The 57671-nt window shown below is 49.8% G+C and carries 53 protein-coding genes, 1 pseudogene, 1 riboswitch and 1 other annotated feature (2 of these 56 running past the window's edge); of the genes and pseudogenes, 17 read left to right on the forward strand and 37 right to left on the reverse strand.

The window, feature by feature from the left end; genetic code table 11:
• Positions 1 to 105: the final stretch of a phosphatase PAP2 family protein gene (locus tag AC0LWM_RS01145; RefSeq protein WP_474673062.1), read on the forward strand. Its footprint begins 744 nt before the window's first position; the window shows 105 of its 849 coding nt (coding positions 745-849); the start codon falls outside the window, past its left edge; its stop codon occupies positions 103 to 105.
• A 114-nt stretch (positions 106 to 219) separates the two neighbouring features.
• Here AC0LWM_RS01145 and yajC read toward each other — a convergent pair whose 3' ends face one another.
• From yajC to AC0LWM_RS01185, 8 genes are all read right to left on the reverse strand, one after another.
• Positions 220 to 567: a preprotein translocase subunit YajC gene (gene yajC, locus AC0LWM_RS01150; RefSeq protein ID WP_474673063.1), complete on the reverse strand. Its 348-nt coding sequence runs from the start codon at positions 565 to 567 to the stop codon at positions 220 to 222.
• 15 nt (positions 568 to 582) lie between these two features.
• A complete protein-coding gene (tgt, locus tag AC0LWM_RS01155; protein ID WP_474673064.1) occupies positions 583 to 1716 on the reverse strand; it encodes a tRNA guanosine(34) transglycosylase Tgt in 1134 nt (377 codons plus the stop codon).
• 25 nt (positions 1717 to 1741) lie between these two features.
• A complete protein-coding gene (gene queA / locus AC0LWM_RS01160) occupies positions 1742 to 2812 on the reverse strand; it encodes a tRNA preQ1(34) S-adenosylmethionine ribosyltransferase-isomerase QueA (protein ID WP_474673065.1) in 1071 nt (356 codons plus the stop codon).
• 5 nt (positions 2813 to 2817) lie between these two features.
• Positions 2818 to 4956, reverse strand: a complete 2139-nt coding sequence (locus tag AC0LWM_RS01165; RefSeq protein WP_474673066.1) for a SpoIID/LytB domain-containing protein — start codon at positions 4954 to 4956, stop codon at positions 2818 to 2820.
• 63 nt (positions 4957 to 5019) lie between these two features.
• Positions 5020 to 6060 (reverse strand): Holliday junction branch migration DNA helicase RuvB, encoded by a 1041-nt coding sequence (gene ruvB, locus AC0LWM_RS01170; protein WP_474673067.1) that lies wholly within the window; start codon positions 6058 to 6060, stop codon positions 5020 to 5022.
• Between the two features lie 9 nt (positions 6061 to 6069).
• Positions 6070 to 6702 carry a Holliday junction branch migration protein RuvA gene (gene ruvA / locus AC0LWM_RS01175; protein WP_474673068.1) on the reverse strand — a complete coding sequence of 211 codons (633 nt, stop codon included), beginning with the start codon at positions 6700 to 6702 and terminating at the stop codon, positions 6070 to 6072.
• Positions 6699 to 7202, reverse strand: a complete 504-nt coding sequence (gene ruvC / locus AC0LWM_RS01180; protein ID WP_474673069.1) for a crossover junction endodeoxyribonuclease RuvC — start codon at positions 7200 to 7202, stop codon at positions 6699 to 6701. Before ruvC ends, ruvA begins: the two co-directional genes overlap by 4 nt.
• 195 nt (positions 7203 to 7397) lie before the next feature.
• Positions 7398 to 8063: a BofC C-terminal domain-containing protein gene (locus tag AC0LWM_RS01185; RefSeq protein WP_474673070.1), complete on the reverse strand. Its 666-nt coding sequence runs from the start codon at positions 8061 to 8063 to the stop codon at positions 7398 to 7400.
• A gap of 206 nt (positions 8064 to 8269) precedes the next feature.
• On the opposite strand from AC0LWM_RS01185, the gene AC0LWM_RS01190 reads away from it, so the two are divergent.
• A complete protein-coding gene (locus tag AC0LWM_RS01190) occupies positions 8270 to 8866 on the forward strand; it encodes a TetR/AcrR family transcriptional regulator (RefSeq protein ID WP_474673071.1) in 597 nt (198 codons plus the stop codon).
• A 34-nt stretch (positions 8867 to 8900) separates the two neighbouring features.
• On the opposite strand, the gene melA is transcribed toward AC0LWM_RS01190, so the two are convergent.
• On the reverse strand, positions 8901 to 10202 hold the full coding sequence (gene melA / locus AC0LWM_RS01195) for an alpha-glucosidase/alpha-galactosidase (protein WP_474673072.1): 1302 nt from the start codon (positions 10200 to 10202) through the stop codon (positions 8901 to 8903).
• Between the two features lie 173 nt (positions 10203 to 10375).
• Here melA and AC0LWM_RS01200 point away from each other — a divergent pair, with 173 nt between their 5' ends.
• From AC0LWM_RS01200 to AC0LWM_RS01225, 6 genes are all read left to right on the forward strand, one after another.
• Positions 10376 to 11245: an AraC family transcriptional regulator gene (locus AC0LWM_RS01200; RefSeq protein WP_474673073.1), complete on the forward strand. Its 870-nt coding sequence runs from the start codon at positions 10376 to 10378 to the stop codon at positions 11243 to 11245.
• A 447-nt stretch (positions 11246 to 11692) separates the two neighbouring features.
• Positions 11693 to 12385 (forward strand): hypothetical protein, encoded by a 693-nt coding sequence (locus AC0LWM_RS01205; protein ID WP_474673074.1) that lies wholly within the window; start codon positions 11693 to 11695, stop codon positions 12383 to 12385.
• Positions 12382 to 12930, forward strand: a complete 549-nt coding sequence (locus AC0LWM_RS01210) for an accessory gene regulator ArgB-like protein (protein ID WP_474673075.1) — start codon at positions 12382 to 12384, stop codon at positions 12928 to 12930. Before AC0LWM_RS01205 ends, AC0LWM_RS01210 begins: the two co-directional genes overlap by 4 nt.
• Before the next feature lie 4 nt (positions 12931 to 12934).
• Positions 12935 to 13060 (forward strand): cyclic lactone autoinducer peptide, encoded by a 126-nt coding sequence (locus AC0LWM_RS01215; RefSeq protein ID WP_474673076.1) that lies wholly within the window; start codon positions 12935 to 12937, stop codon positions 13058 to 13060.
• Positions 13061 to 13128: 68 nt separating this feature from the next.
• Positions 13129 to 14967, forward strand: coding sequence for a putative bifunctional diguanylate cyclase/phosphodiesterase (locus tag AC0LWM_RS01220; protein WP_474673077.1), 1839 nt, complete (start codon positions 13129 to 13131; stop codon positions 14965 to 14967).
• A 102-nt stretch (positions 14968 to 15069) separates the two neighbouring features.
• On the forward strand, positions 15070 to 16170 hold the full coding sequence (locus tag AC0LWM_RS01225) for a phosphodiester glycosidase family protein (RefSeq protein ID WP_474673525.1): 1101 nt from the start codon (positions 15070 to 15072) through the stop codon (positions 16168 to 16170).
• 138 nt (positions 16171 to 16308) lie between these two features.
• Here AC0LWM_RS01225 and AC0LWM_RS01230 read toward each other — a convergent pair whose 3' ends face one another.
• The 5 genes from AC0LWM_RS01230 to thiD all read right to left on the reverse strand — a co-directional run bounded on the left by AC0LWM_RS01230 (position 16309) and on the right by thiD (position 19518).
• On the reverse strand, positions 16309 to 16632 hold the full coding sequence (locus AC0LWM_RS01230; protein WP_474673078.1) for a YtxH domain-containing protein: 324 nt from the start codon (positions 16630 to 16632) through the stop codon (positions 16309 to 16311).
• 1 nt (position 16633) lies between these two features.
• Positions 16634 to 17107, reverse strand: a complete 474-nt coding sequence (locus tag AC0LWM_RS01235) for a DUF948 domain-containing protein (RefSeq protein ID WP_474673079.1) — start codon at positions 17105 to 17107, stop codon at positions 16634 to 16636.
• Between the two features lie 292 nt (positions 17108 to 17399).
• Positions 17400 to 18038 carry a helix-turn-helix transcriptional regulator gene (locus AC0LWM_RS01240; RefSeq protein WP_474673080.1) on the reverse strand — a complete coding sequence of 213 codons (639 nt, stop codon included), beginning with the start codon at positions 18036 to 18038 and terminating at the stop codon, positions 17400 to 17402.
• 90 nt (positions 18039 to 18128) lie between these two features.
• Positions 18129 to 18551, reverse strand: coding sequence for a DUF86 domain-containing protein (locus tag AC0LWM_RS01245; protein ID WP_474673081.1), 423 nt, complete (start codon positions 18549 to 18551; stop codon positions 18129 to 18131).
• Positions 18552 to 18699: 148 nt separating this feature from the next.
• Entirely contained in the window at positions 18700 to 19518 is an 819-nt protein-coding gene (gene thiD / locus AC0LWM_RS01250) for a bifunctional hydroxymethylpyrimidine kinase/phosphomethylpyrimidine kinase (RefSeq protein WP_474673082.1), read from the reverse strand.
• 167 nt (positions 19519 to 19685) lie between these two features.
• Here thiD and AC0LWM_RS01255 point away from each other — a divergent pair, with 167 nt between their 5' ends.
• Together AC0LWM_RS01255 and thiO are read left to right on the forward strand one after the other, a co-directional pair.
• Positions 19686 to 20330 carry a thiamine phosphate synthase gene (locus AC0LWM_RS01255; protein ID WP_474673083.1) on the forward strand — a complete coding sequence of 215 codons (645 nt, stop codon included), beginning with the start codon at positions 19686 to 19688 and terminating at the stop codon, positions 20328 to 20330.
• The gene (thiO, locus tag AC0LWM_RS01260) at positions 20327 to 21439 is read left to right on the forward strand and encodes a glycine oxidase ThiO (RefSeq protein WP_474673084.1); all 1113 of its coding nucleotides are present in this window, start codon (positions 20327 to 20329) and stop codon (positions 21437 to 21439) included. The genes AC0LWM_RS01255 and thiO overlap by 4 nt, the downstream gene beginning before the upstream one ends.
• Before the next feature lie 81 nt (positions 21440 to 21520).
• On the opposite strand, the gene AC0LWM_RS01265 is transcribed toward thiO, so the two are convergent.
• The 10 genes from AC0LWM_RS01265 to AC0LWM_RS01310 form a co-directional block, all read right to left on the reverse strand.
• On the reverse strand, positions 21521 to 21808 hold the full coding sequence (locus AC0LWM_RS01265) for a Dabb family protein (RefSeq protein ID WP_474673085.1): 288 nt from the start codon (positions 21806 to 21808) through the stop codon (positions 21521 to 21523).
• Positions 21809 to 21846: 38 nt separating this feature from the next.
• Complete coding sequence (locus AC0LWM_RS01270; protein ID WP_474673086.1) at positions 21847 to 22092, reverse strand: AbrB/MazE/SpoVT family DNA-binding domain-containing protein; 246 nt, start codon at positions 22090 to 22092, stop codon at positions 21847 to 21849.
• 198 nt (positions 22093 to 22290) lie between these two features.
• Positions 22291 to 22674 carry a cupredoxin domain-containing protein gene (locus AC0LWM_RS01275; protein ID WP_474673087.1) on the reverse strand — a complete coding sequence of 128 codons (384 nt, stop codon included), beginning with the start codon at positions 22672 to 22674 and terminating at the stop codon, positions 22291 to 22293.
• 159 nt (positions 22675 to 22833) lie between these two features.
• Positions 22834 to 23223 carry a phage holin family protein gene (locus tag AC0LWM_RS01280; RefSeq protein WP_474673088.1) on the reverse strand — a complete coding sequence of 130 codons (390 nt, stop codon included), beginning with the start codon at positions 23221 to 23223 and terminating at the stop codon, positions 22834 to 22836.
• A 153-nt stretch (positions 23224 to 23376) separates the two neighbouring features.
• A complete protein-coding gene (locus AC0LWM_RS01285) occupies positions 23377 to 23580 on the reverse strand; it encodes a hypothetical protein (protein ID WP_474673089.1) in 204 nt (67 codons plus the stop codon).
• A 22-nt stretch (positions 23581 to 23602) separates the two neighbouring features.
• Positions 23603 to 23694: riboswitch (cyclic di-GMP riboswitch) on the reverse strand.
• A gap of 80 nt (positions 23695 to 23774) precedes the next feature.
• Entirely contained in the window at positions 23775 to 24599 is an 825-nt protein-coding gene (locus AC0LWM_RS01290; RefSeq protein WP_474673090.1) for a polysaccharide deacetylase family protein, read from the reverse strand.
• 127 nt (positions 24600 to 24726) lie between these two features.
• Entirely contained in the window at positions 24727 to 26616 is a 1890-nt protein-coding gene (abc-f, locus tag AC0LWM_RS01295) for a ribosomal protection-like ABC-F family protein (protein ID WP_474673091.1), read from the reverse strand.
• A 158-nt stretch (positions 26617 to 26774) separates the two neighbouring features.
• Positions 26775 to 26918, reverse strand: a complete 144-nt coding sequence (locus AC0LWM_RS01300; RefSeq protein ID WP_474673092.1) for an RAxF-45 family protein — start codon at positions 26916 to 26918, stop codon at positions 26775 to 26777.
• Between the two features lie 122 nt (positions 26919 to 27040).
• Positions 27041 to 27235: a DUF4177 domain-containing protein gene (locus AC0LWM_RS01305; protein WP_474673093.1), complete on the reverse strand. Its 195-nt coding sequence runs from the start codon at positions 27233 to 27235 to the stop codon at positions 27041 to 27043.
• Between the two features lie 87 nt (positions 27236 to 27322).
• Positions 27323 to 27829, reverse strand: coding sequence for a metal-dependent hydrolase (locus AC0LWM_RS01310; RefSeq protein WP_474673094.1), 507 nt, complete (start codon positions 27827 to 27829; stop codon positions 27323 to 27325).
• Positions 27830 to 28009: 180 nt separating this feature from the next.
• Between AC0LWM_RS01310 and AC0LWM_RS01315 the strand changes: the two genes are divergently transcribed.
• The 3 genes from AC0LWM_RS01315 (at position 28010) to AC0LWM_RS01325 (ending at position 30160) form a co-directional block, all read left to right on the forward strand.
• Positions 28010 to 28573 carry a hypothetical protein gene (locus AC0LWM_RS01315; protein WP_474673095.1) on the forward strand — a complete coding sequence of 188 codons (564 nt, stop codon included), beginning with the start codon at positions 28010 to 28012 and terminating at the stop codon, positions 28571 to 28573.
• 218 nt (positions 28574 to 28791) lie between these two features.
• Positions 28792 to 29379 (forward strand): sterol desaturase family protein, encoded by a 588-nt coding sequence (locus AC0LWM_RS01320; protein ID WP_474673096.1) that lies wholly within the window; start codon positions 28792 to 28794, stop codon positions 29377 to 29379.
• A 52-nt stretch (positions 29380 to 29431) separates the two neighbouring features.
• Positions 29432 to 30160, forward strand: coding sequence for a DedA family protein (locus AC0LWM_RS01325; RefSeq protein WP_474673097.1), 729 nt, complete (start codon positions 29432 to 29434; stop codon positions 30158 to 30160).
• Between the two features lie 97 nt (positions 30161 to 30257).
• Here the strand turns inward: AC0LWM_RS01325 and htpG are convergent, their stop codons facing one another.
• The 4 genes from htpG to AC0LWM_RS01345 all read right to left on the reverse strand — a co-directional run bounded on the left by htpG (position 30258) and on the right by AC0LWM_RS01345 (position 37942).
• Complete coding sequence (htpG, locus tag AC0LWM_RS01330) at positions 30258 to 32135, reverse strand: molecular chaperone HtpG (protein WP_474673098.1); 1878 nt, start codon at positions 32133 to 32135, stop codon at positions 30258 to 30260.
• Positions 32136 to 32633: 498 nt separating this feature from the next.
• Positions 32634 to 34352, reverse strand: coding sequence for a type 2 periplasmic-binding domain-containing protein (locus AC0LWM_RS01335; RefSeq protein ID WP_474673099.1), 1719 nt, complete (start codon positions 34350 to 34352; stop codon positions 32634 to 32636).
• A 122-nt stretch (positions 34353 to 34474) separates the two neighbouring features.
• The gene (locus tag AC0LWM_RS01340; RefSeq protein WP_474673100.1) at positions 34475 to 36085 is read right to left on the reverse strand and encodes a response regulator transcription factor; all 1611 of its coding nucleotides are present in this window, start codon (positions 36083 to 36085) and stop codon (positions 34475 to 34477) included.
• Positions 36086 to 36106: 21 nt separating this feature from the next.
• Complete coding sequence (locus tag AC0LWM_RS01345) at positions 36107 to 37942, reverse strand: sensor histidine kinase (protein WP_474673101.1); 1836 nt, start codon at positions 37940 to 37942, stop codon at positions 36107 to 36109.
• Between the two features lie 144 nt (positions 37943 to 38086).
• Between AC0LWM_RS01345 and AC0LWM_RS01350 the strand changes: the two genes are divergently transcribed.
• Both AC0LWM_RS01350 and AC0LWM_RS01355 read left to right on the forward strand, forming a co-directional pair.
• Positions 38087 to 39037 (forward strand): ABC transporter permease, encoded by a 951-nt coding sequence (locus tag AC0LWM_RS01350; protein WP_474673102.1) that lies wholly within the window; start codon positions 38087 to 38089, stop codon positions 39035 to 39037.
• Between the two features lie 15 nt (positions 39038 to 39052).
• Positions 39053 to 39925 (forward strand): carbohydrate ABC transporter permease, encoded by an 873-nt coding sequence (locus AC0LWM_RS01355; protein WP_474673103.1) that lies wholly within the window; start codon positions 39053 to 39055, stop codon positions 39923 to 39925.
• A 104-nt stretch (positions 39926 to 40029) separates the two neighbouring features.
• On the opposite strand, the gene AC0LWM_RS01360 is transcribed toward AC0LWM_RS01355, so the two are convergent.
• On the reverse strand, positions 40030 to 40623 hold the full coding sequence (locus AC0LWM_RS01360) for a hypothetical protein (RefSeq protein WP_474673104.1): 594 nt from the start codon (positions 40621 to 40623) through the stop codon (positions 40030 to 40032).
• Positions 40624 to 40927: 304 nt separating this feature from the next.
• On the opposite strand from AC0LWM_RS01360, the gene AC0LWM_RS01365 reads away from it, so the two are divergent.
• The gene (locus AC0LWM_RS01365; RefSeq protein ID WP_474673105.1) at positions 40928 to 42127 is read left to right on the forward strand and encodes an oxalate decarboxylase family bicupin; all 1200 of its coding nucleotides are present in this window, start codon (positions 40928 to 40930) and stop codon (positions 42125 to 42127) included.
• Positions 42128 to 42220: 93 nt separating this feature from the next.
• Here AC0LWM_RS01365 and AC0LWM_RS01370 read toward each other — a convergent pair whose 3' ends face one another.
• Positions 42221 to 43252 carry a glycoside hydrolase family 18 protein gene (locus AC0LWM_RS01370; RefSeq protein WP_474673106.1) on the reverse strand — a complete coding sequence of 344 codons (1032 nt, stop codon included), beginning with the start codon at positions 43250 to 43252 and terminating at the stop codon, positions 42221 to 42223.
• 93 nt (positions 43253 to 43345) lie between these two features.
• Positions 43346 to 44737: a MocR-like pyridoxine biosynthesis transcription factor PdxR gene (gene pdxR, locus AC0LWM_RS01375; protein WP_474673107.1), complete on the reverse strand. Its 1392-nt coding sequence runs from the start codon at positions 44735 to 44737 to the stop codon at positions 43346 to 43348.
• Positions 44738 to 44885: 148 nt separating this feature from the next.
• On the opposite strand from pdxR, the gene AC0LWM_RS01380 reads away from it, so the two are divergent.
• On the forward strand, positions 44886 to 45593 hold the full coding sequence (locus tag AC0LWM_RS01380; RefSeq protein ID WP_474673108.1) for an aspartate/glutamate racemase family protein: 708 nt from the start codon (positions 44886 to 44888) through the stop codon (positions 45591 to 45593).
• 82 nt (positions 45594 to 45675) lie between these two features.
• Here the strand turns inward: AC0LWM_RS01380 and AC0LWM_RS01385 are convergent, their stop codons facing one another.
• From AC0LWM_RS01385 to AC0LWM_RS01410, 6 genes and pseudogenes are all read right to left on the reverse strand, one after another.
• Entirely contained in the window at positions 45676 to 47274 is a 1599-nt protein-coding gene (locus AC0LWM_RS01385; protein ID WP_474673109.1) for a C1 family peptidase, read from the reverse strand.
• A gap of 64 nt (positions 47275 to 47338) precedes the next feature.
• Positions 47339 to 50701: a hypothetical protein gene (locus AC0LWM_RS01390; protein ID WP_474673110.1), complete on the reverse strand. Its 3363-nt coding sequence runs from the start codon at positions 50699 to 50701 to the stop codon at positions 47339 to 47341.
• Between the two features lie 77 nt (positions 50702 to 50778).
• A complete protein-coding gene (locus tag AC0LWM_RS01395) occupies positions 50779 to 53673 on the reverse strand; it encodes an S-layer homology domain-containing protein (RefSeq protein WP_474673111.1) in 2895 nt (964 codons plus the stop codon).
• A 712-nt stretch (positions 53674 to 54385) separates the two neighbouring features.
• Entirely contained in the window at positions 54386 to 55927 is a 1542-nt protein-coding gene (locus tag AC0LWM_RS01400; RefSeq protein ID WP_474673112.1) for a 2-isopropylmalate synthase, read from the reverse strand.
• A gap of 97 nt (positions 55928 to 56024) precedes the next feature.
• Positions 56025 to 56262, reverse strand: a binding site (T-box leader).
• A gap of 62 nt (positions 56263 to 56324) precedes the next feature.
• Positions 56325 to 56462, reverse strand: a pseudogene (locus AC0LWM_RS01405) (winged helix-turn-helix transcriptional regulator); the annotation flags it as partial.
• A gap of 103 nt (positions 56463 to 56565) precedes the next feature.
• Positions 56566 to 57671, reverse strand: partial view of an MFS transporter gene (locus AC0LWM_RS01410; RefSeq protein WP_474673113.1) — the 3' portion only. 154 nt of this gene lie beyond the right edge of the window; the window shows 1106 of its 1260 coding nt (coding positions 155-1260); its start codon lies beyond the right edge, outside the window — the gene reads right to left on this strand; it ends in the stop codon at positions 56566 to 56568.

Here is a 57671-nt window from a genome sequence, read left to right on the forward strand (position 1 = left end):
CTCGTAGCATCTTGGGTCGGCATCCGACTCAGCGAAGGCCGGGCCATCGTTTCAAAGCTGCCTTACACGCAACCCGCTGTCAATCGCAATGTCGGCAGTGAATAAGACGAGATTCATCGTTAAAAAAGCGAGCCCGCTTCGGGCTCGTTTTTTCGTGTATCAAGCGACAAAAAAAGCCTTCCGTCTCATACGGAAAGCTCTCGGTGTAACGCTATGTACTTATTTAGACTCTTTGACGGCTTCCTTGGTTTCTTTCGTCTCTTCGGTCTTCGACGACTCGATAGCGTTAATCGCGGAACGGTCGAAGGTCAGCTTCGTCACATCGTTGACGCGCAATACGACGACGTCGTCCGTAATTTCCATAATCGTGCCGTGCAATCCGCCGATGGTCACGACTTTATCGCCTTTCTTCAATTGGTTCAGCATCGAAGCTCGCGTTTTTTGTTTTTTCTGCTGCGGGCGGATGAGCAAGAAGTAAAACACGACGAACATAAGCACAAACGGCAAAATCATGCCCCAAATGCCGCCGCCGGGCGATGCCGCTGGATCAGCTGCTAAATTCCACATTGCAATCCCCCCTTTCTAAAAGCCCCTGTTGTTATCGTTCAGGCCGTATTGTGCAAAAAACTGATCGCGGAAATCGAGAAGACGATCTTCGCGGATCGCTTGCCGCACATCTCGCATCAGCTGAAGCAAGAAGTGCAGGTTGTGGTACGTCGCCAGGCGCAAGCCGAACATTTCGTCTGCTTTGATCAAATGCCGCAAATAAGCGCGTGAATAATGAGTGCACGTATAACAGCTGCAATTCGGATCAAGCGGACCGAAATCCCGCGCGTACTGTGCGTTTCGGACGACGAGACGCCCCATGCTTGTCATCGTGGTTCCGTTGCGGGCAATCCGGGTCGGCAATACGCAATCAAACATATCGACGCCGCGAATGGCACCTTCGATCAATGCGTCGGGTGAACCAACGCCCATCAAGTAACGAGGCTTGTTATGCGGCAGCAAAGGCACCGTATAATTCAACACTTCGTACATGAGCTCCTTCGATTCGCCTACGCTCAATCCACCAATAGCATACCCCGGGAAATCCATGGAAGTCAAATCCGCAGCGCTTTGTCTGCGCAGATCCTCGAACATGCCGCCCTGCACGATCGCAAACAAGCCTTGATCGTTAGGTCTTGCATGGCTTTTCAGGCAGCGCTCCGCCCAACGGCTCGTCCGCTCGGTCGATTTCTTGACATAATCGTATTCCGCGGGATAGGGCGGACATTCATCAAATGCCATCATAATGTCGGAGCCGAGCGCGTTCTGGATTTCCATTGCCTTCTCCGGGGATATAAACAGCTTGTCCCCGCTCAGATGGGAGCGGAATTCAACGCCTTCTTCCGAAATTTTGCGGAAATTGCTTAAGCTGAATACTTGAAACCCGCCGCTGTCCGTCAGAATCGGCCGATCCCAGTTCATGAACTTGTGCAGGCCGCCCGCTTCCTTGATCAGATCGTGGCCGGGACGCAGAAACAGATGGTATGTATTGCTTAGAATAATGTGCGCATCCATCTGCTTGAGTTCTTCCGGACTCATCGTTTTGACCGTCGCTTGCGTTCCGACGGGCATGAACGTCGGCGTGTCGATCACGCCGTGCGGCGTATGCACGCGGCCGAGACGGGCGCCGGATTGCTTGCAGGTTTTAATATGTTCGTACGTTATGGCCATCTGTAATCGCATCCTTATATATAATTCAATAAATCAACATGGCGTCGCCGAAGCTGAAGAACCGGTACTCCCGTTCGATCGCCTCGCGATATGCGCGCTGAATCGGTTCCTTGCCGGCCAATGCGCTGACGAGCATGACAAGCGTCGATTTCGGCAGATGGAAGTTCGTGATCAGTGCGTCAACGAGCTTAAAGGAGTAGCCGGGATAAATAAAAATGTCCGTCCAGCCTTGGCTTGCTTCCAGCTTCCCGGGCTCGAACTTCGACGCAACCGTTTCCAGCGTCCGGCACGAAGTTGTCCCGACCGCGATTACGCGCCCGCCGCGTTGTTTCGTTTCGTTCAGCAAGGAAGCCGTTTCCGCGGACATCGTATAAAATTCCGAATGCATTACATGCTCTTCTACCGTATCTACGCCGACGGGACGGAATGTTCCAAGCCCGACATGCAGCGTAACGTAAGCGAGTTGAACTCCCTTGGATTGCAGCTCTGCAAGAAACGGCTTCGTGAAATGCAATCCCGCCGTTGGCGCTGCCGCCGATCCTTCGTGCTTGGCATAAACCGTTTGGTATCTTTCCTTATCCTGCAGCTGCTCTTTGATATAAGGAGGCAATGGCATTTGCCCGAGCCGGTCGAGAATTTCGTTAAAAATGCCCTCATATGAAAAGCGAAGAATACGGCTGCCCATTTCGCCTTCGGATTCCACAACGGCTTGAAGGAGCGGCTTGCCCGTATCGCCTTCTTCGGTTTCCTCTTCGGCACTGCCGCCAAATAATAAGACTGCACCGCTCTTTACCCGCTTGCCCGGTCGAACGAGCGCTTCCCATCGGTTGTCGCCCAAGTTTTGCAGCAGCAGCAGCTCTACCTTAGCACCTGTGTCCGCCTTGACGCCAAAAAGTCTGGCGGGGATCACCCTTGTATCGTTTAATACAAGGGTATCGCCTGCCTTGACATAATCCAGCAATTGCTCGAAATGCCCATGCTCAATTGCTCCCGTTGTTTTATTCAACGTAAGGAGCCTTGAGCTCGTTCGGTCCGCTAGAGGCGTCTGAGCGATTAAATGCTCAGGCAAATCAAAATCGAATTCGTTGACATTCATTCCGTTCAGTCCTTAACGATGCTGACATCTTTATAGTAGTATTGCAAAATTTTCCGGTAGTCATACCCTAAATCGGCCAGTCCCCGGGCTCCCCATTGCGACATCCCGATTCCATGTCCGTTGCCGAATCCGACAAATCGAAACAACGGCGTAGTCGAAGCGAGTCGAATCTCGCCCGTGCCATTCATGAAAAACATCGAATCCGACGGCAATGGTTGCGCCTTTCCGTCACTTCCCGCGCCGCCCTGGATATATAGCGTGCCGTTCTGCTCCGGCAGCTGCCTCGTTGCCCCGTCTGCGCCTAGTATAGTATAACTGCCCATCGCATCGATTTCAAATCGGGTGCTCGGCAGCCCATTCAAAGCGGAACGGAACAAGTCCGGGTACGCCACGTCGGCGATCTTGCCGTTCGCGGTAATCTCGGTTACCCGCTCCGACGGGCCGCGTTTGGTTACAACCAGCGAGAGCAGAGGATCGGCGATTTTTGTTTTGACCTTGCCGTTCAACGTCGAGAGCAGCTGCTTCGGATCATAAGGTCCGCGAATCCAACTATACGAGTTCGACTCCACGGTCTGTTCGAACGAGACGACGCGATCCCCCTTGTTCACTTTGTCGACCGGCGCGTTTGCCGTCGAACCCGCTGCAGGCGCGTAGGGCATTGGTCTGACATTCGTCGCATCGGTTTGCACGATCATAACCGGGAAACCTGTCGACGTTTGTTCGCCGCTGTCTTTCAGCAAATCGCCGCGAATGTATCCGGTTTTGCCGTTCGATAACACGACGCGATGCCAGGTCGGCAAGTTCTTCTCCGCGATTTCGTCAGGACTTGACACGCTGCCTAGATAACTTGCCGGATTGCCCCATACCTCCGTCGGATCCGCGGTTTTTTTGCCGCTGTTGGATGAATAAACCGCTTCGATCAACCCGTCGTCGTTCATGATGACCTCGCCGCGAGTTGCGTCGACGGCGGCCACCACATCCGGCTTCTCGACGCCGATGCCGTTATAAGCTTGGTTCAGCGTACCGTCGATGAGATGGGCGATCTGATATTTGTTGCCCTGCTTCATCGCATACGTTCGGGAAGCGACCGCCTGCGCCTTAAGCGCCTCGACCGGCCATTTCGTACCCATCTCCGTGCTGACCACCGAGTACAGATACTGCTCCAGCAACAGCTCGTTAATAACGGCAAGCCGCTTGTTGTATTGACTTAATTCGATGACTCCGCGATATGACCGGGCCGCTCTCTCTGCGACCTTGATCGTTCCTTCCTGCTGAGGAACCGCCGTGATCTTCTGCCCGCCGCTGCTTACAAAATAATGCGTTGTTACCTCTTTGCCGGCTAAATTCGCCGATAGATCGTCACGCTTCAGCATATAGGGCAAATTCGGGTCGGGCTGCAGCAAATTGGCGTTCGGCAGCGCCTTGACCACCTGCGCCTTGATCGCATTAAGCTCGTCCGTATCGGATGCTTGTCCGATCCATGCCGCATACCAGGGAGCGCCTTCCGTTCCCGTACGATAAGCGACGAACGCATCAAGTCCGGCATTTCCCGCCGTCTGAACGATGGCCTCCGCTTCCGCCTCCGTCGTATATGTACCCGCAATCCAGTGCAAAGAGCCGGTGACCGTTGGCTTCGCTCCTTTTAATTGAGCGGACAGCCCGGTATTTTTCAACAACCGGTCCTTGGCGATAACCGCTTCTTCCTTGGATGCATACTGGCCGACTGCGACTTGATATACCGTCTTCCCGTTCTTGTTCAAAGCGAAAACATAGGGCTGATCCGCTGCGGGAGCAGCGCTCGGCACGGCGCGGAATACATTCGTCGCAACCGCCAAATCGCCCGTTTCCACAAGCTGCACCATGAATTGATCCAAGCTGACGCGTACCGGTTTGGATGCCTTCGTCGTCACCCAAGTAACGCCTCCTGCCTCGCCGAGCTGTATTCCCGTCGCCGACGATAACGTCACCGTCTGCGCGGCGGCTTTATATTTGGCCCCGAGATCAACGAACAATCCGATCCGAATGGAATCCGAATACGCTTCATCGCCAACAATCGGGGGCGTCAGCCAATTTGCGACAATCGCAAGCATGATCGCAGCGATTGCCACGACACGGCTTGTCTTGGCACGTAATAAATCCGTCATCGATCGTTCTCTCCTCTCCCGAAGGAAATATTATCTCTATTATCGGATATGGAATGGAATCGCTTAGCTTTCGTGCAGATTGTCTGTCCAAGCCGCCGTTCCATGCTGTTCCGGCATCGGCAAGCCGAGGTGACGGTAGGCAAGCGGCGTCGCCACGCGGCCGCGCGGCGTTCGTTGCAGGAAGCCGATCTGCAGCAAATACGGTTCGTAAACGTCTTCGATCGTTTGGCTTTCTTCGCCGATCGTCGCGGCGATTGTATCCAGACCGACGGGGCCGCCCCGGAAATTGGCGATCATGGCGCGCAGCATTTTATGATCGATTAGATCTAGCCCCATCGGATCGACTTGGAGCAGGCGCAGTGCATGTTCCGCGATTTGACTCGTAATGACGCCGTCTCCCCGGACCTGTGCGAAATCTCTCACACGCTTCAGCAGTCGATTCGCGATCCGCGGCGTTCCTCTGGAGCGAAGAGCCACCTCGCTCGCAGCCTCGTCTTCGATGCGCACCTGCAGGATATCCGCCGTCCGGCTCACGATAAACGCGAGCTCGTCAATCGTGTAATATTCGAGTCTGCTGACAACGCCGAACCGGTCTCTGAGCGGTGCGGAGAGCAGCCCCGCCCGTGTCGTCGCCCCGATCAGCGTAAACTTCGGCAAGTCGAGCCGCACCGAACGGGCGCTTGGTCCTTTGCCGATAATTATATCGAGCGCAAAATCCTCCATCGCGGGATACAGCACCTCTTCCACCGTCCGGTGAAGCCGATGAATCTCGTCGATGAACAGCACGTCGTTCTCCTGCAAGTTCGTCAGTAGAGCGGCAAGATCGCCGGGACGTTCGATCGCGGGACCGGATGTCGTTCGAATGTTCACGCCAAGCTCATTGGCGATAATGTTCGACAGCGTTGTTTTGCCAAGGCCCGGAGGACCGTACAGCAGTACATGATCGAGCGCCTCGTTGCGCATTTTCGCCGCTTCGATATAGATTTTCAAGTTTTCCTTTACTTGCGATTGACCGATGTATTCCGTCAAGTATCGGGGACGCAAGCTATATTCCACGGCCTGGTCTTCCATCATCAAATTCGCCGATATGATTCGATCTTCCATGACGCCCTCCTACCCGTTGAATAGCGCCTTCAGCGCAAGCTTCATGAGCGCATCCGCGCCGTCTTCCGGTTTCACGGCCGATTTGATGCCGTTCCAAGCGCGGTCTAGCTCTGCCTCCGTGTAACCAAGCGCCATCAGCGCTTCTTTGGCCTCGAACCATGCCGAACCTTCGTAACCAAGCCTTGTATCGGCCGGTGCCGCCAGCCCGCTTGCCGCTTCCGCCAATCCGCCGGATGCAGGCAGCCCTGCCAGCTTGTCCTTTAAATCAAGAATCATGCGCTGCGCCGTCTTCTTGCCGATGCCGGGCAGCTTCATCAGGAAGTTGACGTTCTCCTGCTGAATCGCCGCAACGACCGCCTCCGGGCGTCCCCCGGACAAAATGCCGATCGCTACCTTCGGACCGATGCCCGATACGTCAATAAGCTTGCGGAACAACGTCTGCTCCTCGCGCGTTTCGAACCCGAACAAATAAATCGCATCCTCGCGAACGGAGTGGTGAATGTACACCGTGACCGGCTCGTCGCCTTTTACCGAAATCGCGTAAGGATTGGAGCAGAATACCCGGTATCCGACCCCTCCCACGTCAAGAACGATATATTCATGCTCTCTGTAGGCAATATGCCCTTTTAGAAAATCGATCATTTTTTCGTTACCTCGTTTATTTTTTGAGTAAGCGTCGACGAGTGCGCGTGGCAGATCGCAACGGCCAACGCATCGGCTACGTCGTCGGGCTTCGGAATTTGGGACAAATGGAGAAACAGCTTCACCATTTCCTGGACTTGTCGTTTCTCGGCTTTGCCGTATCCGACAATCGCCTGCTTCACTTGAAGCGGCGTATATTCGGCAACCGGCAGCCCACGGTGCACCGCGGCGAGCAGCAGGACTCCACGCGCTTCTCCGACCGTAAGCGCTGTCGTCACGTTTCGGTTAAAAAATAATTTCTCGATCCCGATCGTATCGGGTTTATATTTATCGATTAATTGAAGCATCGCTTCATAAATGTGCTGCAGCCGCGTCGCCTGAGCCGTATGTGCTTCGGTCTGAATGCACCCGTATTGTACCGGAACGAGCTTGCTTCCAAGCTTGTCGATAAAGCCGAACCCCACGATCGCTACGCCCGGATCGATTCCCAATATACGCAAAACCAATTCTCTCCCATCCGTAATAAGCGAACATATGTATCCTGTTCATTATACCAGATTGGCGCCCTCATGAGAATGAATCCTATGAAGCAAAAATAGTTCACGCTATGAAATAGAATCAATTGGGGCATCCGATCATGAAAAAAGTCGCGTGCCGATGACGGCATGCGACTTCAAACGAATTCCAATCTGAATTTAATAAGATGGACTCATCACTTTTTCCGTTTCTTCAACCGCGTAATCGCTGAATGTCGATAACACGCTGTTGTATTCCTCGAAATCTTTGATCCGGATGCCGCTGTACAGCTTTTTGACCGTGTCGCGCGGCAGACTGCTTTCCAACTGATCGATGTTCATCTGGAAAAATGTCCTTAGCACTTTGTCGTCTTTCGGCGGTCCGTCGAACAAAGAAAGATTGCCTTGCTTGTCGAGGCTCATATATGCATTTTCCTTGCATTTCGGCGACAGATCGCGGATCTGCTCCGTCATCACGACTTCGCCGTTTGCTGCAAGCTGCGCTTCCCATTCCGGATGCTCCATCAGCAGCTTTATAATGCCGTCCGAATCAAGCTTGCCAAGCTTCTGCGACTCGGCGCCGCATACATATTGCTTGAGCAAGATTACGCTCCTGCTTTCACCGCTTCGGACAAGCAAGTCGGCGATATTCGTATGCTGCTGCGGTACGGTCTTCGCCATCGCCTCGAGAGTGGCTTGATCGTTCCACGGCGGCTTATTTGCGGTCATGGACTGAACCAGATATGCGACAACGATCACCAAGGCGACGGCGCCAAGCGTCAAGAGCGGACGTTTTGAACGGCGCAACCGCTTTTTAAGCTGTTTGAACAAGCCGGTATATTTCACTTGGATCCCCTTCTCCTACCTAGTTTTTTTCCTAGTTTAGCCATGAGGGGAAATGTTTATTCAAAGGTCGCTTTTAGGTTGCGCCACTCCGAACTTCACGGACGCGATTGCCTTCCACCGTCGTTCATTGTATACTTACTACAAAACCGACCGGTCAGTTTAAGGTCAAAACATGATTCATTCAAAGGTCAAAGGACGGTTCCCACTTGAGCAAAGATAAAATTATCGGCGCAGCCGCCACCGTATTTTCCGAGCTCGGTTATTATCGATCGAGCATGGATGAGATCGCAAAAGCAGCCAATGTCGCCAAAGGTACGCTGTATTATCACTTTCCGAGCAAAGCCTCGCTGTTCAAGGCCGTCGTCACGGACGGCATGCTTATGCTCACGACGCAGGTTCAGGAAGATCTGGGCCCTGCCCTAAACGAAAGCGAACAAATCAAGCGAATTCTAGAAACGAATATTAATTTCTATTTACAGTTTAGCGAGATGTCGAAAATTTTCTTTAATGAAATGTCGAGCGGCATCGATGCCGATATTTTGGATGAAATGAAGCTGTTGCGCAGCAATTATATCAAGTTTATCGCCGAAATATTGCAGGCCGGGCAAACGGAGGGTCCCATCCGCCCGTTCCATGCCGAAATGGCGGCGGCGGGAATATTACGGATGCTGGACGGCGTATGCCAGTATTACTTGGAACATCAGGATACGGTGAGCCGCGAACACGTGCTGGAACTGATGTACACGATCTTATCGCAAGGAATCGTGGACAACAACAAAACGACAAGCAACGGGAAGTGTTGAAGCTTCCTCATTGCCTGTCGTTTTTATTTGTCGATTATTTATATTTCGGCAGCCAGTCGCCGTGCGCTTCGATCAGATCGTCGCACATCGCGACGATATCGTCCATCGACAGCTCAGCCGACGTGTGAGGATCAAGCATCGCCGCGTGATAGATGTGCTCGCGTTTTTGCGTAATCGCGGCTTCGATCGTAAGCAGCTGCGTATTGATGTTCGTCCGGTTGAGCGCAGCCAGTTGCGGCGGCAGGTTGCCGACGTATGTAGGCGTTACGCCGTTCCGGTCGACGAGACAAGCAACCTCGACACATGCTTCTTTCGGCAGGTTGGCGATCAGTCCGCCGGTATTCATCACGTTGCCGTGAATGCGGAACGGAACGTCCGTGACCATCGCATCCATGATGTAAGAAGCATATTCATGCGAGCGGCAGTGCTCCAGGCTCTTGTTGTTGACCATTTCCTCGCGCATGTTCTTCCAGCTTTCGATCTGGTGGATACAACGGCGCGGATACTCATCCAATGGAATATTGAAGCGTTCGATCAGCTCCGGATAATTCCGTTTGATGAAATACGGATGGTATTCGGCGTTATGCTCGGAAGATTCCGTCACGTAATGACCGAATTTCAGCATTAACTCGTAACGAACCATATCCCAATGCTTTTCGTTTTGCTTCTCTGCAGCGCGGCGTTTAATCTCCGGATACAGATCGACTCCGTCTTGCGTTATTTCAAGCAGCCAAGCCATGTGGTTGATGCCCGCGATTTTCCATTTAACGTTTTCCTGGCTCATGCCCAGGCTGCCGAGCAGTCCGGGAACCGCGACTTGCACGCTGTGGCAAAGTCCTACCGCATTCACGCCGCCGTACGTATTCAAGACGTTCGTCAGAACGGCCATCGGGTTCGTATAGTTCAGGAACCATGCGTCAGGACATACTTCTTGAATGTCGCGCGCAAAATCCAGCACAACCGGAATCGTGCGCAGGTTACGGAAAATACCGCCGATGCCGACCGTATCGGCGATCGTTTGGCGCAAGCCGTATTTTTTCGGAATTTCGAAATCGGTAATCGTACAAGGATCATAACCGCCGACCTGAATCGCATTTACGACGAATTTGGCGCCGCGCAGCGCTTCCTTGCGGTCAGTATACGCTTTAATGACGCAAGTGCTGCCTACCGTATTTTTCAAATTGTTCAGCATGTTCTCGGAGTCTTTTAAGCGCTCCATGTCAATGTCGAACAAAGCGATTTCAAAACCTTGCAGCGAAGGGGTCATCATGCAGTCGCCCAGAACGTTCTTGGCGAATACCGTGCTGCCCGCACCTAAAAAAGTAATTTTAGACAATGTAAAATACCTCCCGTTTATTGTTGGTGTAGGTTTATGAGCTCATTCCAACTATACGTCAGAGGCAATTCGCTGACCATGGAGACATACCACTTTTTTATGGACAAATGTAGTTTCTCGTTGCTTGATCTCTCACGACCATGCTAATCTATAGGTGAAAGGGAGGTTGTTTTATGCTCGATATTACGCATCATGTTGCAATTAATCCATATCCGTCAAAAGGGGAAATTGTAGTTTTATTCGGGGGCGAGGAGCAAACAGTTCCCAACCACAAAGCAGGTCCATGGATTCTAGATTATTATTTGGTGCACTATGTCATGTCCGGACAAGGGCAATTTCAATCTTTCGGCAAGGAATATACGCTCCAGTCCGGGGACAGCTTCTTTATTTTTCCCGGTGAACTATGTGAATATATTTCGGACGAACACGATCCGTGGCGATATCGCTGGGTAGGCTTTAAGGGCAGTATTGTCGATCAGTGGATGAGCTCGCTCGGCATTTCGGCACTTCATCCGATCGTGAATACAGGAGCCAACCGCCGCATTCCCGCTTTGTTTCACCGGATTTTCCGCACCCTGAAAGAAAAACAAGCGAACTGCGATTTGTTATCGGACGGCTACATGCGACTGTTGTTCGCCGAATACGCGAAGAACACCGGCTATCGTCATCCGAACGAGAAGCAACCGGGTACCGAAATTGAACGGCAAGTCGCGCAGGCCATCCGTTGGCTCACGCTGCAGTACTCCCAGCCGATATCTATCGAACAAATGGCGCAATCTCTAGGCTACCATCGTACGCATCTGTCAAAGATGTTCAAGCAATACACCGGCATGTCGCCGATGAACTATTTGCTCAAGATCCGAATGGAGCGCGCCAAGCTGCTGCTTGCCGGTACGCTGACGATCGAGCAGGTTTCCTCGTCTGTCGGATTTTCGGACCCGCTATATTTTTCGAAGCAGTTCAAGAAATGGTGCGGCCAATCGCCGACGGAATACCGGAACTCGATTTCGGAAACCGATCTGTACGATTGTCGAATGCGGTAAAATTTAATATTCATTTTGATACGATTCATTTCTAATAATATGTAATATGCTTTTGAAAATATTTCTTTAGACCCAATTTCGGTTGATAGAATAAATAACCGTTATATTCAACCGCTGTTTCAACAAAAATTCGACATCACTCGTGGAATTTCTATGTCAGAAGCCTTTGAACGCAGATCGTGTTCTTTTCGAACCTTTTACTCTATTTTCCGTTTATTTAGCCATTACGAACTAGTCCCACTTTCATTAAAACGCCGAAAAAAGTTTAAACAGCAAACATTACACCCTCTTGTCATATATATCGTTCGTATATTAAAATTAAAAATAGTAAACATTTCACTTATTTTTTTATCAATACCGGGACTATTTTACTATAGTTGCATTGTTATATATTGGCGTAAAATAGATATAAAAAATAAAGAAATCCTAAGACTTGGGGGGCCTCACATGTACGCAGAAGCTATCATCAAAATGTTGAGCTCTACGGTCGAATTCGCAGCTCTGATTATGCTCTCCTTTTCGATCTTTCGGATTCCTGTTAAGAGTAGTTGGCCGAAGATACTACTCAGTGCGACCATTCTTGCTTTGATCTCATTATTTCAGAGATACGTTATCCACGAAGAAAATTTCGCAATATTAACTTCCATAGTTGCTTATGTCGTTTTAGTGATGTTCATACATAATATGCCCCTCTTATATGCAACTTTGATATGTTTTACTGGATATTTAACTTTTACTATAATCCAGACAATATTAGTTCTATCGTACAATCTTCTGGGATTAGAGTCATTAGATACAATGATGTCAGCTTTTCTCCCTGGAGTTATCATGCAATTTGTAACTGTATTATTTGTATCTATCATTATTACTTGGATGCAGCTTAAAAAAATAGGATTTATGTTTGTTGTGAAGCGTTTTCATTTCAAATCAACAACAATGGGTTATAATATTTTTATATCGATTGCGATTATTATTTTCATCATGACGATCGAAGTCGCTATGTTTGCCTATCGTACCAATGCTTCAATACTTTTTGCTTTATTAGGAATGTCGCTAATCTTAATCATAGGTTTTTTAGTTACATATCGGATTAATAAAAATCTAATTCAACAAAGGTATGAGAGGTTAAAAAATCAATGAATATTATTGATAAATCAGCGACTCATCTTGCTCAAGCGATTCGGCGCAACGATACGAATGCCGCATCCGAAGCTGTATTAAAATTTGCTCTTGTTATTGTAATTAACACAGTATCAACGATTGCTTTAGTCGTTCTTGTGTGTGCTTTAACCGGTCATCTTCTTGAAGGTGCTATTGCCATGGTATCATTTGCAATATTACGCAATCTAAGTGGCGGAATTCACCTCGCTTCCTCCTTGAGCTGCACAATATATTCCGCAGTAACACTAATCATAATAGCGCATCTTTCATTTGACTATTTTTATATTGGTGTTGTGCTAGATGTAATCTCAATCATCATACTTTTCATCTATGCACCTGACGGTTTTGAAAACAGGAGCCGCTTAAACCCTAAATACTACCCATTGTTAAAAGTAGCATCCATAATTCTGATAGCCGCAAACTTTTTCATACATAGCTCTCTGTTGTCTCTTGCTTTTATTATTCAAGCATTAACAACCACAAAAGCGGCCTATACACTATTAAAAATCGAAAGGAGTGCATAGACACATGAAAAAATTACTTTCAAGATCCGCCAATTCCATGCTGGTACTTCTAGCTGCCATTTTCGTTGCACCTGCATGCGTCTACTGGTTCCATCGTCCAGAAGTACCTGCCGAACTTCTTAAAAAGTAATGTGCTACATAAGGCTGCTTAGATGCTTGTCTGAGCAGCCAATCCTTTCTTAATGGAGTTGATGAACAGTGCAGAAATTACCCGTAACCCGCGACGGCAAGAGAGGATCCGAAGTTCTCATCATCGATTCCAATGAAGTAGTTCGCATCGATAAAATCAAAGAACGCGAATATGTCGTACATACCCATGACAGTCAATACGTGCTGGATACGACATTTGAAAATATTGAAGAATGGCTATTTGAAGATGGATTTCGGATGATTGACAGTACGAACATCGTGAATATGAATCATGTCCAGGAATACGATCCGAAAAAAGGAGTCGTATATTTCGGCGATCCTGCAAATAAAAAAACAAAAGCCGCATCTGCTGCCAGAATTCAAAAAGAACACATCGAAAAAATATTAGAACTGCTTAAAGACACATCGAGCACTGAGGCCGATGACTTATTGCTTCACGGCCAATCCGGATATAGAGGATTAAATGAAATGATCCCAGCCGTCTCCTCTGAAGGCGACGAGGATATCCGTTTCCTTCGTTCGTATGCTACGATTCGTGCCGTTGCCGAAAGAAAACGTGCCGAAGATAAAATAAAACATATGGCTTATCACGATTCGCTCACGGATTTGCCAAATCGCACTCTATTTCATGAACATCTCAAACAAACGCTGGAAAACCTTAATAAATCGAATAAAACGCTCGCCGTCTTGTTTTTGGACCTGGATCGCACCAAAGTCATTAACGATACGTTAGGCCATCATGTCGGAGACGAGCTTCTTAAATATTTGTCCAAAAAATTGCGTGATTATGTAGGCAAAGAAGGCATCATTGCCCGTTTTGGCGGCGATGAATTTCTTATTCTGCTTCCGAATGTCGAGCATGTCGATGATGCGATTGATTTTGCCAAAGGCATCCCTACTCTGCTCAGCCAACCTTTCGTCTATGAAAACCAAGAGCTGCTCGTTACGGCTAGCGTTGGGATTAGTATGTACCCTCAGGACGGCGATGATGCCGTTACTCTGATCAAAAATGCCGATACCGCGATGTACCGCGCCAAAGAAGCAGGCGGCAATACGTTCCAGCGTTATCAGGCCGACATGAATTACAGGTCGCTCGAAAGACTCAATCTGGAGCTTCATTTGCGCCGAGCACTGGATCGCAATGAAATCGACGTCTATTATCACCCGCTGCTCGATCTGCGAAGCGGCAACGTATTCGGCGTTGAAGCGCTGGTCCGCTGGCATCACCCCGAATATGGAACGATTTCTCCGGGGGAATTTATCCCAATCGCTGAGGAAACCGGATTAATTGTGCCGATCGGCAATTGGGTGCTGAAACAAGCATGCATGCAAAATCAACTATGGAAGCAAATGGGATTCCCTCGATTGACGGTATCCGTGAATATATCGGTGAAACAGTTCCAGCAGCCCGGCTTCGTCCATGTCGTCCAAGAAGCGCTTCGCGAAACCGGACTTCCTCCAAACCAACTGTGCCTTGAAATTACCGAGAGCGTAGCCATGAAAAATGTTTCCTACATTACGGAAACGATGAACAAATTAAAAATGCTTGGAATTCAAATTTCCATCGATGATTTTGGTACGGGTTATTCTTCCTTAAGCTATCTGAAACGATTCCGCGTCCATACGCTCAAAATCGACCAGTCGTTCATTAAAGACGTCACGACGGACGACGATAACGCCGCGATCGTTACCGCTTTGATCGCCATGTCCCATCAGTTGAAAATCAAAACATTGGCCGAGGGCGTAGAAACCCAGGAACAGCTGAACTTCTTGAAGGAACACGGATGCGACGAAATTCAAGGTTACATCTTCAGCAAACCTTTGCGAGCGCCGGAATTCGAGCAAGTTATCCGTGAAGAACGAAGCTTGTATACGTTATTCTCATAAAAATTGCCAAAGAAAAAAGGTGAAACTTTTTTCTTTTTTTATTCGTCTATTTTCCGAACCCAAAACTGAAAAGAAAGGAATCCTAACATCATGAACAATCGTGTGCAGACCGCGTCCATTCCACCTCGCGCGGCGTCGCGCAACGTGAAGAAACGCAAGAAACGGGGCGGATTTTTCCGTTTCATAAAGTACGCAGCGCTATTTTCGTTCATCGGAATTTTTATATTTATCGCTTGGTTTTATTCACCTTGGGGCAAGAGCTTCCGCTATACGGTTGCCGATACGCTCATTACAACGCAGCACCGGATTTGGGCTAAGTATATAATCGGCGAAGACGAGCTGAATAAACGCGTCGCTGAATACTGGGCAAATTTTGATAAGATGGGCGAAGAAAAAGACAACCATGTCATCAACACTGCTGCACAGCCCGATAAGTCCAAAGAACCGATCGAGATTGAAAAAGTATCCGGAGACGGCTTCCAAGGTTATTTAATGACAGTTCATGACCCTAAATCTATTCGTGTCGCCGTTCCGAATAAAGTCGGTCGCGGCGAAAAAGTTGCCAGCATGGTCAAACGCACGGGTGCTCTGGCTGGCGTCAATGCCGGCGGATTCGCCGATCCGAACTGGCAAGGCAATGGATTTCAGCCGATCGGCCTTGTGATCTCCGGCGGGGAAGTTTATTACGATGGCGTTGGTTCGAAAGCAACGCAGATCGTTGGCATCGACAAAGACGGCAAAATGATTGCAGGCAAATACAAGCTGTCCGAACTGAAGAAGATGAACATTAGCGAAGCTGTTACGTTTCAACCACGTCTAATCGTCAACGGAAAAGGGCTTATCAAGAGCAGAGCCGAAGGTTGGGGCATCGCGCCAAGAACGGCGATGGGCCAAACGGAAGACGGTTCGATCCTATTCCTCGTCATCGACGGCAGACAGCCGGCATACAGCATCGGCGCTACCCTGTACGAAGTACAGAACATTTTATTGGAGCACGGCGCTGTCATTGCGGCCAACCTCGACGGTGGCTCGTCCACCGTTCTAGTGAAAGACAATGAAGTCGTGAATACGCCGACCAACAACAATGGCGGCAGATATTTGCCGACGGCGTTCCTCGTGTTTGATCATGGCGCCCAGGACGTGTATATTAAAAACATTTGGAAAGGATTGCGTCCGCAAGACATCGATCCGGGAAAGTGGTAAGAAAATAACCCCACAAAGTAGGGTCTGACTTCGTAGCTGATTCAGGTACTTTGCGGGGACCCGGAACTTACCAGAATCTACGGAAAGAGGCCGCAGCTTATGCGAGCCTCTTTTTTTGCTGAACGCAAGACAAAACTATTACTTTGCTTCTTCCAGCAATTCCGTCTCCGATTCGGCTGATTCGAGCGTAACGACCGCTTCTTTTTTGCCTTGGCGCCATGCTTTGACATTGCTGATTGCAGTGCCTGCGGCATCCTTGGCTTTTTCAGCCCATTCGGATGTCGTTTCGCCTACGCTGCGGGCGATCTGCTGCGTTTTTTCGCTGACATTGTGCGCTTGCTCTGCGATATCTTTGCGCAGCTCACGCCCCGATTTAGGCGCGAATAGCAATGCCGTGATCGAACCGACGACGCCTCCCACCAAGGCGCCGATAAAAAAGTCTTTTCTTCTTTGCTTCGACATATCAATTTCTCCTCTCGTTCTGGAATGAGGTTGTAGACCCCGCATTCGTCTGTCTTGTCGTCTGCCATTTCTGCCATATCGTGAAGCCGAATTCCGCCCATTCCAGCATTTCGCCGAAACGTTCCTGCTGTACGGTCGCCTGCCGGAGCTGTTCTACAGCGCGATCCGACATTTCCGTCGATACTTTGGTCACCGAATCGGTAACGTGCTGCACGGTCTCTCCGATTTTCCCCACCGAATCGAACAATGACTCCGCCGACTTCAAATGTCCGTGTACAAGCTCTACGGTCTGTGTAGTCTTTCGAATCAGACCAAGCGACTCTTCGGAAAGTCCGTTTAGCTGCTCCCGCATTTGCTCCAAGCCTTCCTTCGTCTCCCGAATCAACCGGACGGAAGAACGCAGAGCCATTACGGCAAACACGACAAGCACGCCAAACGCAAGCGCAATAAAGGCAACACTCCACGCGATTAACATCGGCTCACCTCTTGCAGTAGTTTCGACTAGACGAATGCCCATTTCATATTGACAGTATAAGTAGCATGGGCTTGACTTGACACACCTTGAGGCAAAAAAAAAATGACCGGTATCCGGTCACTGAATCATGCTCTTATTAATAAGAAAAACTTCTATCGAAGTCCTTCAAGGATGAGCGACCGCGTTTTAGCGGAAGTTTATTCTTGGTAAAGAAAGTTCTCTTTCGCTTTCATGCTTCAGCGAACTTAAACTTTCTTTATCGTTAAAAAAGCAGCCGTAGGCTGCTCGGGCATCATGATTGAGCTTGCTGAATTCGATACGTACACTGGTTGCCGCCTTTAGCCAAGCATTCCGTCCGTTCAACCGGCGAACCGAGCAAATCCCGAAACAAAGCCAGTTCGCACTGACAAGCTTGATTATATTTGTTCGCTACTTGGGTGATCGGGCAATTGTATTCTTTGAATACGAAGCTGCCATGTTCGTCTTTTTCCCATTCCACCATATAGCCGCCTGCATTTTGGATATCCGCCAGTTCGGCGACCCGCGCTTCCAAGTCTTTGCCTTCCATGCGCGGCGCATACTTCTGCAGCAGCTTATGTTTGCGGCGTTCGAACAGCTTGCCGACCGCCTCGGATTCCGAGCCGTCCTGTTCAATCTCATCCAACAAATCGATCAGCAGATGGTGGTAATTTTTCGGAAACAACTCATCCGCCGCTAGGGTAAGCGAATACAAATTCGTCGGACGGCCCATCGCCTGCCGAGACAACGAGGCGGAGATCAGTCCATCGCGCTCGAGCGTGTTCAGATGGCGGCGAACCGCCATTTCGGTAACGCCAAGCTCCTTGGCCATTTCGCCTACGGATAACGATCCGCGTATTTTGAGCATGTTCAATATCATTCGGCGCGTGGAATAGTCCATTCCGGTTTTCATTCGCATCACCACCCTGTTCGTTGCACCATGTTAGTCAACATACAAGCCTTCCAGTACCGTCATTGTATCGCATTTTGAAGATATAGTAAATTATCCGAGCTCTTTGCGCAAATATTGGGTAACCGCCTCTGCGAATTCCCGCAGCGTTGCAGGCAGCTCCGTTACGAGCGGGTGCAGCTCTGTGCGTGAGATCGAATAATATTCCTGCACGAGCGGTTTCCGTTGTTTGACGAGTGTTGTCAGCGGCCCGATCAGGCTTGCCGAGAATACGCCTTCGCCGCCGATGATTTCGACGATGTCCTCATAGCTGCTGGCATCGCGCATGATAAAACCGTCGATGAGATAGCTGCCGATGTCGGTTACCGCCTCGATCGCCAAATGAATGGCTCTTTCCTGGGCGAGACCGAGCAGAAGGCTGCCGTCCCAGCCGCTGCGGATTTGCTCTAGCGCGTGCACAATATCCGGAATGCAAGCAAGCCGGAGATCTATTTGTTCCCGATTGACGTAATACATCGTTGTTTACCTCCAGCGAGCTTTACTGTTTTTTCTTGCCTTTCATCTTGAGCCAAATAACCATCACGATGCCGGAAATTATGACAACGCCGATGTACGTCATCGCTTCCATGACATCCTTCAAATCCTTCACGTCTGACACGAAAAGTCAACCTTCTTTCGTTTGGTTTAGCCCACGCCAATACGCCCAATGGTTCGTAGGCCCGTGGCCGGCGCCGATGCCGAGCTCGTCTCTGATGGCAGCCGTAATAAACGATTTGGCGGTAAGAACCGCCTCCGGCAGCGGCTTGCCCTTCGCCAGCTGCGCCGTGATCGCGGCCGAGAACGTACAGCCCGTCCCGTGCGTATGCCGCGTCTCCACCCGGTGTCCGCCGTACCAGATGAATTCCTCTCCGTCATACAGGACATCCGCCGGGTCACCGTTCATATGTCCGCCTTTGACGACGACAGCCCGCGCGCCGTATTCGTCTACGATCGTTTGCGCCGCACGCTGCATATCGTCCGCCGTGTGAATCTCCATGCCGACCAGCACTTCCGCTTCCGGAATGTTCGGCGTTACGACCATCGCGAGCGGCAGAAGCCGCCTGCGAAGCGCTCCCTTCGCCTCGTCCGCCAGCAGAGCAGCTCCGCCTTTGGCGACCATCACCGGATCGATCACGAACCGCTCCATTTGATATTGCTTAATTTTATCAGCTACCAGCTCGATGACGTCCGGCTGCGACAGCATCCCGGTCTTCAGCGCGTCCACGCCCAAATCGGTGACGACGGCGTCGATTTGCTTCGCGATGCCTTCCAGCGGAATATCGTAGATGCCGTGCACGCCTAGCGTGTTCTGCGCCGTAATCGCAGTAATCGCAGACATGCCGTATACTTCGAGCATCTGGAATGTTTTCAAGTCGGCTTGAATGCCTGCGCCGCCGCCACTGTCCGAGCCGGCGATCGTCAGCGCTTTATAAATCGTTGCCATCGCTGTTCCCCTCCGAGTCGACAAGTTCCAACTTTCAGTTTATCCCTCAGTCGTTCGAGCGTCAAGCAATCGGAGGCAGATTCGCGGCGCTCCGCCGATTATTTTTTGACGAATCCGAAACGTCTTTGTTATGATGGGTTTATTGTGTTTACGGGAGGTAATAGGAGATGTCAAGACACGTGCTGCAGCTCGTCACGACAGGCAAGCAAGAGCTGGACGAGATGAGGCGAATATGGGCGGCATGTCCCTCCGAACTGATCGACATCGTACAAATCCGCGAGAAACACCGGACAGCCCGTGAACTTGTGGAATGGTATGAAGCGTGCAGCGAGCTGCTGCCGAATACGAAAGTATTCGTCAACGACCGAATCGATGTCGCATTAGCCGTACGCGCCCCGGGTGTCCAGCTCGCTTACCATAGCCTTACGCCGATCCAAGCGCGTTCCGTCCTCCCCCGGTACGTTCAGATCGGACGATCGGTCCATCACCCGGATGAACTGGCGGAGTTCCGCGAACATGCGGACTTTTTCATCTATGGCCACATCTTCGGTTCGATGTCCAAGCCCGGACTGGAACCTCGCGGATTACATGCCCTTGGGCAGGTGGTCGAAGCCTCGACGAAACCGGTGATCGCCATCGGCGGCATCGATCCGACGAACATACGGGAAGTGCTTGCGACCGGCTGCTCCGGCATTGCGGTTATGTCAGCCGTATTCGGGCACCCCGCCCCCGGGAAACAAGTCGAGGCTTTGCGGGAAGCCATGGAGCGATCCAAGTCGAAGCCAATCATCGCTATGGAGGTACCATCATGAATCAACTACATAATGCTTCGTCGGCGATTATTGTCGGAGGAGGGCTGATCGGCTGCAGCATCGCTTACGAGCTGTCCAAAGCGGGAATCGCGTGCACCGTTATCGAACAAGGCGCACTGCTCGAGGAAGCCTCCATTGCCGCAGCAGGCATGCTGGGAGCGCATGTGGAGATCCATCACCCCGGCGATTTTTTCGAAATGTGCAAGCGGAGCCGCTCCTTGTACGCGGCCTGGACCGAGGAGCTGCAAGAGAGGACCGGCATCTCCCCGCAATATATCGCTCATGGGATCGTCCGGGCGGCGTTAACCGAAGAAGATGAGCAGGAGCTGCGCAGCCGGATGGATTGGATCGGCGAAGACGTACGCTGGTTATCTCCGGCGGATTTACGCGAAATCGAGCAAAGGCTGACCGAGGATACGCGCGGCGGATTATTTTTTGCGGAAGATCACCAGATTCATCCGGTTTATCTCGCGAGAGCGCTTCGCTCCGCCGTTATCCAACTAGGATGCGTCATCCGGGAACGAACACCGGTGCTTGAGCTGCTCACCGAAGGCTCGCGAGTGTACGGCGTTCGTACGGCGCAGGGAGAGGTTCATGCGGATACGGTCGTCATCGCAGCGGGTGCCTGGAGCGGATCGCTGCTGAAGCCGCTGGGCAAACGGCTGACTACGTTTCCGGTCAAAGGCCAATGCTTTTCCGTTCGAACAGGGGCGCCGCTCCTGACATGCACCGCTTTTACGAAAGGCTGCTATATCGTGCCGAAGCTCGACGGAACGATGCTGATCGGCGCCACTCAGGAGGAGGCCGGTTTCGATAAAAAGGTGACCGTCGACGCGATAAGCCAGCTGCACCAAACGGCGGCACGCCTCATTCCGGCTTTGCAGCAAGCCGAATTCGTATCGTCTTGGGCGGGGCTGCGTCCGGGAACACCGGACGGATTGCCCTACCTAGGCCGCTTCGACGGCTTGGACGGACTGATCGCCGCTACCGGCCATTACCGCAACGGCATACTGCTCGCTCCGATTACGGGCAGACTGATCCGCCAGCTGATCTGCAACGAGCCGCTCGACCTGGATCTCCGCCCTTATTCGCCGGATCGTACGGCATAATATCATGCAAAAAAAAGAGGCTGCTCCCCGTCATGCCGACGAAGGGGCAACCTCTTTTTCATCTTCCGATGTCCATTCTCATTAAATATAGAAATCTACGCTGACCGACGCCTCGCGGACCTTGGCCATATGAGCAATGACCTCTTGATGGATCGGATGCACATTGTATTGCTGCAAGGCTTCCAGCGACTCGAATTTCGTGACGAGACCGATATCGTACGATCGTTCCGAATGAACGACGTCGATACCGACTTCAATATCGAGCAGCATCGGAATTTTACCTTTCATATTGAGAAGGACGTCGCGCGTTTGCTGCAAATTCTCCTCCGTACGTTCCTTCAGCTTAAATAAAACGACGTGTACTAACATGAGATAGCTCCTAACGTTGTGGAAATTGTCGATCTTCCTTATGCTAAACCATGTACTTCGTCCAAGCAAGCGTTACAAACCATTTTGCCTTTAAAATATACGGTATCCATCGCATTGCCGCAAAATAAACAAGCGGGCTCATATTTTTTCAGCATAATTTGCTTGTCGTCTACAAAAATTTCCAAAGAATCTTGTATGTCAATGTTGAGGGTTCTTCGCAATTCTATCGGCAGAACGACACGGCCTAATTGATCTAGTTTGCGTACCATGCCCGTGCTTTTCATACAGGCTCCCTCCTTTCCTCATACCTTATCTATTCGGCATGGAAGGGGGAAAATCCTTTCTATTGTTTCAAAAAAAATCAATTTCAGGTTAACAAACCTGACATGGATCGCCACGGCAATTTTCGACAGCTTGTTCCCTCCACAATCTGGTAACAAAAGCAAAAGGAGCCTCTAAAAGGCTCCCCATGCAATAAATGATTATTGTACGACTAAGTATGATTTCATGTCAGCGTGACCCGTTCCGCACATGACGGAGCAGTGGATCTCGTATTTACCAGGCTTGTCGAAAGTCACTTCGGCTTCCGGATGATCTTGCGTCAGATCGATATTAAAATCCTTAATCGCGGCACCATGAAAACCGGACTTGTTTTTCAGCTTCAGCTTTACTTTTTCGCCGGCTTTAACGATATATTCAGGCTTATCGAAAGTAAAATCGCTGGAAGCCACGATTTTCACCAAGTTTTCGCCCGCCGCCGCTTCTTCTTCTTCGCCTGCGTTTTTCGAAGAAAGGTCGATTGTGACAAGCGCCAAACTGAATACGCTGGCAATCACAAACAGTGTCATCATGAGCCATTTATGCACGTTCGCGTCCCCCTAATCTGAAATGTCCATTACTTATATTACATAATAAACGGCTGTTTGCTCAACAGGAATATGAATAAATACCGAACTTTTTTTGAGTTTATGGCAAAAAAATGAACATTCGCGTCTGTGCATTTATCGAATGTCCGTGCAGGGTGCTTATTTTTTTTTGTCCTTCAAAATCGCAATAATATTTTTGATCTGTTCCGGCAGCGGCAAGCCGAGTCTCCCATAGTTCTCGATGATCGATAGCAGCTCGTTGGCGATATAAAAATAGATCGCTCCTCCCATGATCATATTGACATCAAGCAACAGATCGATCCGATGAGCGAGCATGATGATAAGTAACACCAGACCTTTTTTGGCCAATCCCCAGAAGCCGATTTGGCTGTTGAGCGACTTCTCCTTCCAAGCCGAAGCCACTCCGGTTACGTAATCGATTCCCATCGCTATAACCAGACAAGTCAACGCCTCGCTCCAACCGCCAAAAGCAAACGTAACGATCGCGCCGATGACGCCCGCAATCGAATTCAGCACCGTTTGATTCATTCTATCCCTCCCAACCGCAAGCATTACGCGTTTACTATACACTATGACACCGCATCGGAAAGGGTTTCGGCAGTTGGACAAGGAAAATGACCTATTTGCTAGATTTCATGAATAAAGAAAAACCCTTGCATGCCGCAAGGGTTAGGCGATTCATTATATGGAAACGTTCAATTGCTTGCCTAGAAACGGATGGCGTCCGACATCGCGAAGCTGCGTTTGCGCATTCGTGAAGTCATTCAGTACCGTGCTCGTTTGCGAGATTTGTACGTTTTTTACGACACTCAGCATGTCTACGCCGATCGATTGCTTGAGCGCGGTTACGCTGGAAGCGGCTTGATAAGCCGACAATGCGTTCAAGGGCGTTGCCCTCCTTTCATCCTTCGACAGCTGGCTGGCATTCGGCCCGATTCATTCCGGGAAGCCCCTGTAGCTTTGCGTCATATGCTTTCGCATAATTTGCCGTTGTACGTTGATGGCAAGGTCAAGCTTCATCTGATCTCAGTGTAAAATATAGTCAGGCCGCCCGTCAATCGAACTTTTGTCGGATATGGTCATTTTTTGGCGAGCTTCGCCGGCTCTTCCGGGGTTTTTGTTTTCTTCGGCGTATTGCTTCCTCCCCCCGCTTCCTTCTGATCGTCGATTGCGAGTAAATCCGGAACCGTGACCAGCTCGTAGCCCTTGCTTTGCAAATATTCGATAATTTTCGGCAAAGCGGCGACGGTGTTGGACAAATCGCCTTTATACCCGCCGGCGGAATGAAGCAATATAATGGCACCCGGCTTCGTATATTTCTTCACGTTATCCACGATTTTGTCGGCGGTTCTCCCATCCCAGTCCCGAGGATCCACAGACCAGCTGATAATATGATGATCGGACTTAACAAGCTTCTCGACGACCGGATCGGATAAAGCGCCGTACGGGGCCCGAAATAAATTCGGTTCGTAGCCGACAACCTTCTTCATCGCCTGATCCGCTTTATCGATTTGCAGTTTCAACGATGTGTCGTCAAGCTTCGTCAGCTGCGCGTGGCTCCACGAATGATTGCCGATCGCGTGCCCTTCCTTCACGATCCGCTTCACGACCTTCGGGTACGCTTCGACTTTTTTCCCCAAGAGGAAGAAGGTCGCCGGTACCTTCTTCTCTTTTAATATATCCAATATTTGCTCCGTGAACTTCTGATCGGGTCCGTCGTCAAACGTTAGAGCGACTTTCTTCGCCTTTTTGGGCCCGTTGTAAACCACCATTTGCCGATTTGCCGCCGAAATGGTTGTATTGCCCTTGGCTTCCGCCTCCGGTATTGCTTGCTTCCCCCACCCGGCCAGTATCGTAACTAGCACGAACACCGCGGATACGATCACTTTGGCAAGCCGATTCATCCGCACCCCACCCTTCTCTCTACGCCTGAGCTGAACTTGTTTTTAACTATTACTACATTAGACGTTTCGACAACTGTTGCAGTTCATTTATTTTTCCATATTCAGAGAAAAAGATGCAACAAGTTGTCTACTGCTGACGAATCCAATCCGCATACAGTCGGTCCAATTCCGCCTGCAATCGCTCTTGTTCTGCCAGCAGCTCGCTAAGCCGCGGCGCATTCGTGCTCATATCCGGTTTCAGCAATTCCGCATCCAACAAGGCGATCCGCTGCTCGAGCGCCGCTATGTTCGACTCCAGCACCGCACTCGATCGCGGCGCTGCAGGCTTGCTCGCTGTACGTTGCTTTGCCGGCTCCTGAATCGTTTCGATTGATTCATCTTTTGCTTTGATGCGTCTCGCTTCCTGCTCCTTGAAATCTTCGAAATTGCCGATGGTGGAGATGAGGGTGCCATCTTGCAGGGACCAGATCCGGTCGGCAAGCCGGTTCATAAAATACCGGTCGTGCGATATCGCGAGAAGCGTTCCCGGAAAATCCTCCAGCGCTTCCTCCAACGCTTCGCGGGAGGCGATGTCCAGATGATTCGTCGGTTCGTCGAGAAGTAGGAGGTTCGGCATCCGGTGCATGAGAAGCGCCAGCCGCAAACGAGTCCACTCGCCTCCGGAGAGCGATTTGATCGACTTGAACACATCCGCGCCATAAAACAAGTAGCGCGCCAATCTTCCTCGCGCTTCTCCCTCCTCCATGCCTGCTTCGTCGCGGAAGTGTTCCAGCACCGTCCGGTCCTCTTCCGGAGCCGATTCCTGGGCCAAATATCCGATATCGACCCGGGCTCCCAGCCTGACTTCCCCTTCATCCGCTTGCGTATGGCCAAGCATTAGCTTGAACAACGTGCTCTTCCCCGCTCCGTTCGAACCGATCAGCACCGTCTTATCGCCATATGCAAGCGCTTCGGATATGCCGTTGAATAATGCTTTGCTTCCGAAGCTTTTCGACACGTTCTTCAGCGTAACGACATCTTGGCCCGATCGCTGGGCGTGCTCCAGCTTGAATGCGGCCGTCCTTCGCTCCATGACCGGCCGTTTCACCTTGTCCATCCGTTCCAGTGCTTTGCGAATCGACTCCGCCCGTTTGAAAAACTTCTCGTTGCCTCCGATGCGACCCCATTCCGTATACCGCTTGATCGCTTCCTTCATTTGTTTGATTTTTTTCTGCTGGTCCTCGTAGTCCGCGAATTGCTGCAGCAGCCGCTCTTGCTTTTCCGTCTGGTAGCCGGAATAATTCGTAAGATAGGTGACCGCTTCCCCGTCCTCGATCTCGACGATTTTTTTCGCGACACGGTCCAGAAAATAGCGATCATGCGAAGCGATCAGGCAAGTGCCTTCGTAATCGGACAAATATTGCTCGAGCCATTCGACCGCCGACATATCGAGATGGTTCGTCGGTTCGTCAAGCAGCAATAAATTCGGCCGCCGGAGCAGAAGCGAAGCTAGCCCTACCTTAGTTTGTTCCCCTCCCGATAAAGACGAGAACAAGCGAGTATATTGGGATTCCGGTATACCCATCCCATGCGCCACCTGATCGATGCGCGCCTCCATCTCATAACCGCCCGTACGCTCGAACCGTTCCTGCTGCTCCGCATATTGGATTAATATGCGATCCATCAAAGACGAATCCGCCGCGATGCTTGGATCGGCCATCGATGCTTCCAGCTCCTGCATCTTGCTCCTTGCTGCGATCGTTTCGTGAAAAGCTTGCTTTAACACGTCCAGCACTGTTGCCGTTTCTTGCTCCGCGGATATTTGCGCCAAATAACCGATCGTTGTGCCTTTGCGAATGGCAATTTGGCCGTGGTCCGGAACGAGCTCTCCCGATACCAGCTTGAGGACGGTCGATTTGCCCTCGCCGTTTCGGCCGATCAAACCGGCCTTTTCTCCTTCTTTAAGCTCGAACTGAATATTGGACAGCGCCAGATGAGCGCCAAAATATTTTTGCACCTGATTGAATTGTACGATCATGTATTTCGTCCTCCTTGGGTTGGTTGGTAATGTTTAAAACCAACTTGCGAATGCCCGGGACGATCCGGTCGCTTCGGCATGGCCGATCGCGTCCGGTCTACACAAAAAAGACCGCAGGAAAAGTTCCCCGCGGCCCTAAGACTGTATCATCCGATGAGTCAAGGCAGGAATCGTTTCACAAGTTGGGTAACCGTATGCTGTTCAATGGACAGACTTATCCCGTTGTTGCCCGATTCATGAACGATGCCAGCTAATGCCAAAGGCAACTGGCTAATACGGTTATTCACCAACTCGATATTCATCCTACCTTCACCTCCAGTCAAATATACTGTTCTCACCTTATCATAAATGATGCCGGTTTGGCAATAAATGTTGTCGCCATCGAAGACGACGAAATGATTATATGTATTTTTTCCGATTTACGCTATTTCCTTCGCTTGAATACGACCAGAACATCCCTGGATTGGCCTTGGTACACGCTAGTATCCAAGCAAGAGATAACCTCCCAGCCTTGCTCGCCGAATTGATTCAATGCCTGATCGAATTCAGCGGTGTCGACCTTTCCGCCTAACCAACCGCCTGTTCTATATTTGTACGTCATGTATTCCCATTTCTCCATCCTACATTCTCCTTTTGTTAGGGCTTGACCCTATTTCTATGGTGCAAATAAGTATTATACTCTCGTTCAAAATTCCAATCAAACGAACTAGAGCATCCCTTCGGGAAGCAACAGGACGACCGGAATCGCAACGGCGAACAAAACGATCGCCCACCGGAATATTGTTTCCGTAGAAGACCCCGTATCGACGGCCAGTGACTTCGGCAACAGACGTATGCGCATATTCAGCGGCCACAACAGAGCAACACCCTGTGCATTGAACAAATCGATGAGCGGATGCGATGCATAAGCGAATAGAAATGTCCAATAGTACGTATCCGGCAAAGACTTCAATGTCACCGCGAATAGAAGAAGGAAAAGCAAAGAATGGGTTAGCGTCCGGTGCTTGACTTTTAACGAGTGGAGCAGAAAGGATACCGGCAGCAGCAATTTGGCCATCGTCGAGCCTTTTTTGTCCATGTCGGCCAGTGGGCCTACGAGACATCCGATCGTTAACGCCGCGGCCGACTCCCAAGAGACGAGCGGCGTTTGCGTATACAATACCGCGACCTCAGCGGCAAGCAAACCCGCCAGGCTGTGTGTTTTTTGCAGCATAATCATTTCCTCCAGTGTTCATCATCGCTGATCTGCTTAGAAAACTCATTATACCAAACATATGATCCCATTTCCAATCCATTCGACAATTTTACGAGAGACGAAACGAATCTTCCAAAGTATTGAAATCCAAATAGAACTGTAATAGTATATGAAGAAACAACCAAGGAGGACTCCACGATGAAAAAGGCGGCTATCGCGCTAACCGTTCTCGCTATGCTCCTGATGCTCCCGATCAGCGCTTTTGCCGCAAACGGCACCGATGCGAACCATTACTTCGATGCATATAAATCCCGGGTCAAAGAGTTCAAATACGTCAAAAAAGCAACCTATTCCCGGCTTGCCGCATGCCCGGCCGTCGCCGAGCTGCAGAAGAAGGCCGATAAACTCAATACGCAATACAAGGCTGCTGTCAAGTCGAAAAACAAATCTGCCATGGACACGAGCAAACAAGCATTGACCGAACTTCGCGCCAAGATCTCGCAGCAGAAAAAAACGTGCCAAAAAACAGCCAAAGAAAAAACGTCCGCGTTCGATGACGATTTCCGGGCCGTAGAAAAATCCAAAAACGACTTATACAAATATATCAAAAGCTATCTCGCTTCCAAAAATAAAACGTTAAAATCAGGCGGAACCGTAGACGCCGCGTGGGATAAAGAATCAAGCAACACGATACGCAAAGGTTTGGATGATCTGCATTTCAAGCTGGATCAAATGATCGGCGATTTAAAAGCAATGAAATAACGCGGGTCGGTTATAGCGCCAATACGGCTTTCCCCGCCCTACAGCAAGCCGGTTCTGCACTTCGCAGAGCCGGCTTATTTTGGCTGCCCCTCCTTAAGGCCCCCGGAGACCCCGACTAAGGTCTAACCTAAACTTAGACTGTGGAATGTTTTGGAAAAACGTTTTTCTCCCTATACTTGAGATACAAGGATAACAAGTTTAAGGAGATGGCGTGTCTAATGAGCACCTACTTGAAAGAATTTTGGCTCGACAAAAGAATCCTGTTCATTTCGTTCGCGTGTACGTTATATGCCGCCGCCGTGATCGCAACCCCCTACAATCCGCTGATGTGGGTCATGCTTGCCTGCGGAATCGCATTTTTCTTCGTAGCGGAGTACTTTATTCACCGGTTTGTCCTGCATGGCATTATTTCTACCATCATGCCGAATGCGCATAAGGGTCATGAAGAACACCATCACGATCCGAAGAACAACGAATTTTTATTGACGCCGAATGCGTACAATGTGCCTTTTCACATCGCATTGTCGATTCTATTTACCGCCCTGTTTCAAAATATTCATCTCGGGTTATCGCTTATGCTCGGTTTTGGACTATACCATTTATATTATGAATGGACCCATTTCGTATCCCATCGCCCGATCGTACCGATGACCCCATGGGGCAAGTGGATGAAGAAACACCATCTTCTTCACCACTATAAGAACGAAGACGGCTACTTCGGCGTCACTCACGCGACATTCGATATGCTGCTTCGCACGGATCACTCCACTACAATTGCGGAAAACAACAAAAAAGCCAATATGTAAGGATTCATAGATAAATCATAACGCACGTGTATATCAATGAAGGAGCATTCGTATGGATTGGATCACACAATTATTTGCCGATTATGGGTATGCCGTACTTTTCTTCGGCTTATTCACGGAATCGATCGCACTTCCTTTTCCGGGAGAACTCGCCATGGCCTATTCCGGCCACATCGCTTATCTCGGGCACATGAACCTTGGCATCGGCATGCTCTATTCCTTTCTTGGCGCCACGATCGGCACGATTATTACCTATATACTCGGATGGAAGCTAGGAACGCCTTTTTTCGAAAAATACGGGAAATATATGTTTCTTGGCCCGGAACGGATGGAGAAGCTGTCGCAATGGTTCGGCAAATATGGCACCAAGCTGCTGCTGGTCAGTTATTACATCCCGGGACTGCGGCATTTTACGGGATATATGTCGGGGATGCTCGGCGTCCGTTTTCGAACGTTTTTTGTTTATAATACGACCGGCGCGGTGCTTTGGGTCATTACTTATTCGATGATCGGCAACCTGCTCGGAGAGCGTTGGGAACAGCTCATCCATCTGATCTCTACGTATTCCGTCCGAACGGCGATCATTGCCGTCATCGGAATTGCGCTGATCATCACGATCAAGAAGTATAAGAAGAACATCTTTCGTGGAATTCGCTCCTTGGGGCATGCATCGTACAGATTTATTACGTCTTGTTCCCCGCGGCTAAAGCTGCTGACGGCGATTACCTCGACGTTAGTCCTGCTGCTGCTGTACGTTTGGATGAGCGGACTTTATCACTGATCCGCGGCACGAGCCGATAATCGCTCCGCAGCAAAAAACCGCGCTACGCTTGGCATGCCAGGCGAGACGCGGTTTCTTCTTGTTTATGGGGCAATAGTTAAACCATGATTTTGCAAATATCGTTCGTAAATTCGACCGGGTCCTGCAGCGGCAGTCCTTCGATCAGCAGCGCCTGGTTGTACAGCAGCGCGGTATATAAACTAGCTTTCTCTTTATCTTTGGCATAAGCATCCTGCAGCGATGCGAACACCGCATGGTTCACATTGATCTCGAGCACCTTGTCGGCTTGAACATCCGGATTGTTCGGCATCGCTCTTAATACCTTTTCCATCTCGATGGTGACTTCGCCTTCGGTCGAAAGACATACCGGGTGGGTCTTCAAGCGTTTGGACGCCTTGACCTTCGTCACTTTGCCGGCGAGCAGTTCCTTCATATAGTCGAACAGCTCCTGGTGTTCCTTCTGGTCGGCTTCATCCTGCTTGTTGTCTTCGGACTCGATGCCAAGATCGCCGCTTGATACCGATTTGAATTCTTTCTCCTTGTATTTCATGAGCATCTTGATCGCGAACTCGTCGATATCGTCGGTGAAATACAGTATTTCGTAGCCCTTCTCCGCAACAACCTCGGTTTGCGGCAGCTTGTCAATCCGCTCGTTGGAAGGTCCGGTCGCGTAATAGATGAACTTCTGGTCCTCAGGCATTCTCGATACGTACTCATCCAGCGTAACCAGCTTCTTCTCCTTGGAGGAGTAGAACAACAGCAGATCCTGCAATACGTCCTTGTTCATGCCATAATCGCTGTAAACGCCGAATTTAAGCTGGCGGCCGAATGATTTGTAGAACTGCTCGTACTTCTCCCGCTCGTCTTTCAGCATGCTTTGCAGCTGGCTCTTGATTTTGCTCGAAATGTTCTTGGCAATCAGCTTCAGCTGCCGGTCGTGTTGGAGCATCTCCCGGGAAATATTAAGCGATAAGCTTTCGGAGTCGACCATCCCTTTGACGAAGCTGAAATAGTCCGGCAGCAGGTCGCCGCATTTGTTCATGATTAATACGCCGTTCGAATAGAGCTCGAGGCCTTTCTCGTACTCCTTGGAATAATAGTCGAACGGAATGTTCTCCGGAATGTACAGAATCGCTTGATAAACGACCGATCCGTCGGCGCTGATATGAATATGCTTCAGCGGCTTGTCGAAGCCGTAATGCTTCTCGGCGTAGAACTTCTCGTAATCTTCGGCGGTCAGCTCGCTTTTGTTTTTGCGCCAGATTGGAACCATGCTGTTGACGGTTTGTTCTTCCGTGTAGTCCTCGAATTCGTTCTCGCTGCCTTCCTTCGGCCGGCTTCCGGTCATGTCCATCTTGATCGGGTAACGGATAAAGTCGGAATATTTTTTGATGATCGATTTGAGACGGTATTGCTCCAGAAACTCGTCGTAGCTTTCCTCTTCCGTATTCGGCTTGATCTTCAAAATGATTTCCGTGCCCACTTCGTCTTTATCGGCAGGTTCAATCGTATATCCGTCTGCACCCGTCGACTCCCATTTGTAGGCGACATCGCTGTTCAGCGCTTTACTGTAAACCGTCACAACGTCCGCAACCATGAAAGCCGAGTAAAAGCCTACACCGAACTGGCCGATAATATCGTGGCCGTCCTTCGATTCGTTTTCTTTCTTGAAAGCTAGCGATCCGCTCTTGGCGATGACGCCGAGATTGTTCTCCAGCTCTTCCTTCGTCATGCCGATTCCCGTATCGCGGATCGTCAGCGTTCGGTTCGCCTTGTCGGCGATCACTTTAATATAATAGTTGTCTTTGTCGAATACGAGCTTTTCGTCGGTTAACGCCTTGTAATAAATTTTGTCGATGGCGTCGCTTGCATTGGAAATCAATTCGCGCAGGAAAATTTCCCGCTGCGTATAAATCGAGTTGATCATCATTTCCAGCAATCGCTTGGATTCTGCCTGAAACTGCTTCTTTTCCACGCCTAACTCTCCTTCCATATTCGAAAAAATGCCAATCGTTCACTTGGTTTCGCGAGTGTTAGCACTCTCACCCATCGAGTGCCATCCACTATTTTTTATATCATTCCTCCATTTTGATGTCAACCTCGTTTTGACATCCCCTTCCTCTTTTGACCCGACCCTTAAGAGTAGAAAAAACCAAATAGAACATATGTTTGTGTTCGTGGCAGTCGTAGTGACGGGCGCATCCGGACTGATCATGTATCGATACCGGTTCGCTGGAGAGAAGGCATAAATTCGATTCTCGTCGAGGTGGAAAACCATGAGACGATGTTTAGCTGGGGATTGGCCTTGAAGACCGGCCTTCCGTTTGTTCGTTTGTTGACTTAGGGTACGTTCGCAATTCTAATTGAAAACAAAATATCGGCAAGTTATGCGCGCAGGGGCGCAAGCATATCCGGTTACAGTAGCTCAAAAACCTCCAATCCCACCGGTAAAGTGGGGTTGGAGGCTCTAGCCTTACTTTTGCGATACGGACTTGAACCAGTCGTTAACTTCTTTCGTAACCTGTTCCCCGCCGTTCGACTTCCAGCTGGAAACAAACGTATCGAACGCATCGATCGGCAATTGACCGTAAATGATTTTGTTGAACGTTTCCATTTCGGACTGGCGCAGGATGCTCCATTTCGAAATCATCGTTGGCGTTGCCGCACCCGTGAAGTAGTTTTGCTTACGGATATCGATTTGGGACATCACCACTTTCGCCGCATACCAGTTCTCCGGTTTGCGGAACTGCGCGAGCTGCTTCTCGTATGGCGTTTCCGGCTTGTTGCCGTCCGCCAGCTTCACGAGCGTTTTCATGTACAGATCCGGAATGCGCGCGGGACCTGTCAAGAACGGGAAGGAGTTCGAAAAATCTTTGATTTTATCCTTGTCGCTGGTCGGCTGCCCGTCGATAATATCCCAGTCGTAGCCTTTGGCGAAGCCGTATTCGAATTCGCCGCCTGCCGGAGGGTTCGCATAATTGTCCAATAAATAGTTGTAATAGATGAAAATCGCTTCCGGATGCTTCGCGTCTTTATTGATCATGATGCTGCTGTTGACGCCGGAATTTTGCCATTTGGTGCCGATTTTGCCGTCCGGACCTGCTGGGACCGGATAAGCTTTATATTTGGAGCCCGGCACGTTCTTCAGCAAATCCGGAGCCGGCCAGTCAGGAACCCAGTTCGCGCCCGGGAGAATGCCCGCTTTGCCCTTCGTCCAAATTTCGGCCGATTTGCCTTCGTCCCATAACGCAGCGTCCGAGTGAATATAACCTTTGTCCATCCATTCCTTCAGCTTGGCGAGCGCTTGCTTCGCTCCCGGATTGATCGAGCCGTATTCCAGGTTGCCGTCCGCGTCTTTATTCCACTGCTCTTGAATGGTGCCGTATGCGCCGAACAACCAATCCAGGGAGCCCATCCAGGTGTTCGTGTTGTTCTTCATGGAGACGGCGAGCGGGAATACTTCATCCGGCTTCAATCCGTCCGGGTTCTGGTTCTTGAACTTGTCCATGATGTTCTCGAGGTCTGCGATCGTCTTCGGCGCTTGCAGGTTCAGCTTCTCCATCCAGTCTTCGCGAAGCCAGAGCAGCGTGTCGTCATTGTCGGTATATTCGAGAATCGGCAGGTTCCACCGCTTGCCATCCTTCGTGAACGGATACCAAATTTCCGGATGCGTTGCGGCATGGTCTTTCCAAATTTTGTTCGCATACTTGTCGAACAGTTCGTCGATCGGCATGAATCTGCCGGAATCGATCAGCTGATTCGTTAATACCGGGTTCGTAGGCACAGGGACAAAATCGGGCAACTCCTCGTCCGAAGTGATCGAAAGCTGAAGCTTCTGATGGTATTGGGCGTCGCCAGCAGGATACCATGTGTCTTTGTGCTTGATGCCGAATTTTTCGAGCATCCAGCGGTCATGCACGTTGTTTTCTTTCGTGTCGCCTTTCACGTACGTTTTTGGCATCAATACGGTGCTGATTTCGATCGGCGGATCGTATTTGCCTTTAGCGAACGCAGCATCGGATTCGCTTGTTTCCTTCGAGGTTTCCGGGCTGCTTGAGTTGTTCGTGTTATTCGAGCTGTTCGAGCTGTTGTCCTTTGCGGTTTCATTTTCGGCCGTTTTGCCGCTGCAAGCCGAAATGAAGATCAGCGCAATGACCGCGAACATCAGGAATGACGTTCTGAACTTTCTCATTGTTGTTTTCCCCCCACAGTGTGAAATCGTTACATGAGTTACTTTACCAACTGATCAGGGAAAGCATCTATAGGATTTTGTTAGTTTCGATAAGACTCTGTTGTGCAAGTTGCCGGCGGCCGTCAATTGCTGTCCCGGTATTCCTGCGGCGTCAATCCGAAGTGGCGCTTGAACACTTTGATAAAATAAGCGGGGTCCAAATAGCCGATTTCCTGGCTGATTTCGTACACCTTCTTCTCGGTCGTCTTCAGCATATGGCAAGCTCTTTCCATCCGAAGCCGAAACACATAGTCGCTGATCCCTTCCCCGGTTTCGATCTTATAGATCTTCGACAGGTGCGTCGGATGCAGGTTCACATGGTCGGCGAGCGCGCGAAGCGAAACGTCGTGGTGCAAGTGCTTCTCCGCGTATTCTTGGATTTTCGCGACATACGACGAACGGATGTCTTTCACATCGTTGGACGCTCCTTCCTTGAACCTCGCCAATACGCCGAGCGACCATTTCCGCAGCTTGCCGATCGATGCGAAAGCTTCGCCGTTCAGAAGCGGCTCCATGTCGTCCGGCCCAAGAAGGCTCGACAGCGTTTGCCCATTGCGGTGCGCCAGATGTGTGAATGAAGAAGCGACGACGAAGCCGGTCTCCATGCAGTGCTCCCACGACTCGGACCATCGCTCGTCCAGCTCGGCACATACGGCGAGCAGCTTCTCCTCCGCCGTGTCCCAACGCCCCGCTTCAAGCAGGCTGCCAAGTGAAGGCGGCATGTAGAGCGCATCGAGCGGCGCTTGCGAATGATTCTGGGCAGTTACGCCAACCCGCATGACGAATTCCTTCTCGTCCCCGACGATCTGCCGGAAATATGCAATCGCCTTAAGGTATCGGTCCCGCAGCTGCTCAGGAAAAGGGAACCATTCCGTAATGACGATCGACAACGATCCTTTCAGAAACTGCTTCACCTTGTATTGGAGCTGCAACGCGAGCTTCTCCAGCATCATTTCTTTCCCGACGCTGGAGTCGACTCCTTTGTCCTGGAGCACGAAAGCAAGATAGCCGTGTTCCTCCTTAACGCCCCACACTTCCATGCATTCGCCGATGATCTCCTCGGCCATGTTCATGATGGCATACTCCATCAGCTGCTGCCCGTTGTAGTTATATTGCCCGAATTCCTCTTCCATCCGGACGAGCAGCAAGGCCCCCTCGCCTTCGTTGAACGGCAAGCCGTACATGTCCAGCTTCCGTACCCATTCGTCCGCCGGCATCCGGTGACCCCGCAGCGCGTCGAGCAGCAGCTGTCCGCGCAGCAGCGGCAAGTTCTCCCTTAGCGTAAACTGAGTGCGCTCAAGCGAGCTGATTCTCTCCCACTCCAAGTTCAACTGGTCGATCGCCTTCCGGACGGCGCCGAACAATTCCGGATCCGTCGGCGGCTTCAGCAAATAATCGACCGCCTGATGCTGAACCGCCTTCTTCGCGTAATCAAAATCGGAATGTCCGGATAGAACGATGCACTTGATTTTCGGATCGCGGGACCGAATGCGCTCGATCAGCTCGATCCCCGTCATTTCGGGCATCAGAATGTCCGAGATGACGATGTCGATCGGATGCGTTTCGATGATTTGGAGCGCTTCGTGCGCGGAATACGCCCGGTGGACATGCTCGATGCCGAGCGTATGCCAAGGCTTATGCATGGATAAATTGTCTACCCAATGTGCCTCGTCGTCTACAATGATCATTTGCATAAATGGAATCTCCTTATCAGCTCAGCTTTTCGTTACAGGCTGCCCGGCTGCATCCCGAGCATAGGAAGAAGAGGATCCAGCCGCTGTAGCTGGGACTTCCCACACGATTTCCGTTCGGAATCCGCCCAAAGGCGACTTCGTGAAGTGAAGATACGACTGATCTCCGAATAGGTGCGCGAGCCGCTGATTCGTGTTCCACAGGCCGCAGCCCATCTCCTCCTGAAGCGGCTCGAGCATTTTACGGTTCAGCGCCTCATGCGCATCCGGCGTCAAACCCGGACCGTCGTCGTCGATATACACCTTGCAGAAGCCAAATGACATTTCGCCGGTAATTCGAATTTGTCCGGATGCGTACGATTGGGCTACCCCGTGAATGACGGCATTTTCCACGATCGGCTGAAGCAGCAATCGCGGAACATGCTGGCCCAGCATCACTTCGGGGATATCGATTTCGTAGTGAATCCGGCCGTTGCGCAGCTTCTGGATCTCGAGATAGTTGACGATCAGCTTGATTTCGTCGGCAAGGACGGACGTTTCCCGTTCCATTCTTGTCGTATACCGGTAGTAAGCGCTTAAATTATAGGCCATCGATACGACCGCTTCCTCGTCTTTCATCTGAGCCATATTGATAATATATCCGAGACAGTTGTACAGGAAATGCGGGTTGATTTGCGCTTGCAGCTGCTTGAGGGTCGCCTCGCGCGCCCGAATTTTTTCGTGAAGGACATTTTCGATCAGATCCTGGATTTGACGAGACATATCGTTAAACCGGTAGAACAAAAACGAAAACTCGTTGTTTTCTTTGGCATTAATCCGAACCGAATAATCCCCCCGCTGAACGCGTTGCAAACCGCCGATCAGCTTGCGAATCGGGCGCTGCACGTTCCGGTACAGCAAGACGGATGCCAGTATGCCAACAACGAACAACAGCACCATCGATAAATAAAACAGATTGCGGCTGAACGAAATCGGTCCCATCACATGCTGTAGCGGAACGGCGTCAACCAAATGCCAGCCCAGATGCGGCGATTTGATCGAGCTGACCAAGTAGTCTTTGCCCTCCAGCAGGACGACTTGCTGGGTCGTATCCGCTAGCGATTGACCGTTTAAATAACGAATCAGCTCATCGGATAGCGCTTTCGAAGCGTTGCTGTTCAAGATCGGCGCATTTCCTTTATGATAGAACAGCGGATCGCCTTGGCCCCCGGCTTTGTAGGCATCCAGCATATTCCGGATATTTTCATGGCCGAAGCTTGCTTCGACGACAAGATTGCTTCCGCGTAACGTATTCTGCTGTCCGAGCGAATCGGTGTAGAACCAATAAAAGGAGTCCGGCTGCCCGGGCGGCAGCTTCTCGCCGTTACCGTACATCCACTTGCCGCTCATATTCCGCTTCAAGTACTCTTCGTCATATTGGACCGTTTTATTGTAGTTGGAGATGACCGCTTTGTTCTGCTGCGAATATACGGCGTACCGGGAAGGCCAAATGTTCATCACCCCGGATTGCAGCGCCATCTTCTCCAGCACCACATACCGGGTCTGCATCCGATCGTACCGGTCCTGCCAAAGATTCAGTCCGTTGAATTTCTGAACGTTCGGATCTCTCGAGAACGTGATCGTAAAATCCATCATTTGCTCGATTCGCGAATCGATTTGGCTGGACAAAAAGGCGAGCTGCCTTGCATTCGACATTTGCAGCTCCTTGCTGACGACGTTAAAGGCGACGTCGTTGGAATAGGTGTACAGGATAATGATCGGGATAAACAAAATGATGATCAACCCGTTCATTTTGGCAAACAAGCTAAATCGGCCGCCATACTTCTTTTTGAAATAATTCGTGCTCCATCTCAGCACCATCTCATGTTCCCCCAGACCCGATTCCTAACAAAACCATATCGATCCTAACATTGTCATATAGTCCACGTGCAGAAAGGCTTGATACTATATATAGCAGAGATCGTGAGGATACACAAAACAATTTTTTTGGAACGGGAGAGAGTTATGGACACAAATACGGTACAGCAGGCGACCCTCGATACGGCCACCCAGGCGTACAAAAAAAGCCGTTACAAACAGCCGTGGATGCTGCATTTGATGGTGCTGCCGGCTGTTGTTTCGGTTTTTATTTTCTCATATATTCCTATGTCTGGAATTTTAATGGCTTTTCAAGACTTTAAAGCCTCACTGGGCTTGACTGGCTCGCCATGGGTCGGCTTGAAGCATTTCCGCTACATGCTCGAAAATGAATATTTTCTGCAAATTACTTGGAACACGTTGTTTTTCGCCTGCTCCAAAATCATCATGAACCTGATCGTCCCAATCACGTTTGCCTTGCTGCTCAATGAAGTTCGGCATATGGGATTCAAGAAGTCGATTCAAACGCTTGTATACCTGCCTCACTTTCTATCTTGGGTTATTCTGTCCGGCATCCTGATCGATTTGCTCGCCCAGACGGGCATCGTCAATCAGCTGATCACGAATCTGTTCGGCATCAAGCCGATATTGTTCCTGCGAGACGGCGATTGGTTCCGGTTCACGATTATCGTGAGCGATGTGTGGAAGGAATTCGGCTTCAATACGATCGTCTTCCTCGCTGCGCTTGCCGGCATCAACCCGGCATTGTACGAAGCAGCCGAGGTTGACGGTGCCGGCCGATGGAAGCAAACGCTGCATATTACGATTCCATCGCTCATCCCGATTGCGATTGTCGTGGCGACACTGGCACTCGGCAATGTACTAAACGCGAACTTCGACCAGGTGTTCAACTTGTACAATCCGCTCATCTATCAGCAAGGCGACATTATCGACACGTTCGTCTATCGGGAAGGTTTGCTCAGCGGTCAGTTCAGCTTCGGTACGGCGGTCAATCTGTTCAAATCGATGATCAGCCTCATTCTGATTGTCATCTCTTACCGTCTTGCTTACAAATTAGCCGGGTACCGGATTTTCTAGAAAGGGTGACAACACGTGTACCACAAAACGCTGCCGTACCGCATCTTCCAAGTATTCAACTATACATTTCTCGCGGCCTTGTCCATTCTGTGCCTGCTGCCGCTGCTCCACCTGCTGATGGTATCGCTCAGCTCCAGCGCTCCCGCGAACGCGGGCCTGGTTACTTTTTGGCCGATCGGCTTTACATTCGAGGCTTATTCCAAAACGTTCGACAACGCTAATTTCCTGTCGGCGCTATGGATTTCGGTGCAAAGAACCGTTCTGGGAACCGCAATGGCCTTGTTCGTCAACACAATCGCCGCCTATGCGCTTTCGAAGGATACTCGCGTCTTCAGGGCGCGTAATATGTATCTCTGGTATTTTGTCGTCACGATGCTGTTCAGCGGTGGACTCATTCCGAGCTATATCCTGATTCTTAAGCTCGGATTGATGAATACGATGATGGCGCTGATCCTGCCTGGGTTGGTAGGCGTATACAATATCATTCTGATGCTCAACTTTTTCCGTGCCGTGCCGAAGGAGCTGGAGGAAGCCGCTTTTATCGACGGAGCCGGGCAATTCAGAACGTTTTTCATGATCTACCTGCCGGTGTCGCTGCCGGCCATCGCAACGATCGCCTTGTTCATCATGGTCGGCCATTGGAATTCGTATTTCGACGGGATGATTTATATGAAGGATGCGGAGAAGCTGCCGCTCGCCAGCTTCATGCAAACGATCATCGTTCAGGCGGACATGACGAAGATCGATCCCGAATTGCTCGCCAACTTGTCGCAGCGGACGATCAAGGCGTCGCAAATTTTTATCGGCGCGTTACCGATCCTGCTCGTTTATCCGTTCCTGCAGCGGTATTTCGTGAAAGGGATCGTGATCGGCGCGGTCAAGGAGTAGGAATAGGAGAAGCAATAGGGATAGCAATTTGGAAAAGCATTAGGATAACAATAGCAATGGCCCCCGGAGCATACGGCTTCGGGGGCTTCGTTATTGTTGCCCGATCAGGCCACCGTACATTCAAACTGCAGGTTGCCGAATTTGAAGATGAGTTGAAAGCCGATATCGGGTTCGAACTCGGGCGAAGGCTGATCCCGATATACGAAAACTTGCCTCAGGCGGGGCGACTTTACCCTTTCGCGTACGATTCGCGACAGTACCGCCGAATTGCCCGCGTTGATCGCCCGGACGATCCGGTCGGCATAAGCGCTGTTCAAGCTGATTTTGCGGAATAACGGGACGATGGCCGCAGCCATGATGCGAATCTGATCCGCCGTCGGGTTCTGCCTCTTCCTCCCGCTGGGGAATATCCCGAATCCATTTGTCGGATATGGCATTTGGAAATTGACCAGAAACCCGTCATAGCCGGTGATGAAAACGGGGGCGATGTACAGCGGGCGAATCAGCTTCTCCAAAGCATCGTGCGGGTCGTCGCTGCGCTGGCCATTGGCGATTCGCTTGGCAAAGGTGCGATTGTTCGCGATTTTCCGAAACAGCCGCAAAGCCCTGCCGGAAGTCACCTTGAGCGATCTTCGGTTCGCAAGCGGAAATGTCTGGCGAACCTTTGCCGCCAAGCGGCTTGAAATGCCTGAATCCATCGTTGCTTGCACCTCACAAACAAACATGATTTATGAATTGGCTCAAGCTCATTTTATTCGATAAGGGGCATCAGCGACTGTGCGGATGTGCTGCAAAACGATTCGGCTGCATAGATTTCAGTTTGTTCACAGGCTTTGTTGATGGACTAAATCATGATACAGCCCAATTCCCGTCCTTGTGAGGCCGCGAATATGACTTGATGAATCGTATAACCGGATACTAGATGCATGATAGGCAAGCCGTTATTCATAAAATTAAAAATATGTTTGATATAACAATAAAAGAATTGAGGGAGGTACTTCCATGACATATCCGCCTCAACGGGACGGCAAGCGGATGCAAGTTCCGCAGCCGATCCAAAGCGACGGTGCGGGCGGCATTGATCTTGGTCCGCGCGACATTCTTAGAGATATGGAAAATCCCGATATGCTCGTCCCGCCTGTTACGGATTCCGGCTTGCTGCCGAATTTGAAATTTTCGTTCTCCGACACGCATATGCAGTTGAATCACGGCGGTTGGTCCCGTGAAATCACGGTTCGGGATTTGCCGATCGCAACGACGCTTGCCGGCGTCAATATGAGCCTCACGCCGGGAGGCGTGCGCGAGCTGCATTGGCATCAGCAAGCGGAGTGGGCGTATATGCTGTGGGGCAGCGCACGGATTACGTCCGTCGATCAGGATGGGCGCAACTTTATTGCCGATGTCGGGCAAGGGGATCTATGGTATTTTCCGGCCGGTCTGCCCCATTCCATTCAAGGATTGGCGGAAGGATGCGAGTTCCTGCTCGTATTCGACGACGGCAACTTCTCCGACTTGAACACGCTATCGATCTCCGACTGGTTTGCGCACACGCCCAAAGACGTCCTGTCCGCCAATTTCGGCGTGCCCGCCGGCGCCTTCGACAACATTCCGACCGACCAAGTGTACATTTTCCAAGACCCGATTCCCGGACCAATCGAAAGCCAGGAGGTCGTCTCCCCCTATGGACCGGTTCCGCTCAGCTTCAAACACCGGCTATTGGCGCAGCCTCCGATCCGAACATCCGGCGGGACCGTACGCATCGCGGACTCGAGAAACTTTCCGATCGCAAAAACAATCGCGGCCGCGCTGGTCGAAATCGAACCCGGCGCCATGCGGGAGCTGCATTGGCATCCGAACAATGACGAGTGGCAATACTACTTATCTGGGCAAGGGCGAATGACGGTTTTTGCCGGGAACGGCGCGGCGCGAACCTTCGATTATCGGGCGGGCGACGTCGGCTACGTTCCTTTTGCATTCGGGCACTACATCCAGAATACCGGACGGCAATCGCTTTGGTTTCTGGAAATGTTCAAAAGCGACCGGTTCGTCGATGTCTCGTTAAACCAATGGATGGCGCTGACTCCACGCGACCTCGTCCGGGACAATCTGCGGGTGGGGCCGGAGCTTCTCGACGCTTTGCGCAAGGAGAAACAGCCGGTCGTGAAATATCCCGGCTTCTCTTATTATCCGAGACAATCGTAAACAGGAAGAACGGGATTACGACGAGACAAAAAAACGCCGGGAATCCATATCACGGAATCCTGGCGTTTTTCTATAAAGCCGATGAACCGAGCGTTAGCTCAAGCCTTTGTGAATCGCATCAAGCAGCTTGCCGGTCGTATCGCAGCTGTATTCCCAGAACATAATGCCGGCCAAGCCTTCTTTTTTGACAAACTCGCATTTATGGGCTAGAGATTCCGCATCGTCATAGGTAATGAAGCTGCTGCCGTTGAACAGATACGGTGTTTTCGCTTCTTCGTCCCAATGCCTAACGTAGCCGTTCTTGCCGATGAACTCGGCCTCAAGGCGCGCGTAATCCGGACCGTATCCGCCGGAGCCCGACGACATTTGATGCAGCCCGTTGTTCTGTGCAGGCACGTTATCCCATTTGCGGGAGTAGAACGCGGCACCGATAACGATTTTGTCCAGCGGTACCCCGGCGTTGTGAAAAATACGTACCGACGCCTGGACGCTGATGCGGAACAGATCGCCCGTTGACGTAAACAGGTTCGTATGGTGGCCGGTCAACGTCTGGAAGCCGCCGCGCATATCGTAAGTCATAAGCTGGACGAAGTCCAAATATTGCTGCACCTGGTCCATTTCCGTTCCGTCCACGTAATATTGATCCGCTCCGGCCGCGATCGTCAGCAAATAATGTTTGCCGTCCTGCGCCCCTTTACGGTCCAGCGCTTCCCTCATTTCTTTCATGAGCAGCGTGAAGTTCGTTTTATCATCAGGGCTGGAGTGAATGCCCGCTGCCGAATAGCACGGATATTCCCAGTCGAAGTCGATCCCGTCGAACGGGTGAGCCTCGATGATGCGGAGTGCGGAATCCGCCATCTTCCGCCGTCCTTCCGCCGTGGAAGCCGCTTCGGAGAAACCTCCGGCACTCCATCCGCCTACGGACAGGAGAAATTGCAGCTCGGGATTGTACTGCTTCAGCTGCTGCAAGCTATCCAGATGCTTTAAATGATCGATATGTATTTCATCGCTCCGCACGTGACCGAATGCTACATTTAAATGAGTAAGCTTCAGGGCATCCTCTTTCGTAATTTTGGGCAGCCATTTGTCGCCGGCGTATCCGGCTTTAATCCAATTGGTTTTCATGTATTCTCGTATTCCTCTCCATTCCATTCTGGTTGCGATCATTAATACTATACCCTTTGTAGCTGTTCATGAAAAGTGTTCATTATTCTACCGCTACCCAATTATCGTTTTCATGCGGCGAACGCCTTCCCGGATCAAGTCCGTGCTCAATCCCCCGTAGCCGAGCACCACGCTATCCGCAAAATCGTTTTGGGCAAGAGCAAATTGCTCCACGGGATATACGATCAATCCATGCTCCTTGAATTGCCCAAGCAGCGGCTCCCGAAACGAAATGCCCGAGAATCGGACGACAAGATGCATGCCTGCGGCCAGCCCCAAAATGTCGACTTCTCCAAAATGCTCCTTCAAGCTTTGAATGAGCACTTCCCTGCGTTTGCGGTACACTTTGCGCATTCGGCGAATGTGCCGCTCCAGATGTCTCTTTTCAATAAATCGGGCTAATATGAGCTGCTCCAGCACCGAGGTGTGCCTGTCCAAATACCATTTGTTCCTGCGAAAATGGGCTAACAGCGCGTCCGGGAGAACAAGATAACCGATCCTTAACGAAGGAGACAGGATTTTGCTGAACGTGCCGACGTAGATCACTTTGTCGGGATCGAGCCCTTGCATGGAATGGACGGGAACGCCGTCGTACGTGAACTCGCTGTCATAATCGTCCTCGACAATGTAGCAATCCATCGCTCTTGCGTATTCGATCAATTGAATGCGTCTTTGAATCGGCAAAGTGCCTCCGAGTGGAAACTGGTGGGATGGCGTAACGAATACGAAGCTGGGCTTTTCCGTTGAGGACAGCCGGTCGGGAATAATCCCCTTCTCATCCACCGGAACGGGACGAACCTCGGCTCCCGCGGTCGTGAATATCGCCCGCATTTCACTGGCGGCAGGGTCTTCCACTGCGATATAGGACGCCGAATCGGTCAATAGTTTCGTAATCAGGTACAACGCTTGCGTAGCGCCGCTCGTGATGAGGATTTGATCGGGACGGCAGCGAACCCCTCTCACTTGCCGCAAATACGGAGCCAGCACCTGTCTGAGCTCCAATGCGCCTTCGGGCTCGATATAGCTGAATAATCGCTCCGGCGATTCGTAACATGCTTCCTTCGCCAACCGCCCCCACAAATGGCGCGGAAAATAATCCGTCGCCGGCCGGCTTGCATGGAAATCGATAACAGGCTTTTCCTTGTGCCGATTGGGAACAATGCCGCCACTTCCCTCATCGGCTGCGCCCGGTTTAAGACGAAGTGCAGCCCCCTCCGCGACAAATGTGCCTGACCGAGGCCGAACTTCCAGATAACCTTCCGTCAGCAGTTGATCGTATGCTTCCATAATTACATTGCGGGAGACGCCGCTTTGCGCGGATAATTCTCTCGAGGACGGCAGCTTCGTCCCTTCCCCCAGAACCCCGCTCCAAATCGCCGAACGTATTTGTTCATACACTTGTGTCGTCAACGTAAGCTCCGAAGCTCTATCCACCGTAATCAGCATGCTTGTCCGATCCTTTCATTTATCTGGTTCTATACAAATAGTGAAGTCGTGGCTCTTTTGAAACCAGTTTTCTCGTAATAAGATGATACCAAGAAGAAACGTCAATTGAAAGTCGAAAGAACTTACTATTGAAATGGAGCTGTTCAGCATGAAAAAAACGATGAAAACGATCGGATTAATCGGCGGTTTGAGCTGGGAATCGACGACGGAATATTATCGGCATATCAATCGGATCATGAATGAAAAGTTAGGCAAGCTGCACTCGGCGAAATGCATGCTTTATTCGATGGATTTCGAAGAAATCGTGAAGCTGCAAGAACGGGGAGAATGGGAAGAAGCTACTCGGATGATGGTGGATGCGGCCCAAAGGCTGGAAGCCGGCGGAGCGGACATGATCGTCATTTGCACGAATACGATGCACAAAATGGCCGACGAAGTGCAAGCCTCTGTCGGAATCCCGCTGCTGCACATTATCGACGCAACCGCAGACCGAATCAAACAACAAGGCCTGCGTAAAGTGGGGCTGATGGGCACGCGTTATACGATGGAGCAGGAGTTTTACCGCGAGCGGCTGAAGCGGCAAGGGATTGAAGCCGTCATCCCGGGCGACGAGGAAAGAGATTTGATCCACGGCGTTCTGCTGCACGAATTGTTCAAAGGAAATTGCATGCCGGAATCCAAAGCCAAATTTTTGGAGATCATTGAAAGACTCCATGCGCAAGGTGCTGAGGGGATCATTCTAGGATGTACGGAAATTCCTTTGCTGATCCAGCCGGAGGACTCCGCCATTCCGCTTTTTGATACGACTCGAATTCATGCCGAGAAAAGCGTAGAGTTTGCGCTAGCTACGTCATAGGGACATAACGGGAATCGATATCGTACATGCTCATGCGCCTCCCCCCTTATGGGGGAGCGCTTTACATTCTATAATGAAAGAATTATCGGACGCCGATTACGAATCGAAGTTGGTCCAAATTTTTACCGTTAAAGTCAAAATCCTTTTTCTTTATACGGAATACTTTGTATTGCCCCGCGTTCACCGCTTCATCTGATACGATGTCATACTCCGTTTGGTTATACATCACTTTTATACTCAATTTGCCGTCGGATTTCAATGTGAGGGGAATGTCCACGTATTCAATAACATTTTCATACTTATAAGCACTTCCGCTTGCATGTTCTACTTTCCCGGATTTATAGAATGGGATATCAAAGGAAGCTTTAGGTGTACCGTTGCTATATGGAATTATGCTTAATTGATAAGAACCGTCTTTGGCCATATTACCTTCGCGATCTTTCCCGTTCCAAGTCAACATATTCAAACCTTGTTTTCCTAGTAAATCGTTCTCTTCGTAAACGACCTCGTTATTTTCGCCCTTTATTTTGATGTCAAATCTGCCTGTGCCTGAAAAATTCATATGGAAAGTAACATCATCGTTTACCTCCAACTGAAGCTGCTCTTCTGTAACATTTACAAGATCGGTAAAAACATATCCTTCCATTGCATAGTTGGTGAAGGCTTTATAGCTGATGTAGCTATACCCGTCGTTCCCCCAGCCTCGTCCCCAGGAGTTGATTAATTTGAAGGCGCCGACGCCATCAAAGCTTACAAAGTTATCATCATACCCGACGATGACATATGCATGATTGCCGGTATAGGAGTTATCGTTCGTAATGATGCTGTTGCCAATGGAATCGATATAAGGATAAACAAAGTTCCACCCGACTCTGCTTCCCGCAACGACGAGATCCCCGGTGTTCAAGTATTGTTTCGTCGTGCTTACGATGTAATCGTCGGTATCAATTTCCGAATATAATAATCGCCAATCCCGAACTCTGTGCGGATAGGCGCTTTGCACGACATCCGCATTAGGCTTAGTTAAATAATCCCCTGGTATATACGGAAATTTCTCTAATGTAGCGTCGCCCATGGATTGCAATAGCTGAGCAGCAGCCAAAAGCGACGTGCCGTTATCTTGTCCGCCGTTAATCTGGTTGTAAATAAAGTTGGGACTGAATACGTGACTGTTTATGGCGATGCCTGAATGTTTCACGTCCCAGCCGATATCCTTCGCCTGCTGAAAGGTTCTCAAGTAATATCCGGTGGACCAGCCGACGCAGCTGTTCTCCCACTGTTCTCCGACAGGGGGTAAATATGGCGAATCCGAAAAGTCGACTGCCGGAGGCAACGATGCGGACGCCAGCCCATAACGTCTTAACTCCGTTTCGATGGATTGGGCCAACTCCCTGTCGCCGCGCTTTGGACTTGCGCTTTCTTGCAGCCCTGTCCACTTGGGACGAATGATCCCCGATGCGACGATTGTCCATTGGCCGTTGTTTCTTTCAAGCTTCTTGATATAATAATCGCCTTGCAACTGAGTAAATATTTCCGTATGTGTTTCATCTATTATTCTTTCTTCAACTAGCTTTTCGCCATCCTCCAAAGGATATATATCCTCTGCGTAGGATAATTTGAAACTTGTTGCAAATAACAGTATAACGAATGCGGCCAGTATGTAACGTCTCATGATTCTCATGATCGATCATTATCCTTTCAAAGGATACGAGGGTGGGCGTTGGCCCACCCTCGTATTGTTGGAATTAAGGTCTTGTTACATTGTAGATCGCTTTCTTCAGCGGATTTTTGTTCTCGGATTTGTCGATGACCAGAATGTTGTTGTTCTGATCTTCGACAACTTCAACCGTGATATCTCCGTTTGCAGGAATCACGTTGCCCAGGTTCAAGACGATTTCACGATTCGTATCGCCGCCGGCAGGAAGTACTGCAGTAACTACAGTCCATACTTGACCGCCGATCGTAACCTTAAAGTTATTGGCTGTCGAGATTGGATCAGCTTTCAATGCAGGATCGACATGATAACGAACCGGTTCGTTGAAGGTGAGCAGGATTTGTTTTTCGCCCGTAACGATCGCGCTTGTTACGACCGGACGAGTGTTGTCGCGAAGTCCGACTACGGTTTGTACCTCAGTCATCATACCGCCGTCCGGTGCCGTTACGCCGCGAACGATGATCTCGTAATCACCGTTTTCCGCAATGCTGTCTTGAGGAACTTTGAATACGGCATATTGACGCACGTCATTAGGATTGCTGTTATTGACTACATAGTCAATGACCGTATCTGTGCCGAGCTCGGTATCCCAATCCGCAAGCGTTTTTCCATCGATGATGTAGTTCTCCTTGTTCTTCAAAGTATCCACTTTAATCGTACCCGTGAACTCGATCTTCATCGATTGCGTAGGCTCATCGTAGTTGATCAATTGCTTGCTCGTTTGAGGTACGTATTGCCCCGGTTCTTGACCTGGAGGCTTTGGATCAACCTTAACAATTGCGGTTTGCGCATTGGAGGTGAATCCTAAACCTTCATCGATTTGGAACCACCAGAAGTAATCGTCATCGTCACGTGCGTCATCAACGTGCAGGATGTCATACGAATTTCCGGCGAATTCGAAGTCGAAGCCAACGTCGGACAGCGGATTTTGACCACCGTCATACTGGAAGTTGATATCCTTAGGCGCGTCCGTGAAATATCCCGAAGGGAACTCCACCGTATAGTTTACGCCTGCTACAAGCTTACCGTCACGATCCAGCAATTGCGGATACATGCTTAGATCCAGGTTGATCAAATCATTGGTGTAATCATACGTAATATTGCCTGGCCCACCAGGATTCAGGTCCGTACCTTCAATGCCGTAGTCGTGCGGCCTCAAGTCGCGGTTGGAAACCATAGCTATATGCTTGGCGTTGTTTGCATCGACATAAGATACCTTAACTGGCAAATACGTATCGGAATTCGTTTGGTCAAGTACGATTTTATTTCCGAATCGCTTGGAGCCGGCATCATATTCATATGCAACCGGGCTGACCCAGAAATGCAGGTTGGAATCCGCTCTCCACTGTTCCGGAATGACATCCTTGACTTGAAGCGTGAGGCTAGCACCACGAGTTTCATATGCGATATTCTGATCCGGATTAACGACGACCGGAGCCAAAGTATCGTCGACAAGTTTCATATAGCTTTGCGTGTAATCATCGCCCACAACCGGTTGCGACGAAACCGGATCGTTATTCACGACGATATTTTGTGCACGAACCGTTCTATTGATGGAATTTTGCCCGTCATAAGCAAGCACTTGGTCTTGGAATACACCGGTAGGGATATAGTCAATAGGCTCGTTATCAACGGCCGGTACCGCAACATAAGAGTAATACTTGCCATTGCTGGATAGAGCCGACTTCGGAATCGGCATCGTTGCCCAGAATCCTATGCCTTCGCCATCCGGATTTTCGATCGCCAGCACGCCTTGGGCGCCCGCCCGGTTAAACTCTACCCGGAAGATGTTGTCGGCGACTTGGACAATCTCCTTCACTACTGGCTTAACAATGACAGGTGGTACGGAAGCATCATCCTTGAATTTCACATCAAAGTAGTGCTCGGAGGATACTTCGATATTGCCTGCAAGGTCCGTCACGCCAACCATACGGATGGTATAGTTTTTACCTGTCATAAACGGTTCGTTAGGCGCAGCCTTCACCGCTGCTTCGACATCCAATACAACTTGCTTCGCGCCTGTATAAGTGGCGTCCGCACCCATTTGGAATTTCATGAATTGATCCAGATTGCCTTGGCTGCGGGAAGCGACGAGCTTGCCATTCACATACAACTGAACGTTTCTCAATCTTTCAAAATCGGATTTGTCCAGATCATGCGTATCGAATACAGGCTCGGAATAAGTGAACAGCAGTTGTTCGCCGACTTGTTTGTCGGACCGGAACAATTCGAAGTTGCCAAGATCCTTACCTTTAGCCGCACCGGCTATAGCGCTGCCTCCTGCCGCACCAAAGTTTGGCTGAGCTTTAATCACACTCACATCCAGAAGCTCAGGTTTCACTTCATCCAAAATTCGGATTGGCTTTACAGCCGTATTAATCGTCAGCTTGCCATTCTTATCCTTCACGTTGCGCACGGCAACATTGACACTAACGTCCTTCGTCAATGGTTTAAGAATGACAGGTCCAGGCTTGGAGGTTTGAAGCTCAACTGTTAATGTTCTTTCGGCATCCTCAGCCCCTACCGGATGAGGGTAAGTACCTAGTTCAGCATCCACGACATTCGTAAAACGTGCATCTTCCGGAAGATAGATATTGACTTCCGTTTTTCCGTTAACATTGGTTGCTACGATGTGATCCTTCCACCAGTCGCCAGGATAAGTCGTTTGGATCTGGCTCAACTGGTTGCTGTCTTGCAGTGTAGGAAGGAGTCCATACTTCGCATCTCCGTCTACGATTTCCATGTAGTAGTTATTCGGATTTACGGCACTTGCATGGTCAACTACATCGTTGAAGGTTACTTTAATGTTGCGGTAGTTTACAAATTCGATCTTTTCAACAGCCGTTGCCCCAACTACAGGTGGAGTGTAGTTTACAGAGACAACATAGTCATTACCTAGATATTTAACAGTTACATTGTTAGTGCCGTTACTTAAGGGCGACACCGTAAACTGTTTGGTTACATTATCCGAGAATTTTACCTCAATCGTTGTGCCTGTCAAAGCTTTAGCGCTCAAAACCGTAATTTCTGCTTCTACTTCTTCGCCGACAAGATCGTCGAAGTTTCTAAAAGTAGATTTCTTTCCATTGGCATCCGTGTAAAGAATGTTGCTTAATTCTGCCTTTTGTGCGTCTGTTATAGCTTGCCTGTTAAACAGTCCTACAAACCCAGTTGTTTGACCCGGATTATTGAAATACAGTTTTCCATTCGCCGCATTCAAGGCATTTTGGATTTCTTGTGTATTACCACTGAATAGCGCATCGATGGAGAAAGCTTTGTTTCCGATAACTACTGTGCTCGCAGGCAGTGCTGCCGCAGTTGAACTAAATAACATGGTAGCTGCTGCGGTTAGTGTTGCGACTTTGGTGAATTTTCTCACTTTTTTTCTTTTCACGAAAAATATCCTCCCTATAATAATTGTTTTATTAATTAAATGTACAATGACATCTAATCCAAGGAATTGTTTGATTCTTATTTCTGAACTTCGAACGTGTAAATTTTGGTGTTATTTTCCTTTATATTTACTGTGATCGTACCGATTACATTTCCGGTATTATCCAGAATTGAAACATTCCGTTCAGTTTCTTCGGGAGCAAATACGTCAACGAAATTATCTTTTCCGATTACAGTAGCCTCCCCGGCACCTTGTACTTTGAACTTGGCTCCAACCGTTGAAGAAATTACAGTAATTCTTTTAAATCCCAATGCCGATTCCACTTTTATTTCCGCTGTGGCCGTATCTGGAGCAGTCGACACTACTTTTACTGTTACTTTGCGTTCAACGGCCGCAAGATTTTTTGAATCCTTAACATTGTAAGTAAGCACATATTCTCCAACTTTAGAGGTATCAACCTGATCTTCCCCTGTCTTAATGATCCGGTCCGTAATAATTCCATCTTCGGGATCATTGGCAGTTACGGTTGGTACTTCGAATTGATCTCCAACTTTAAGTGTAATGATTCCATCGTTTATATTGTCTGGCTCAACGACCGTAATAACCGGTTTCTGATTTGGCGGGTTGCCGTCACCATGAGCTTCGAACGTATGGATATTTGTACTGGCTTTACTTACATCAACCGTAATTGTGCCAAGTACTTTGCCTGCAGCATCCAGAATCGTAATGATTTGCGTGTTTTTTGTTGGAAACACAGTGATTTCTTTTCCAAAAGACTCGACTGAATCGGATTCTTCTACTTTGAATTTGGTTCCAACCGTTGAATTTTTTACAGTAATCTTCTTTGCATCCAATGCACCGGTTTGCACAGTTATTTCTGCAGTAGGATACAGAGATTCGAACGTATAGTCTTTTGTACTTTCCTTACTTACATCAACTGTAATCGTGCCCAGTACTTTGCCTGCAGCATCCAGAATCGTAACGATCTGTGTTTCTTTTGAAGAGAACACTGTGATTACTTTCCCAAAATTCTCGACTGAATCGGATTCTTCTGTTTTGAATTGGGCTCCAGCGTTCGAATGATTTACAGTAATTCTTTTTGCTTCCATTAGCCCCGCTTGCACTGTTATATTTGCAGTTGCCGTAACCGTCTTATTCGTCACTACTTTTACTGTTACTTTTTGTTCATCGGCGGCAAGATTTTGTGAATCCTTAACATTGTAAGTAAGCGGATATTCACCAACCTTGGAGGTATCAACCTGCCCTTCGCCTTTCTTAACGATCCGGTTAGTAATGTCTCCATCTTCCGGATCATTGGCAGTTACAGTTGGTGCTACGAATTGATCTCCTACTTTAAGTGTTATGATTCCATCATTCGTGCCGTCCGGCTCGACAACCTTGATGACAGGTTTTTGATTGCCCTGAACTTCAAACGTATAGTCTTTTGTACTTTCCTTACTCACATCAACCGTAATCCTGCCAAGTTCTTTACCAGCAGCATCACGAATCATGACGATTTGGGTGTCTTTTGAAGTGAGCACAGTGATTGCTGTTTTAAAAGCCTCGACTGAATCGGATTCTTCTACTTTGAATTTTTCTCCAACCGATGCAGAATTTACAGTAATTCTCTTTGAATCCAGTGCCCCGAGTTGTACTGTAATATTCGCTGTTGCCATTACAGGCGCTACTACTTTTACCGTTACTTTGCGCTCATCAGCCGCAAGATTCTGCGAATCTTTAACGTTGTAAGTAAGCGGATAATCGCCGGCTTTAGAGGTATCTACACGATCTTCACCCGTTTTAACGATTTTGTGCGTAATATTTCCATCTTCCTTATCCGTCGCAGTAACCGTTGGCGCCACGAATCGATCACCTACTTTAAGCGTAATGACTCCGTCATTTACGTTATCCGGCTCTACTACCTTAATGACAGGTTTTTCATTAGTTTGAGTGCCCCCGCCTGGATTGCCACCCGGATTGCCACCTGGATTGCCTCCTGGGTTGCCACCACCGCCGCCACCGCCACCACCGCTGACAGCTGCGTTTTCGACTGTTACCTTAAACGTGGCCACTCCATCCTTCATGCCGTCTTTCTTAGCTGTCACTGTAACGGTTACCGTTCCCGCTTTAACGCCTTTGACTTCAACATCAGCGCCTTTCAAGGTAGCCGTCGCTACTTTATCGTCACTGCTTTGGACGGTTACTTTGGCATCTCCCGGCACCGTTTTTACAGTTACTTTTGCCGTAGCGTTAACATTGACTTTTTGATCTTTGATGGCTTCGATCGTCACGCTTTTTGTTTCTTTCGGTTCTTCTTTCGGCTCTTCTTTTGTTCCGCCCTTTTGGCCTAGCGCATTATTCAAGACGACAACAGACTCTGCTCTTGTAATCGTGTTCTGAGGTTTAAAGCTTCCATCAGGGTATCCCTTCATGAAACCAGCCTTTACTGCTGCGCCTATGTAGCCTTTACTCCAGTTGGAGAAAGCGGCTGAATCAGTAAAATCGCTTGCTCCGCTTGCATCCTCATCTAATGCTTTGAGCCGAGCAACGATAGAGGCTACTTCTTCTCGCGTAATGTTTGCGTTTGGTTTTACTGTACCGTCGCTATATCCATTCATGTATCCGGCTTTTTTCGCTTTTTCAATTTCCGGATAGTACCAGGCATCTTTATTGACATCCGTGAATGAAATAGCTGCCTTGTCAATCAATTTGAACGATCTGTTTACTAATGCGGCAAATTCAGCTCTTGTAATCGCATTGTTCGGTTTGAATGTGCCATCTGAATAACCTGATACAAGTCCTCCTTCAATCCAAGCCGATATTTCCTTGTTTGCCCAATGCCCCTCGATATCGGATGCTGAAGCGGATTGAGCATTTGCAAATCCCGCAGGAAATGCCAGTGCTGCAAGTAGCATAACGGTTAGCAGCAATAAGTGAATGCTTCTTCTTGTTCTTTTCGAAGTGCGGTTCATTAATTAAAGCTCCTCTCGTTATATTGATACACTTTCGTGATACAAAGCGTATCTCCAGACCGAATCATAAAATACATTTTGTAGCCAGTCAAGCATTATTTTTCCATGTAATTCACATTTTTCCCGCAACAAAATAACCAAGCATTTCTGCTTCGATATGTTGATTTGCTATATATCCTCCTCCCGTTTTCAATACCTAGTAAAATATGCATTGAAAAATTTTGTGTGAAACCAACCAGTCTGTTTTCCATGTGCGTTCAACCACACAAGACGAATATTATGTTTTTGAAATACTCATTATTACTTACATTTCCATCATCCTAAATAACGAAAACTTCTTCAAAATGACACATCATTGAGCAAATCGATGCATCGCAATAATCAAAAAAGCGGCCCTAAGGCCGCATTAATATCGCATTTTTTGTATTCCCCAAGGGGGTAAGGTCAGTATTTGTATTACGATTTGTGATACGCTTTCATGATTGTAATTTTTCCAACTCATGACATGTCATTATTTTTTTGCATGACAGCACTATTTTCCAATAAATTGAAAGCAAGCGTTTATGCAAGTACTCTAATTGTAATATGAATAATTCCTATCAAAACAGAATAAGAGGATAAAACCATATAGGGATATTATCGATCGAATGGGATAAATGTGCCAAACCGAACAAAAGGGACACCGGAAGATCCCGGAGTCCCTCTTTTCATGTTATGCCTGTAAGTCATTCCCCGCATCCAGCATAACGGCATTGATGCCGTTCAGAAAGGCGAGTGCGCTGGCTTTGATAATATCGGTATCCATCGCGCGTCCGGAATAGGTTTTACCCTCGTATTCGATGCGGATGTTAACCCGGCCGACGGCTTCTTTGCCTCGCGAAAGGCTGTTTATTTTGTAATCCTTCAGTTGTACGTCAATGCCTACCAGCGATTTGATGACGCCGTACAGCGCATCGATCGGGCCGTCGCCCACTGCACTGTCACGGATCGTTTCGCCGCCTTTCTTCAAAGCAACGGTAGCCGTCGGGAGCTGATCGTTGCTGATCACCTGGAACGACTCCAATTCGTACAAGTGATGGCTTGTTTGCGAAATTTCATGATGTTCGGTCACAAGATAGAATACATCGTGATCGTACACCTCTTTTTTGGCGTCGGCCAAGGCAAGGAACTTCTGGAACAGCTTCTCGAAATCTTCCGCATCTCCCGTTTCGAAGCCCATCTTCTCAACAGCGTTCTTGAAGGCGTGCCGGCCGGAACGGGCCGTCAAGATCAGCTCCATGCTGTCTACGCCGACCTCTTCGGGTGACATAATTTCGTAGACCTGCTTATCCTTCAGCAAGCCGTCCTGATGAATGCCGGAGGAATGTGCGAATGCGTTCTCGCCCGTAATCGCTTTGTTCACCTGAACGTCCAATCCTGTCAGATGGGTCAGCAGTCTCGACGTACGAAGCAGCTCCTGCGTATTGATATTCGTATGGCAGCCAAAATGGTTCTCGCGAACCTTAATCCCCATGACCACTTCTTCGAGCGAAGTGTTGCCCGCCCGTTCGCCCAAGCCGTTAATCGTTACTTCGACTTTCTCGGCGCCGTTCTTGATCGCGCTCAGCGTATTCGCCGTCGCGAGGCCCAGGTCGTTATGGCAATGAACGCTCAAGATGACGCTGTCGTTCAAGTTTTTGAGCCGATCGTTGATTTTCCGAATCAACTCGCCGAATTCTTCCGGCACGGCGTATCCGACCGTATCCGGCACGTTGATGATCGTCGCTCCGGCTTTGACGACGGCTTCGATCGTTTTCCACAAATATTCAAAATCCGACCGCGATGCATCCTCTGTCGAATATTGCACCTCGGACAGCAGCGTTTTCGCATATTTGACAGCATCCACGCCCATTTGCATAACAGCATCCTTCGAGCGGTTGAACTTTTTCTCCACATGAATGTTGGACGTGCCCAGCACGATATGGATAAAAGGATTTTGGGCAAGCTTGATGCTTTCGTATACGGCATCGATATCGTTTTTCACCGCGCGTGCCAATGCGGTAATCGATACGGTGTCGCCGGCAATGCGTGCGATCTCCTGTACGGAATGAAAATCACCTGCGGAAGAGGCGGGAAAACCCGCTTCGATCATATCGACACGAAGACGCTTCAATTGCTGGGCGAATTCGATTTTTTGATGTACGTTCAATTTGGCTCCCGGCACCTGTTCGCCGTCGCGCAAAGTCGTATCCAACACTATAATTTTTCGGGTCATATCCATTTCCTCCTATGCATGCTCAATAATTTATATATCAAGGTATCTCGTTGGTTAAACCCGGAATTTAACCAACAAAAAAACCCCGTCTCTAAAATCTAGAGACGAGGTTAACCCGCGGTACCACTCTAATTCATTTCCGAAGAAATGAGCTCATTCGATGGCCATCACCATCTATCCCTGTAACGGTGGAATTCCGTCTGACCCTACATGATGCTCATGTTCAGGCAGCTGTTCATAGACGAGTTCGAAATGATCGACGCTGCCGTTTCCCACCAACCAACGGCTCTCTGAAAGGTCTGTTCACTTCTACTATTTCTAATCGTAACATTTGGTTATCAATTAATGGCTATTATAGGGTACTGTTTTTGATTTGTCAACACTTTCTGAATTACATTTAACCTGCCGGTTCAATGCCTTCACCGCTTTTCCACTTAACGGCCCATTTCTCCATTTCCTTCAATGCGGTAAGAAAATCGCGGCCTTTTTCCGTTAACGAATATTCGACCGACACAGGCACCGTGGGAAATACCTCCAAATCGGATTAGCGGCCGCTTTCGTCAGCTTTAACTTGGGAAAAAAGCGTGCATTGCGCCAACCCGTATGAATTCGCGGGTCGTAGCCCAATTTGCCGGATATCACCTGCGGGTGACCGCCCAAAATAGCAAAGCCAACGCGCTGACCGAAGCGCCGAGCCAGCAGACCCCGACCCAACCGGCATGTGCGTAGACAACGGTCGAACTGATCGAGCCGGTCGCGCTGCCGATCGAATAAAAGATCATATACCCCGCCGTCAGACGGCTGCGTGCCTCGGGGCGGACAGCCAAAATCATCGACTGGTTGGTCACGTGCACGGCCTGCACCGCAAAATCAAAAGCGATGACGCCGGCGGCGAGCGCCCATAACGAATGTTCGGCCATGCCAATCGGCAGCCACGAGGCGACCAGCAGGCATAATGCGATGAAGGTCGTGCGCTGCCCCAATCCGCGGTCGGCCAGCCGTCCCGCTCTCGCGGCGGCCAGCGCCCCCGCTACGCCGGCCAAGCCGAACGAGCCGATGGCCGTATGCGAAAGCGCTAGCGGCGGCGCGCTAAGCGGCAGCACCAGCGACGTCCACAGGATGCTGAAGGCGGCGAAGATTAGCAAGCAAAGGACGGCGCGCACCCGCAAGATAGGCACCTCGACGAATAGCTGCAATACCGATCGCAGCAACTGCGGGTACGACATCGACACCTTCGATTGCGGGGAAGACGGCAGCACGCGGAATAACAAGATTGCCATGAGCAGGGTGACTACAGCAGATACAACGTAAACCGCGCGCCAACCGGCCAAATCGGCAATGATGCCGGCCGCCGTACGCGCCAGTAAAATTCCGGTGACGACGCCGCTCGTCACGAGTCCCACCGCGCGACCTCGATCCGCCGGACCGGCCAATGTCGCCGCATAAGCGACAAGCACCTGAACGACGACGGCAAGCAAACCGACCATCGCCATTCCCGCCAGCAGAAGGGCGCTGTTCGGCGCCATGCTCACAAGAGTCAGACCGACAACGGAGAGAAGCAGCTGACCGACGACAAGCCGGCGGCGATCGAGAAAATCTCCAAGCGGCACGAGGAAAAAAAGCCCCAGCGCATAACAAATTTGAGTCATCGTGATGATCTCGCCGACGTAGGGATGGCCGATGCCCAAGTCGTCCGCGATCGCATCCAGCAGCGGCTGGGCGAAATAAATGTTGGAGACGGCCA

The sequence above is a fragment of the Paenibacillus sp. sgz302148 genome (genome assembly GCF_056120465.1).

What these genes read in the sequence shown, in the direction of transcription:
- yajC (WP_474673063.1), bottom strand. Translation starts at nt 567, where the DNA reads ATGTGGAATTTAGCAGCTGATCCAGCGGCATCGCCCGGCGGCGGCATT.
- tgt (WP_474673064.1), bottom strand. Translation starts at nt 1,716, where the DNA reads ATGGCCATAACGTACGAACATATTAAAACCTGCAAGCAATCCGGCGCC.
- queA (WP_474673065.1), bottom strand. Translation starts at nt 2,812, where the DNA reads ATGAATGTCAACGAATTCGATTTTGATTTGCCTGAGCATTTAATCGCT.
- AC0LWM_RS01165 (WP_474673066.1), bottom strand. Translation starts at nt 4,956, where the DNA reads ATGACGGATTTATTACGTGCCAAGACAAGCCGTGTCGTGGCAATCGCT.
- ruvB (WP_474673067.1), bottom strand. Translation starts at nt 6,060, where the DNA reads ATGGAAGATCGAATCATATCGGCGAATTTGATGATGGAAGACCAGGCC.
- ruvA (WP_474673068.1), bottom strand. Translation starts at nt 6,702, where the DNA reads ATGATCGATTTTCTAAAAGGGCATATTGCCTACAGAGAGCATGAATAT.
- AC0LWM_RS01200 (WP_474673073.1), top strand. Translation starts at nt 10,376, where the DNA reads ATGCTCGATATTACGCATCATGTTGCAATTAATCCATATCCGTCAAAA.
- AC0LWM_RS01205 (WP_474673074.1), top strand. Translation starts at nt 11,693, where the DNA reads ATGTACGCAGAAGCTATCATCAAAATGTTGAGCTCTACGGTCGAATTC.
- AC0LWM_RS01210 (WP_474673075.1), top strand. Translation starts at nt 12,382, where the DNA reads ATGAATATTATTGATAAATCAGCGACTCATCTTGCTCAAGCGATTCGG.
- AC0LWM_RS01215 (WP_474673076.1), top strand. Translation starts at nt 12,935, where the DNA reads ATGAAAAAATTACTTTCAAGATCCGCCAATTCCATGCTGGTACTTCTA.
- AC0LWM_RS01230 (WP_474673078.1), bottom strand. Translation starts at nt 16,632, where the DNA reads ATGTCGAAGCAAAGAAGAAAAGACTTTTTTATCGGCGCCTTGGTGGGA.
- AC0LWM_RS01235 (WP_474673079.1), bottom strand. Translation starts at nt 17,107, where the DNA reads ATGTTAATCGCGTGGAGTGTTGCCTTTATTGCGCTTGCGTTTGGCGTG.
- AC0LWM_RS01240 (WP_474673080.1), bottom strand. Translation starts at nt 18,038, where the DNA reads ATGAAAACCGGAATGGACTATTCCACGCGCCGAATGATATTGAACATG.
- AC0LWM_RS01245 (WP_474673081.1), bottom strand. Translation starts at nt 18,551, where the DNA reads ATGTATTACGTCAATCGGGAACAAATAGATCTCCGGCTTGCTTGCATT.
- thiD (WP_474673082.1), bottom strand. Translation starts at nt 19,518, where the DNA reads ATGGCAACGATTTATAAAGCGCTGACGATCGCCGGCTCGGACAGTGGC.
- AC0LWM_RS01255 (WP_474673083.1), top strand. Translation starts at nt 19,686, where the DNA reads ATGTCAAGACACGTGCTGCAGCTCGTCACGACAGGCAAGCAAGAGCTG.
- thiO (WP_474673084.1), top strand. Translation starts at nt 20,327, where the DNA reads ATGAATCAACTACATAATGCTTCGTCGGCGATTATTGTCGGAGGAGGG.
- AC0LWM_RS01265 (WP_474673085.1), bottom strand. Translation starts at nt 21,808, where the DNA reads ATGTTAGTACACGTCGTTTTATTTAAGCTGAAGGAACGTACGGAGGAG.
- AC0LWM_RS01270 (WP_474673086.1), bottom strand. Translation starts at nt 22,092, where the DNA reads ATGAAAAGCACGGGCATGGTACGCAAACTAGATCAATTAGGCCGTGTC.
- AC0LWM_RS01280 (WP_474673088.1), bottom strand. Translation starts at nt 23,223, where the DNA reads ATGAATCAAACGGTGCTGAATTCGATTGCGGGCGTCATCGGCGCGATC.
- AC0LWM_RS01290 (WP_474673090.1), bottom strand. Translation starts at nt 24,599, where the DNA reads ATGAATCGGCTTGCCAAAGTGATCGTATCCGCGGTGTTCGTGCTAGTT.
- abc-f (WP_474673091.1), bottom strand. Translation starts at nt 26,616, where the DNA reads ATGATCGTACAATTCAATCAGGTGCAAAAATATTTTGGCGCTCATCTG.
- AC0LWM_RS01300 (WP_474673092.1), bottom strand. Translation starts at nt 26,918, where the DNA reads ATGAATATCGAGTTGGTGAATAACCGTATTAGCCAGTTGCCTTTGGCA.
- AC0LWM_RS01305 (WP_474673093.1), bottom strand. Translation starts at nt 27,235, where the DNA reads ATGGAGAAATGGGAATACATGACGTACAAATATAGAACAGGCGGTTGG.
- AC0LWM_RS01310 (WP_474673094.1), bottom strand. Translation starts at nt 27,829, where the DNA reads ATGCTGCAAAAAACACACAGCCTGGCGGGTTTGCTTGCCGCTGAGGTC.
- AC0LWM_RS01315 (WP_474673095.1), top strand. Translation starts at nt 28,010, where the DNA reads ATGAAAAAGGCGGCTATCGCGCTAACCGTTCTCGCTATGCTCCTGATG.
- AC0LWM_RS01320 (WP_474673096.1), top strand. Translation starts at nt 28,792, where the DNA reads ATGAGCACCTACTTGAAAGAATTTTGGCTCGACAAAAGAATCCTGTTC.
- AC0LWM_RS01325 (WP_474673097.1), top strand. Translation starts at nt 29,432, where the DNA reads ATGGATTGGATCACACAATTATTTGCCGATTATGGGTATGCCGTACTT.
- AC0LWM_RS01335 (WP_474673099.1), bottom strand. Translation starts at nt 34,352, where the DNA reads ATGAGAAAGTTCAGAACGTCATTCCTGATGTTCGCGGTCATTGCGCTG.
- AC0LWM_RS01340 (WP_474673100.1), bottom strand. Translation starts at nt 36,085, where the DNA reads ATGCAAATGATCATTGTAGACGACGAGGCACATTGGGTAGACAATTTA.
- AC0LWM_RS01345 (WP_474673101.1), bottom strand. Translation starts at nt 37,942, where the DNA reads ATGGTGCTGAGATGGAGCACGAATTATTTCAAAAAGAAGTATGGCGGC.
- AC0LWM_RS01350 (WP_474673102.1), top strand. Translation starts at nt 38,087, where the DNA reads ATGGACACAAATACGGTACAGCAGGCGACCCTCGATACGGCCACCCAG.
- AC0LWM_RS01360 (WP_474673104.1), bottom strand. Translation starts at nt 40,623, where the DNA reads ATGGATTCAGGCATTTCAAGCCGCTTGGCGGCAAAGGTTCGCCAGACA.
- AC0LWM_RS01365 (WP_474673105.1), top strand. Translation starts at nt 40,928, where the DNA reads ATGACATATCCGCCTCAACGGGACGGCAAGCGGATGCAAGTTCCGCAG.
- AC0LWM_RS01370 (WP_474673106.1), bottom strand. Translation starts at nt 43,252, where the DNA reads ATGAAAACCAATTGGATTAAAGCCGGATACGCCGGCGACAAATGGCTG.
- pdxR (WP_474673107.1), bottom strand. Translation starts at nt 44,737, where the DNA reads ATGCTGATTACGGTGGATAGAGCTTCGGAGCTTACGTTGACGACACAA.
- AC0LWM_RS01380 (WP_474673108.1), top strand. Translation starts at nt 44,886, where the DNA reads ATGAAAAAAACGATGAAAACGATCGGATTAATCGGCGGTTTGAGCTGG.
- AC0LWM_RS01385 (WP_474673109.1), bottom strand. Translation starts at nt 47,274, where the DNA reads ATGAGAATCATGAGACGTTACATACTGGCCGCATTCGTTATACTGTTA.
- AC0LWM_RS01395 (WP_474673111.1), bottom strand. Translation starts at nt 53,673, where the DNA reads ATGAACCGCACTTCGAAAAGAACAAGAAGAAGCATTCACTTATTGCTG.
- AC0LWM_RS01400 (WP_474673112.1), bottom strand. Translation starts at nt 55,927, where the DNA reads ATGACCCGAAAAATTATAGTGTTGGATACGACTTTGCGCGACGGCGAA.